Origin of the sequence: Mycobacterium lentiflavum (assembly GCF_022374895.2) — a bacterium.
Taxonomy (GTDB): domain Bacteria; phylum Actinomycetota; class Actinomycetes; order Mycobacteriales; family Mycobacteriaceae; genus Mycobacterium; species Mycobacterium lentiflavum.
Map to the genome: position 1 here is coordinate 1475937 of NZ_CP092423.2, position 57671 is coordinate 1533607.

At 64.3% G+C, this 57671-nt stretch carries 56 protein-coding genes, 1 other RNA gene and 1 pseudogene (2 of these 58 cut by a window edge); 36 read left to right on the forward strand and 22 right to left on the reverse strand.

The window, feature by feature from the left end; genetic code table 11:
• Together MJO58_RS07165 and MJO58_RS07170 are read right to left on the reverse strand one after the other, a co-directional pair.
• Nucleotides 1-473, reverse strand: partial view of a homogentisate 1,2-dioxygenase gene (locus tag MJO58_RS07165; RefSeq protein WP_090600881.1) — the start only. The gene continues 643 nt to the left of window position 1, outside the view; only the first 473 of its 1116 coding nucleotides appear in the window; it begins with the start codon at nt 471-473; its stop codon lies off the left edge, out of view.
• A 121-nt stretch (nt 474-594) separates the two neighbouring features.
• Nucleotides 595-1566, reverse strand: coding sequence for an NADPH:quinone oxidoreductase family protein (locus MJO58_RS07170; RefSeq protein ID WP_090600882.1), 972 nt, complete (start codon nt 1564-1566; stop codon nt 595-597).
• Between the two features lie 260 nt (nt 1567-1826).
• Between MJO58_RS07170 and MJO58_RS07175 the strand changes: the two genes are divergently transcribed.
• Complete coding sequence (locus tag MJO58_RS07175) at nt 1827-3089, forward strand: sensor histidine kinase (protein WP_239722409.1); 1263 nt, start codon at nt 1827-1829, stop codon at nt 3087-3089.
• Nucleotides 3090-3097: 8 nt separating this feature from the next.
• Here MJO58_RS07175 and MJO58_RS07180 read toward each other — a convergent pair whose 3' ends face one another.
• The gene (locus MJO58_RS07180; RefSeq protein WP_090600884.1) at nt 3098-3745 is read right to left on the reverse strand and encodes a response regulator; all 648 of its coding nucleotides are present in this window, start codon (nt 3743-3745) and stop codon (nt 3098-3100) included.
• 303 nt (nt 3746-4048) lie between these two features.
• On the opposite strand from MJO58_RS07180, the gene espB reads away from it, so the two are divergent.
• The 3 genes from espB to MJO58_RS07195 are packed head-to-tail and all read left to right on the forward strand — an operon-like array spanning nt 4049 to nt 6945.
• The gene (gene espB / locus MJO58_RS07185) at nt 4049-5527 is read left to right on the forward strand and encodes an EspB family ESX-1 secretion system-associated protein (protein WP_239722410.1); all 1479 of its coding nucleotides are present in this window, start codon (nt 4049-4051) and stop codon (nt 5525-5527) included.
• A gap of 30 nt (nt 5528-5557) precedes the next feature.
• A complete protein-coding gene (locus tag MJO58_RS07190; protein WP_239722411.1) occupies nt 5558-6415 on the forward strand; it encodes an oxidoreductase in 858 nt (285 codons plus the stop codon).
• A complete protein-coding gene (locus MJO58_RS07195; RefSeq protein ID WP_239722412.1) occupies nt 6415-6945 on the forward strand; it encodes a GNAT family N-acetyltransferase in 531 nt (176 codons plus the stop codon). Before MJO58_RS07190 ends, MJO58_RS07195 begins: the two co-directional genes overlap by 1 nt.
• Here MJO58_RS07195 and MJO58_RS07200 read toward each other — a convergent pair.
• The 3 genes from MJO58_RS07200 to hisN all read right to left on the reverse strand — a co-directional run bounded on the left by MJO58_RS07200 (nt 6938) and on the right by hisN (nt 10429).
• Nucleotides 6938-8146 (reverse strand): acyl-CoA dehydrogenase family protein, encoded by a 1209-nt coding sequence (locus MJO58_RS07200; protein ID WP_239722413.1) that lies wholly within the window; start codon nt 8144-8146, stop codon nt 6938-6940. The genes MJO58_RS07195 and MJO58_RS07200 overlap by 8 nt on opposite strands.
• A gap of 25 nt (nt 8147-8171) precedes the next feature.
• Complete coding sequence (locus tag MJO58_RS07205; RefSeq protein WP_239722414.1) at nt 8172-9569, reverse strand: acyl-CoA dehydrogenase family protein; 1398 nt, start codon at nt 9567-9569, stop codon at nt 8172-8174.
• Nucleotides 9570-9646: 77 nt separating this feature from the next.
• Nucleotides 9647-10429, reverse strand: a complete 783-nt coding sequence (hisN, locus tag MJO58_RS07210; protein WP_090600890.1) for a histidinol-phosphatase — start codon at nt 10427-10429, stop codon at nt 9647-9649.
• Between the two features lie 269 nt (nt 10430-10698).
• On the opposite strand from hisN, the gene MJO58_RS07215 reads away from it, so the two are divergent.
• Complete coding sequence (locus MJO58_RS07215) at nt 10699-12087, forward strand: WS/DGAT/MGAT family O-acyltransferase (protein WP_239722415.1); 1389 nt, start codon at nt 10699-10701, stop codon at nt 12085-12087.
• A 158-nt stretch (nt 12088-12245) separates the two neighbouring features.
• On the opposite strand, the gene MJO58_RS07220 is transcribed toward MJO58_RS07215, so the two are convergent.
• Nucleotides 12246-12674, reverse strand: a complete 429-nt coding sequence (locus tag MJO58_RS07220) for a pyridoxamine 5'-phosphate oxidase family protein (protein ID WP_090600892.1) — start codon at nt 12672-12674, stop codon at nt 12246-12248.
• A 118-nt stretch (nt 12675-12792) separates the two neighbouring features.
• Between MJO58_RS07220 and MJO58_RS07225 the strand changes: the two genes are divergently transcribed.
• Nucleotides 12793-13128, forward strand: coding sequence for a hypothetical protein (locus MJO58_RS07225; RefSeq protein ID WP_090600893.1), 336 nt, complete (start codon nt 12793-12795; stop codon nt 13126-13128).
• An 82-nt stretch (nt 13129-13210) separates the two neighbouring features.
• Nucleotides 13211-13414: a hypothetical protein gene (locus MJO58_RS07230; RefSeq protein WP_090600894.1), complete on the forward strand. Its 204-nt coding sequence runs from the start codon at nt 13211-13213 to the stop codon at nt 13412-13414.
• A 38-nt stretch (nt 13415-13452) separates the two neighbouring features.
• On the opposite strand, the gene MJO58_RS07235 is transcribed toward MJO58_RS07230, so the two are convergent.
• Nucleotides 13453-14814: an FAD-dependent oxidoreductase gene (locus MJO58_RS07235; protein WP_239722416.1), complete on the reverse strand. Its 1362-nt coding sequence runs from the start codon at nt 14812-14814 to the stop codon at nt 13453-13455.
• Between the two features lie 184 nt (nt 14815-14998).
• On the opposite strand from MJO58_RS07235, the gene prfB reads away from it, so the two are divergent.
• The 13 genes from prfB (at nt 14999) to MJO58_RS07300 (ending at nt 26027) form a co-directional block, all read left to right on the forward strand.
• On the forward strand, nt 14999-16117 hold the full coding sequence (gene prfB / locus MJO58_RS07240) for a peptide chain release factor 2 (RefSeq protein ID WP_090600896.1): 1119 nt from the start codon (nt 14999-15001) through the stop codon (nt 16115-16117).
• Entirely contained in the window at nt 16107-17087 is a 981-nt protein-coding gene (locus MJO58_RS07245; protein WP_090600897.1) for a mechanosensitive ion channel family protein, read from the forward strand. Before prfB ends, MJO58_RS07245 begins: the two co-directional genes overlap by 11 nt.
• Nucleotides 17084-17554, forward strand: coding sequence for an Rv3103c family proline-rich protein (locus MJO58_RS07250; protein ID WP_239722417.1), 471 nt, complete (start codon nt 17084-17086; stop codon nt 17552-17554). Before MJO58_RS07245 ends, MJO58_RS07250 begins: the two co-directional genes overlap by 4 nt.
• 44 nt (nt 17555-17598) lie before the next feature.
• A complete protein-coding gene (ftsE, locus tag MJO58_RS07255; RefSeq protein WP_090600899.1) occupies nt 17599-18288 on the forward strand; it encodes a cell division ATP-binding protein FtsE in 690 nt (229 codons plus the stop codon).
• Nucleotides 18288-19181: a permease-like cell division protein FtsX gene (gene ftsX, locus MJO58_RS07260; protein ID WP_090600900.1), complete on the forward strand. Its 894-nt coding sequence runs from the start codon at nt 18288-18290 to the stop codon at nt 19179-19181. Before ftsE ends, ftsX begins: the two co-directional genes overlap by 1 nt.
• 2 nt (nt 19182-19183) lie before the next feature.
• A complete protein-coding gene (gene smpB / locus MJO58_RS07265) occupies nt 19184-19693 on the forward strand; it encodes an SsrA-binding protein SmpB (protein ID WP_090600901.1) in 510 nt (169 codons plus the stop codon).
• The gene (locus MJO58_RS07270; RefSeq protein ID WP_491562436.1) at nt 19690-20535 is read left to right on the forward strand and encodes an EamA family transporter; all 846 of its coding nucleotides are present in this window, start codon (nt 19690-19692) and stop codon (nt 20533-20535) included. The genes smpB and MJO58_RS07270 overlap by 4 nt, the downstream gene beginning before the upstream one ends.
• Nucleotides 20536-20586: 51 nt before the next feature.
• A complete protein-coding gene (locus MJO58_RS07275; protein ID WP_090600902.1) occupies nt 20587-21828 on the forward strand; it encodes an ATP-binding protein in 1242 nt (413 codons plus the stop codon).
• A gap of 6 nt (nt 21829-21834) precedes the next feature.
• Nucleotides 21835-22872, forward strand: coding sequence for a tetratricopeptide repeat protein (locus MJO58_RS07280; protein WP_239722418.1), 1038 nt, complete (start codon nt 21835-21837; stop codon nt 22870-22872).
• Nucleotides 22873-22890: 18 nt separating this feature from the next.
• On the forward strand, nt 22891-23736 hold the full coding sequence (locus MJO58_RS07285; RefSeq protein ID WP_239722419.1) for a maleylpyruvate isomerase family mycothiol-dependent enzyme: 846 nt from the start codon (nt 22891-22893) through the stop codon (nt 23734-23736).
• A gap of 116 nt (nt 23737-23852) precedes the next feature.
• Nucleotides 23853-24220, forward strand: a transfer-messenger RNA (tmRNA) gene (gene ssrA / locus MJO58_RS07290).
• A gap of 149 nt (nt 24221-24369) precedes the next feature.
• Nucleotides 24370-24744 (forward strand): FKBP-type peptidyl-prolyl cis-trans isomerase, encoded by a 375-nt coding sequence (locus MJO58_RS07295; RefSeq protein ID WP_239722421.1) that lies wholly within the window; start codon nt 24370-24372, stop codon nt 24742-24744.
• 119 nt (nt 24745-24863) lie between these two features.
• Nucleotides 24864-26027 carry an aldose epimerase family protein gene (locus MJO58_RS07300; RefSeq protein WP_239722423.1) on the forward strand — a complete coding sequence of 388 codons (1164 nt, stop codon included), beginning with the start codon at nt 24864-24866 and terminating at the stop codon, nt 26025-26027.
• A 210-nt stretch (nt 26028-26237) separates the two neighbouring features.
• Here the strand turns inward: MJO58_RS07300 and MJO58_RS07305 are convergent, their stop codons facing one another.
• Entirely contained in the window at nt 26238-26861 is a 624-nt protein-coding gene (locus MJO58_RS07305) for a LuxR C-terminal-related transcriptional regulator (protein WP_239722425.1), read from the reverse strand.
• Nucleotides 26862-27161: 300 nt separating this feature from the next.
• Between MJO58_RS07305 and MJO58_RS07310 the strand changes: the two genes are divergently transcribed.
• The 3 genes from MJO58_RS07310 (at nt 27162) to MJO58_RS07320 (ending at nt 30881) form a co-directional block, all read left to right on the forward strand.
• Entirely contained in the window at nt 27162-27584 is a 423-nt protein-coding gene (locus MJO58_RS07310) for an MmpS family transport accessory protein (RefSeq protein WP_239723184.1), read from the forward strand.
• Entirely contained in the window at nt 27581-30526 is a 2946-nt protein-coding gene (locus tag MJO58_RS07315; protein ID WP_239722427.1) for an MMPL/RND family transporter, read from the forward strand. The genes MJO58_RS07310 and MJO58_RS07315 overlap by 4 nt, the downstream gene beginning before the upstream one ends.
• A 139-nt stretch (nt 30527-30665) precedes the next feature.
• Nucleotides 30666-30881: a ferric uptake regulation protein gene (locus MJO58_RS07320; protein WP_239722429.1), complete on the forward strand. Its 216-nt coding sequence runs from the start codon at nt 30666-30668 to the stop codon at nt 30879-30881.
• A gap of 210 nt (nt 30882-31091) precedes the next feature.
• On the opposite strand, the gene MJO58_RS07325 is transcribed toward MJO58_RS07320, so the two are convergent.
• On the reverse strand, nt 31092-31991 hold the full coding sequence (locus MJO58_RS07325; protein ID WP_239722430.1) for a universal stress protein: 900 nt from the start codon (nt 31989-31991) through the stop codon (nt 31092-31094).
• Between the two features lie 146 nt (nt 31992-32137).
• On the opposite strand from MJO58_RS07325, the gene MJO58_RS07330 reads away from it, so the two are divergent.
• The 4 genes from MJO58_RS07330 (at nt 32138) to MJO58_RS07345 (ending at nt 36571) form a co-directional block, all read left to right on the forward strand.
• A complete protein-coding gene (locus tag MJO58_RS07330; RefSeq protein WP_239722431.1) occupies nt 32138-33628 on the forward strand; it encodes a serine hydrolase domain-containing protein in 1491 nt (496 codons plus the stop codon).
• 391 nt (nt 33629-34019) lie between these two features.
• On the forward strand, nt 34020-34520 hold the full coding sequence (locus tag MJO58_RS07335; protein ID WP_239722432.1) for an N-acetylmuramoyl-L-alanine amidase: 501 nt from the start codon (nt 34020-34022) through the stop codon (nt 34518-34520).
• Nucleotides 34521-34588: 68 nt separating this feature from the next.
• Nucleotides 34589-36007, forward strand: a complete 1419-nt coding sequence (locus MJO58_RS07340) for an SDR family NAD(P)-dependent oxidoreductase (RefSeq protein ID WP_239722433.1) — start codon at nt 34589-34591, stop codon at nt 36005-36007.
• Between the two features lie 93 nt (nt 36008-36100).
• Nucleotides 36101-36571, forward strand: coding sequence for a CAP domain-containing protein (locus MJO58_RS07345; protein ID WP_175364609.1), 471 nt, complete (start codon nt 36101-36103; stop codon nt 36569-36571).
• A 69-nt stretch (nt 36572-36640) separates the two neighbouring features.
• On the opposite strand, the gene MJO58_RS07350 is transcribed toward MJO58_RS07345, so the two are convergent.
• Nucleotides 36641-37180 carry a restriction endonuclease gene (locus tag MJO58_RS07350; protein WP_090600940.1) on the reverse strand — a complete coding sequence of 180 codons (540 nt, stop codon included), beginning with the start codon at nt 37178-37180 and terminating at the stop codon, nt 36641-36643.
• A gap of 174 nt (nt 37181-37354) precedes the next feature.
• On the opposite strand from MJO58_RS07350, the gene pstS reads away from it, so the two are divergent.
• Nucleotides 37355-38476 carry a phosphate ABC transporter substrate-binding protein PstS gene (pstS, locus tag MJO58_RS07355; RefSeq protein ID WP_239722434.1) on the forward strand — a complete coding sequence of 374 codons (1122 nt, stop codon included), beginning with the start codon at nt 37355-37357 and terminating at the stop codon, nt 38474-38476.
• Nucleotides 38477-38518: 42 nt separating this feature from the next.
• Here pstS and MJO58_RS07360 read toward each other — a convergent pair whose 3' ends face one another.
• Genes MJO58_RS07360 through MJO58_RS07385 form a run of 6 tightly spaced genes read right to left on the reverse strand, consistent with a single transcriptional unit; the run spans nt 38519 to nt 44273 of the window.
• A complete protein-coding gene (locus MJO58_RS07360) occupies nt 38519-39334 on the reverse strand; it encodes an SDR family NAD(P)-dependent oxidoreductase (protein WP_239722435.1) in 816 nt (271 codons plus the stop codon).
• Nucleotides 39331-40179 carry an SDR family NAD(P)-dependent oxidoreductase gene (locus MJO58_RS07365; protein ID WP_239722436.1) on the reverse strand — a complete coding sequence of 283 codons (849 nt, stop codon included), beginning with the start codon at nt 40177-40179 and terminating at the stop codon, nt 39331-39333. Before MJO58_RS07365 ends, MJO58_RS07360 begins: the two co-directional genes overlap by 4 nt.
• 16 nt (nt 40180-40195) lie before the next feature.
• On the reverse strand, nt 40196-40849 hold the full coding sequence (locus tag MJO58_RS07370; RefSeq protein WP_239722440.1) for a TetR/AcrR family transcriptional regulator: 654 nt from the start codon (nt 40847-40849) through the stop codon (nt 40196-40198).
• A gap of 40 nt (nt 40850-40889) precedes the next feature.
• The gene (locus MJO58_RS07375; protein WP_239722442.1) at nt 40890-42248 is read right to left on the reverse strand and encodes a hypothetical protein; all 1359 of its coding nucleotides are present in this window, start codon (nt 42246-42248) and stop codon (nt 40890-40892) included.
• Nucleotides 42238-43380, reverse strand: a complete 1143-nt coding sequence (locus tag MJO58_RS07380) for a sulfotransferase family protein (RefSeq protein WP_239722443.1) — start codon at nt 43378-43380, stop codon at nt 42238-42240. Before MJO58_RS07380 ends, MJO58_RS07375 begins: the two co-directional genes overlap by 11 nt.
• Before the next feature lie 8 nt (nt 43381-43388).
• Nucleotides 43389-44273, reverse strand: coding sequence for a TIGR03619 family F420-dependent LLM class oxidoreductase (locus tag MJO58_RS07385; protein ID WP_239722444.1), 885 nt, complete (start codon nt 44271-44273; stop codon nt 43389-43391).
• 156 nt (nt 44274-44429) lie between these two features.
• On the opposite strand from MJO58_RS07385, the gene MJO58_RS07390 reads away from it, so the two are divergent.
• The 7 genes and pseudogenes from MJO58_RS07390 (at nt 44430) to mtf2 (ending at nt 50094) form a co-directional block, all read left to right on the forward strand.
• The gene (locus tag MJO58_RS07390; RefSeq protein ID WP_239722445.1) at nt 44430-44738 is read left to right on the forward strand and encodes an RNA 2'-phosphotransferase; all 309 of its coding nucleotides are present in this window, start codon (nt 44430-44432) and stop codon (nt 44736-44738) included.
• Between the two features lie 3 nt (nt 44739-44741).
• On the forward strand, nt 44742-46667 hold the full coding sequence (locus MJO58_RS07395; protein WP_239722446.1) for a hypothetical protein: 1926 nt from the start codon (nt 44742-44744) through the stop codon (nt 46665-46667).
• A complete protein-coding gene (locus MJO58_RS07400) occupies nt 46664-47107 on the forward strand; it encodes a hypothetical protein (protein WP_239722447.1) in 444 nt (147 codons plus the stop codon). Before MJO58_RS07395 ends, MJO58_RS07400 begins: the two co-directional genes overlap by 4 nt.
• A 207-nt stretch (nt 47108-47314) precedes the next feature.
• On the forward strand, nt 47315-47680 hold the full coding sequence (locus MJO58_RS07405) for a hypothetical protein (protein WP_239722448.1): 366 nt from the start codon (nt 47315-47317) through the stop codon (nt 47678-47680).
• 110 nt (nt 47681-47790) lie between these two features.
• Nucleotides 47791-48122: pseudogene (locus MJO58_RS07410) on the forward strand (Imm63 family immunity protein).
• A 233-nt stretch (nt 48123-48355) separates the two neighbouring features.
• Nucleotides 48356-49186, forward strand: a complete 831-nt coding sequence (locus tag MJO58_RS07415; protein ID WP_239722450.1) for an LLM class F420-dependent oxidoreductase — start codon at nt 48356-48358, stop codon at nt 49184-49186.
• 86 nt (nt 49187-49272) lie between these two features.
• A complete protein-coding gene (gene mtf2, locus MJO58_RS07420) occupies nt 49273-50094 on the forward strand; it encodes a fatty-acid O-methyltransferase Mtf2 (RefSeq protein WP_239722451.1) in 822 nt (273 codons plus the stop codon).
• Between the two features lie 84 nt (nt 50095-50178).
• Here mtf2 and MJO58_RS07425 read toward each other — a convergent pair whose 3' ends face one another.
• A complete protein-coding gene (locus MJO58_RS07425; protein WP_239722452.1) occupies nt 50179-51957 on the reverse strand; it encodes an NAD-binding protein in 1779 nt (592 codons plus the stop codon).
• Nucleotides 51958-52274: 317 nt separating this feature from the next.
• Here MJO58_RS07425 and glnA point away from each other — a divergent pair, with 317 nt between their 5' ends.
• The gene (gene glnA, locus MJO58_RS07430) at nt 52275-53711 is read left to right on the forward strand and encodes a type I glutamate--ammonia ligase (RefSeq protein ID WP_090600952.1); all 1437 of its coding nucleotides are present in this window, start codon (nt 52275-52277) and stop codon (nt 53709-53711) included.
• Nucleotides 53712-53728: 17 nt separating this feature from the next.
• On the opposite strand, the gene MJO58_RS07435 is transcribed toward glnA, so the two are convergent.
• The 4 genes in view from MJO58_RS07435 to MJO58_RS07450 are tightly spaced (at most 8 nt apart) and all read right to left on the reverse strand, a layout consistent with a single transcriptional unit that may run on beyond the window.
• Complete coding sequence (locus tag MJO58_RS07435; protein ID WP_239722453.1) at nt 53729-55444, reverse strand: ABC transporter ATP-binding protein/permease; 1716 nt, start codon at nt 55442-55444, stop codon at nt 53729-53731.
• An 8-nt stretch (nt 55445-55452) separates the two neighbouring features.
• Nucleotides 55453-56361, reverse strand: a complete 909-nt coding sequence (locus MJO58_RS07440; RefSeq protein WP_239722454.1) for a phosphatidate cytidylyltransferase — start codon at nt 56359-56361, stop codon at nt 55453-55455.
• Between the two features lies 1 nt (nt 56362).
• The gene (locus MJO58_RS07445) at nt 56363-56989 is read right to left on the reverse strand and encodes a lysophospholipid acyltransferase family protein (RefSeq protein WP_239722455.1); all 627 of its coding nucleotides are present in this window, start codon (nt 56987-56989) and stop codon (nt 56363-56365) included.
• Nucleotides 56986-57671: the 3' portion of a CDP-alcohol phosphatidyltransferase family protein gene (locus MJO58_RS07450; RefSeq protein WP_239722457.1), read on the reverse strand. It continues 64 nt past the right edge of the window; the window shows 686 of its 750 coding nt (coding positions 65-750); its start codon lies off the right edge, out of view — the gene reads right to left on this strand; the stop codon is at nt 56986-56988. Before MJO58_RS07450 ends, MJO58_RS07445 begins: the two co-directional genes overlap by 4 nt.

Below are 57671 nucleotides of genomic sequence, written 5' to 3' on the forward strand. Positions count from 1 at the left end.
GTGGCCTCGATCATCACCAGCGTGGTTTCGCGATCCGGCACCTGGCGCCAGGTACAGGCCTTCGGGATGTAGACCCAGTCGCCCTCTCGGTAGCGCAGCGGACCGAACTCGGTCTCGAGCAGTCCGGTGCCTTGGTGGACGAAAGACAGCAGATCGCCGTCGACGTGGCGGGCGAAGTAGGGCATCGGCTCTTGGCGGCGGCTCAGCAGCACGCGGCAGTCCGTGTTGCTGAACATCAGCAGCGGCGCACCGTTGGCGTCGGTCGCATCGGTCGGCTTGAGCTCGCTGGACAACACGTCGACGGGGCGCAGCGGTCCGGACGCCCGGTAGGCGGTGGGGTCGTGGCGGCGGTAGATGTTGGCCGTCCGTCCGGTGAACCCGCCCCGGCCCAGCTCGTCGTCCTTGAGGCCGTCGAGGTCGGCGTGCAGGCGATGCGGCGTTTTGCCTTTGCGCAGGTGAACGAAGGATTCCATGGTGACTCCCGAATAGTGGGCGGGTTCGTCAGGCCTGATAAAACTGAAAGTGACATTACTTTCTCTTTTGCTGCCGGACAAGGGCCGGCGCAAGCGCGGGCTCGCCCCGAACCGGCTGCCGCTAACCGCGGACGCGCAGGACGACTTTTCCTTTAGCGGTGCGATTCTCCATGGAGGCGACGGCTGCGGCAGCCTGGTCCAGCGGGTAGACGTCCGGCTCCGGCGCCGCCAGCTTGCCCGAGGTGAGTAGGCGCTCCAGTCCGGCCCACTGTTCGTCCAGCGCGCCGGGATGCGTCGCCGTCCACGCGCCCCAGCCGACGCCGACGACGTCAATGTTGTTGAGCAGCAACCGGTTTACCTTCACTGTGGGGATCTCGCCGCCGGTAAAGCCGACGACCAGGAGCCGTCCGCCCGCAACAAGCGAGCGCAGGGAATCGGTGAACCGGTCACCACCGACCGGGTCAACGACCATGTCGACGCCGCGGCCACCGGTCAACTCCTTGACCGCGTCCTTGAAGCCGTCTGCCAGCACCACGTCGGTGGCGCCGGCCGCGGTGGCGACCCGGCCCTTCTCCTCGGTGCTGACCACCGCGATCGTTCGCGACGCCCCGAGCGCCGGCGCCAAGCGCAGCGTCGAGGTTCCGATCCCGCCGGCCGCGCCGTGCACCAGCACGGTCTCACCCGGTTGCAGGCGCCCGCGCACCGTCAGCGCGAAGTACACCGTCAGATCGTTGAACAGCAGTCCGGCGCCCGCCTCGAAACTCACGTTGTCAGGCAGCTTGAACGCCCGGTCGGGGGAGAGCACCGCGACCTCGGCCATACCGCCGGTCAGCATCGTCAGGCCGACGACCCGGTCGCCGGGACCCACGTGAGCGCCCGCCGGTGCCGATCGAACGACGCCGGCGATCTCGGCGCCGAGCACGAACGGCGGGTCCGGCCGGTACTGGTAGAGACCACGGGTCAGCAGGGCGTCCGGGAACGCGGCGCCGGCGGCATGCACCTCGACGACGATCCCGTCGCCGGTGGGCTCGTCGACCTCGCCCACCTCGATCGCGTCCGGGCCGTCTAGCCGCGTCACCCGTGCTGCACGCATGCTGCCTCCGTTGTCGATAGGGCCGGACACCTCCGGCCAGCGCTCGAATAGCCTACTGCCAGCTCAAAATCCGCCGGCGACACGTACCACCGCACGGCCCGAGTCGGTGCGCAGTTGACCCAAAGCCTCAAACGGGTCCATGCGACGACGTTAGCCCTGGTCGGTAAAGAGCTTTTCGCTTGGTTGCTTTCCAGTCGCCCATATAGGCTTTGGCGAGTCATGACACGGGTCGGACCGCCGCGGAGATCTCGAGGATGGCAGTGAAGCCGTCACATGTATCAGGGTCGGGGACTGTTCACGAAGCCCCCGGCAACGGGATCACCGAGATCACCGAGATCACCGACACCGAGCTGGACGCGGTATTCCGCGTGCATCGGTGGCGTTCCCTGCGAGTCGCATCGGTGCAACGCATGATCGTCGTCGTCATCATGCTGGGTGCGGTCCTGGTCCACACGGATTACGGCGCCCCGAGATGGGCTCCGGACGACGCGGTCGTCGTGGTGTACGCGCTCACTGCATTGAGCGTCCTGATCTTGGTGTATTCCCCCGCGAGTCGATTGATGGTCCCGGATCGCGCGTTGTTCATTCTCGCGATGGTCGATGTGGTCGCGATCGTCGGATTCAAACTCTTGTCGCCGGGCGGCCACATCCCACTGCTGTTGATGGTGCTGGTGCCGCGCATGGTCGCGCTGGATCTGTCGGGACGACGCGCCACCGTGGGACTGACCTTCGCGTTCGTCGCATTCACGGTATCGATCCTGCAAGACCCCGTCATCGTGCGCCAACTGGGCTGGCCCAAGATATCGCTCATCGTGTTGATCTATGGATTCTTATGTGGCACAGCCTTATTCGCGGTCATCTTCCGGCAGCGGTATGTCAACGAAATCGCAAGAATCACCGCGTCACGAGATGCGTTGCTCGCCGAGACGATGACCGCTTCGGAGCGCGAGCGGCGAGAGATTTCCGAAGCCATCCACGACGGGCCTTTGCAAGATGTCCTCGCGGCCCGACGCGACATCGCGGACTTCGCCAAGAAATCACCCGCCGAGCCGCTGCAACGGGCGGTTGCCAGCCTCGACGACGCCTCGCGGCGACTGCGTGAGGCGACCTTCGAGCTTCATCCGGCTGTCCTCGAGCAAGTCGGGTTGGGTGCCGCGGTCGAAAAATTAGCCGTACTCACGGCCGAACGCGCGGGCATCACGATCGCGACCGACGTTGATCATCCGGACCGAACCGCCACCGACCCCATGGTGTTCGGGGTGGTGCGCGAGTTGTTGTCCAACGTGGTCCGCCATTCCGAAGCGACTCGGGTGTCGGTGAAGCTCAAGGTCCGCGATGGAACGTGTCGTCTCGATGTGGTCGACGACGGCATTGGGATCACCGCTGACGTGATGATGCGCCGCCTCGCCGAAGGTCACATCGGTCTGGCCTCGCAGCGGGCGCGGGTGGAAGCCGCCGGCGGCAGTTTCGAAATTGTCGACGTCCCCTCGGGGGCACACATTCGCGTGGAGTGGCCGCTGTAAGGCCGAGCTCACTCCAGCAGCCGGCGCCGCATCGCCTCGGCGACGGCCGCACCGCGATCGGAAACGCCGAGCTTCTCGTACAGGTTTTGCACATGCGACTTCACGGTGCTGGGCGCCACGAAAAGACGTTTCGCAATCTGGGGGACCGACAAGCCCTCGGCGATCATTCGCACGACCTCGAGTTCGCGTGGTGTCAGCAACGGCGTATCTGCGCGGGCACGAAGTTTCACCTCGCCCGCCAGCGCGCCCGCCAACTGCGTCGGCAAATATGTCGCGCCCTTCTCGCACTTGAGCACGGCGGCCACGATCTCTTCGCTATCGGAGTCTTTCGTCAAGTAGCCTGCGGCGCCTTCGGCGAGGGCCTGGTAGATCACCGCACTGTCCTCGAAGGCGCTGAGCAATACGACGCAGGTGGCCAGACCGTCGCGCACCACAGCTCGGACTACCTCGAGCCCATTGAGTTCGGGCATCTTGTAATCGATCAAAGCCACCCTGGGCCGTAGCTCGCGGATCGCCGTCAGTGCCGCTCGACCGTCGGCCACTTCTCCGATCACGTCGATCCGACCGCTCGACTTCAGGGCCCGAACGACGCCTTCGCGAGTTACCGGGTGATCGTCGGCGACGACGACCTTGACACGTTCTGACTGGGATGACATCGGCTGCGCTCCACCGGCCGTTGGTATCTCGGGTGCGCTCGTCGCGCGACAGGCGCCGGCCCCATTCTCCCCTGGCTGAATCGGCCCGGAGGTCGTTTGCGCGAACCGCTGCGGCGCCGGCGTCGATACCGGGCCGTCGGGCGCGAGTGGGCCTTTCTCCCCCTATTGGGGGAGGACATCTCATCCGCCGAACCCGACGTTTGCGCGAGAGATTTCACCCGGCCGCGCCGGAATAGTCATGGGTGATCACGGCGAAGAAGCCGAAACGCCAATTCAAGAAACCCGCGTAGGAGATGATCCGCCATGACACAGCCGCAGACGCTCAATGTGGAATACGCCGAGTTGATTGCCCGGGCCCACGAAATCGAGGAACTGCTCCCTCCCATTCCGTCCACTAACCCGCAGGCGCCGTGTGCCCTTTCGATGGCTTCTGACGCCGTCACGCAACTCGGACTTTCCGCCGATTCAATCCGGCTGTACTTGAAGGGCTGCGAGCGGGAATGGAAAACTCTGGCGAAAACCCTGCGGAGTGCGGCCAAGGCCTATGAAGAGATCGATGAGGGAGCCGCGGATGCCATAAACAACGAGGGGACGCCGAACTCGCTGCACGGAAATGGCCCGATGTCGGCCCTCGACGACTCGGACATGCCGTGGGACCCGCCGGCGCCCCGACCCGCGCCGCCGCTCGCCGACGACCCTTACTACGAGGTCAGGCAGGCGACGATGGCGATCGAAGCCGGCGACCAGGGCGCGGCGTGCAAGATATTCGCCCAGGAATGGCACGCCTTCCAATTTGCGCTGCAGGAGATCCCCTACCGGTTTCGCCCATTTACCTCCTGGGAGGGCGACGCGAGGACGGCCGTCGAGCAAAATTTCGAACTGCAGCGGCAGTGGATAGCTTCGATGGTGCAGTTGTGCTGCACGCTCCGCGACCAGGCCAACGACATCGCCGACGCGCAGAAAAAGATCCGGCCCGCCAGCGGGACGGCTACACAAGATTTCAACGGGAACTACACCATTCCTGAGGAGCATCCCGGGCCCGGTGACATCTTGTTTGTCGAAAACACATACAAGGCCGGCGTGGAAGACCATATGCAGGCGCTCATTCAAACGTCGATCGAGTGGTATGCGATTCTGCAGAAAAAGTCGGAGACAGCGCTGAAGTTTTACCGCAACAAGACGGCATTGCCACCGCTGAATCCGCCGATGTTCCCGACCGCGGCCGGTGCCGCGGAGGCAGTCGACCATGGCTCCGGTGGTTCCGACGGCATCGACTTCGGGGATCTGCCGGACGGACTGCCGTCGGGTGACGGGCTTTCCGGCCTGCCCGCGATGCCCGCATTGCCGAGCGGTGGGATGCCGGCGATGCCCAACGCGTCGCTGCCCAGCGGTGCCGCCGTGCCGCCGCTGCCCGCGGCGGGGAAGGGCCTGCCGAAAGGGGCGCAGGTCAAGCCGGCGTCATTGGGTGGCATCGGTGGTGGCGGCGGGGTCGCCGTCCCGAAGCTGCCCTTGCAGTCCTGGACGAACACCGGGGCGAGCGCTGGGGCCGCCGCGGCGCCAGTGGGTGCTGGCGGTGGGATCCCGGTCCCGTCCGCGTACGCCAAGCTGAACGGCGCGGGCGTTGGTATGAGCGGTGGTATGGGCGGCGGGATGCCGATGGGCGGCGCCGGCGGTCAGGGTCAAGGCGCCGGCAAGGGCAAGCGGGTGCAAAGTGAGGACCAAGCGCTCTACACCGAAGACCGGGCGTGGACTGAGGGCGTGATCGGCCGACGTCGCGCCTAGGTGCTCGCGGCGCGACGCTAACCTCGCCGTATGGATACCTTTCCACTTGGTCGCTATTCGGTCGCCCGCATCGGTTTCGGGGCGATGCAACTGCCCGGTCCAGGGGTGATGGGGCCGCCGCGCGATCGCGACGAGGCGCTGGCGGTGTTGCGCCGGGCCGTCGAACGGGGCGTCAACCACATTGACACCGCCCAGTTCTACGGCCCCGATGTCGCCAATCAGCTCATCCGCGAAGCGCTGCACCCGTATCCGGAAGATCTGGCATTGGTGAGCAAGGTCGGCGGGCGCCGCGATGATGCCGGCGCCTGGCTGCCGGTCGACGAGCCGGCAGAGCTGCGCCGCGACATCGAAACGAACTTGCGCAGTCTCGGCGTCGATCAGTTGGCCGCAGTCAATCTGCGACTGTTCGAAAGCGACGGCCCGGACCAGCTTTTCGACGAGCAGCTTTCGGTGATGATCGATGCCCGTGACGAGGGATTGATCGGCGGCATCGGGCTGAGCAACATCAATCGCGAGCACCTGCTGCATGCGCTGGAGCGCACCGAGATCGCCTGTGTGCAAAACGCTTTCAATCTTGTTCAGCGGGACGCCGCGGCGGTGCTGGAGGAGTGCACCAGGCGCGGAATCGCGTTCGTTCCGTTCTTCCCGTTGGGCGCGGCGTTCGTGCAGCCGAACCCGGTGCTCAGTCACGAGCTGGTGCGCAGCGCCGCGCAGCGGCTCGGGCGCACGCCCGCGCAGGTCGCGTTGGCATGGACGCTCGGTGTGGCGCCCAACGTGCTGTTGATTCCGGGTACCTCGTCGCTTGGGCATCTCGAGGAGAATCTCGACGTCGCCTCGATCGAACTCGACGACGACACCCGCGAGCAGCTGAACGCGGTCGCTGCCTGATGCGGGTTCGACGCGCGACCGCGGCCGACGCCGCGGCGTGTGCCGACATCTATCGGCCGTACGTGCTGGACACCGCGATCACCTTCGAGACCGACGTGCCGGCGGCGGCGGAGATGGCGGAGCGCATCGTGAAAGCGCTGGCGATGCACGAATGGCTGGTGCTCGAAGCGGAAGGCAACGTTGTGGGCTATGCCTATGCGCAACAGTTCAATCCGCGCGCTGCCTACCGATGGGCCGTCGAGACGAGCATCTATCTCGCCCAGGACGGGCGACGCGCCGGCGGCGGCAGGTTGCTCTACACCGAACTGCTGCATCGGCTGGCAGAGCGCGGCTTTCGGCAGGCGTTCGCCGGCATCGCGCAACCCAACGAGGCCAGCAACGCGCTCCATTCGGCCTTCGGATTTGCCCCGGCCGGTTATTACCGGCGCGTGGGGTGGAAATTGGACGCGTGGCACGATGTCGAATGGTGGCAGCTCGATCTGCTCGGACCGGACGCCGAGGCGGCGCCGCCGCGTCCGATCGCTACTTGAGTTCGGCGGAGGACAGGCCCAGCAGCCGGCGGGCCACCACGAGCTGCTGGATCTGCTGGGTACCCTCGAAGATGTCCATGATCTTCGAGTCACGTGCCCACTTCTCCAACAGCGTCTGCTCCGAATAGCCTGTGGTGCCGGCTAATTCGACCGCTTTCAGGGTGACGTCGGTGCCGACCCGGCCTGCCTTGGCCTTGGCCATCGACGCTTCTTTGGAGTTGGGAATCTTGTTGTCGGCCTGCCACGCCGCGCGCAGGGTCAGCTGGTAGGCCGACTCCCAGTCGGCCTCCATCCGCAGGAATTCGGCCGCGGCGGCGCTTTGGGCGTGTGCGGGCCTGTCGTAGGAGATGTCGACCCCCGCCTCCGTCAGGATCTTGCGCAGCTCCTCCAGGGCGGCGCGGGCGATGCCGATGGCCATGCCGGCGACCACGGGCCGGGTGTTGTCGAAGGTCTCCATGACACCGGAAAATCCTTGGCCCGATTGGATTTCCGGGTTGCCGAGCAGATTGTCCTTTGGGATCCGCGCGTTGTCGAACCGGATCGCGGCGGTGTCGGAGCCTTTGATGCCGAGCTTCTTCTCCAGCCGCTCGACGCTGACCCCGGGATGGTCGCGGGGCACGATGAACGACTTGATCGCCGGGCGACCCTGCGACTTGTCCAGTGTCGCCCAGACCACGATGTGCGTGGCTCGCGAACCGGCTGTGACGTAAATCTTTTCGCCGTTGATCACGTATTCGTCGCCGTCCAGCCTGGCGGTGGTGGAGACCGCCGCCGAGTCGGAGCCGAAGCCCGGTTCGGTGATGGCCATCGCGGCCCAGACCCGACCCAGCCGCTGCAGCTGCTCGTCGGTGGCCACGCCGCTGATCGCCGCGTTGCCCAGGCCCTGATAGGGCATCGAGAGCATCATCGCCGCGTCGCCCCAACTGGCCTCCATTGTCTGCAGCACCGCCGCCATGTTGGAGCCGTTGCGGTTTTCCTCCTTGCTCTCGCTGCTGCGGAACGCCTCGGCGCCCGCTAGGCCCACGGCATTGGATTCGGCGGCTCCGGAGAACAGGTTGGACAAGGTGTCCAGCTCCACCGGATAGGCGTGCTCGTGAACGTCGTATTTGCGGGCGATCGGGCGCATCATCTCCGCGGCGCCCTGGTGTGCCTTGTCGATCACCGCTTGCATCTTGCGGGGCAGTTCCAGATTGATTGCCATGATTGATCTTTCGCTAGGTGACGACTCAGATAACGACGACGCCCTCGGCGACGCCGATGGCCCGCAGGTCGCGGTACCAGCGTTCGACGGGGTGTTCTTTGGTGTAGCCGTGGCCGCCGAGCAGTTGTACGCCGTCCAGGCCGATTTGCATGCCCTTGTCGGTGCCGATCCGCTTGGCCAGCGCGGCTTCGCGGATAAACGGAAGCCCTTGTTCGGCACGCGCGGCGCCGCGCCAGGTGATCAGCCGCAACCCATCCAGCTCGATCGCGATGTTGGCGCACATGAACGCCACGGCCTGACGGCGAGCCACCGGCTCACCGAAGGCCTCGCGCTCCTTCACGTACGGGACGACGTAGTCGAGAACCGCGTGCGAGGTGCCGACCGCCAGCGCCGCCCAGCCCAGCCGGGACAGCGCTATCGCCTCGGAGTAGTCCTCATCGGTGGCTGCGTCCTCGCCAAGGCGGGCATTCAGCGGCACCGACACCCCGGACAGCTCGAGCTGACCCAAGGCGGCGGCCCGGATCCCCATACTCGGATCCGCCTTGACGGTAAGGCCTTTGGCGCCCGATTCCACGATGAACAGCGCGGGCTTGCCATTCAGTTGTGCGCCGACGATGAACAGCTCCGCATCGGCCGCGGCCGGGACCAACGACTTCACCCCGTCGAGCCGATATCCGCTCGGTGTGCGCACCGCCGTCGTCTTCAATCGGGTGGGGTCGAACAGCGGTTGGGGTTCGGCGATGGCCACACACGCCTGCGGGACGTTCTCGCCGGCGAACTCGGGCAGGTAGGTGGCTTGCTGGTTCGCGCTGCCCCAGTGGGTCAGCGCGGCTGCCACGCCGCCGGGCGCCAGGATGGGCAGTGCCAAACCCATGTCGCCGTAGGCCAATGCCTCGGCCACTAGCACGTTGGTGACACTGGAGCGGTGTGCGGCGATTCCGTCGAAGTCCTCCGGGATGTTGATCGCGGTGATGCCGAGTTCGGCCGCCTTGGCGATCAAGTCGGGCGGGTAGCTCGCCGCCTCGTCGGCCTCGGGTGCCGCGGGCCGCAGTACCTCTTCGGCGAATTCCTCGAGGGTCTCGACGATCATCTTCTGGTCGTCGTCGGGCCGCAGGTCGTAGTAGTCCTTGCCGCTGGACTTCAGCCGGGTGGGTCCACTGCGCAGGTCCTGGACCCGCTTGAACTGGCGTGACGCGGCACCGGCGGTGGAAAAGATCGTCTTGGTGCCGTAGCGCAGGCCCCGGTTCATCGGGTCGCGCAAGTGATATTTGTCCAGAAATTCCTGGCCGACGAGCGGGGTGAGCAGCGCCAGGGTGATGTCGATCCCGGTGCGGCGGTGCGGTTGCATCCCGACGCCGGTCTTGCGGCCGCGCCCTTTTGCGCGTGGACGGGAAGTATTCGAACCGGAGACAGTGTCCGTCATTTCAGCAGCCTCTGTAGTTGGGGCGATGCAGTCAAGAGGCTATCTTACTCCGGAGTAAGATAAAGAGCGCTTGTTAACTACTTCACACCCAGGCTGCGCAATACGTGCTCGTGCAGCAGGCCGTTCGTCGCCACGGCGTCGCCGCGATGAGGGCCCGCGATGCCGTCCAGGCCGGTGAATGTCCCGCCGGCCTCGCGTACCAGGATGTCGAGTGCTGCCAGATCCCACACCGAGACTTCTGGTTCCGCCGCGATATCCACGGCGCCCTCGGCGAGTAGGCAATACGAGAAGAAGTCGCCATACGCACGCACCCGCCACACGGCGTCGGTCAGGTCGATGAGGCGGTCCCGTAGGCCGCGTTCGGCCCAACCCGACAGGCTGGAAAACGACAGGCTCGCCGAATCCAGCTGTGCCACTGAGGAAACCGACAAACGCCGCGGCGGTGCGCCGTCGACCGAGACGAAGGCGCCTTGGCCGCGGGATGCCCACCACCGTCGTTGCAGCGCCGGCGCGCTCACGACACCGACTACGGGCACGCCGTCGTCGAGCAGTGCGATCAGGCTGGCCCACACCGGAACCCCGCGCACGAAATTCTTGGTGCCGTCGATCGGGTCGACGATCCATTGCCGGCCGGTGAAGCTGGGAGTCCCGCCGAACTCCTCGCCGACGACGCTGTCGTCGGGTCGCTCGCGCGCCAGCACTTCGCGGACCTCAGCTTCAACCGCCCGGTCGGCGTCGGTCACCGGGGTCAGGTCTGGTTTGGTGTCGACGCGCAGGTCCAGCGCGCCGAACCGATCGCGAGTCAGTCTGTCCGCATGGTCGGCAAGCGTCATCGCCAAAGCGAGATCGTCTTGACTCATGCCAGCAGTCCTACCACGGGCCAGCCGGCGTGGTGATTGAAGCTGCCGACTGCACTTCGAAAACCCTCGGGGTCGCGGCAGCAATGGTGTGATGATGTCGATCGGGACTAGCAAGACCACGCCGGCTTGTAACCAATACACCTGGGGGACAGGATCTTCGAGACCCCGCGCTGAAGGGACTTTCGGCCCTAACGTCGCACCGGTCGTCAGCCAGATGATGTAACTACGAGTTGCAGATAAGCCCGACATAGCTCGGAAGGTCGCTGATCATGAACCGCCTGACCACACTAGAAGCCGGTTTCCTCAAAGCCGAAGATGCCGATCCGCGGGTCAGCTTGGCGATCGGGGGACTGGCGGTCATCGAAGGCCCGGCACCGGACCAGGACACGCTGATGTCGGCGTTTGCCGTGCGGATACGCGCCTGCCCCCGCTTCGGGCAACGGTTGCGGTTGCGGCCGTTCGACCTGGGCGCTCCGCAGTGGGTGGAGGATCTCGGCTTCGACATCGGTCGGCACGTGCGGCGTGTTGCGCTGCCGCAGCCCGGAGGCGACCAGGAGTTGTTCCGGGTGGTCGCCGATTTGATGGCGAGGCGTCTGGACCGCGATCGACCGTTGTGGGAGATCTGGGTCGTCGAAGGTCTCAACGACGGCCGATGGGCGATGCTGACCAAGGTCCACCACTGCATGGCCGATGGGATCGCGGCCACCCATATGCTCGCCGGACTGTGCGATGACGGAGTCAGCGACCGGTTTGCCCGGCACATCGGGCCGAAGAGGGATACGAAAACGCCTGCGGCAGAAGTCAACCCGCTGGCCATTCTGGGCGGGCTGTGGAACGCGTCGACCTCGGTGGCCGCTGGCGCCGCGCGAGCGGTCCATGGCGCCGCGGACATCGCCATCGGTCTGCTGCGCTCGGCTCCGTCACCGCTGAACGGGCGGATCGGCGATTTGCGCCGATACAGCGGGGCGCGAGTGCCGCTGGCCGACATCGAGCAGGTGTGCGGGGCGTTCGACGTGACCATCAACGATGTTGCGCTAGCGGCAATTACAGAAAGCTACCGCAACGTGCTGGTCAAGCGCGGTGAGCGATTGCAGCCGGGGTCGTTGCGCACCTTGGTGCCGGTGTCGACGCGGTCCCCCGATGCGTTGGACAAGACCGACAACCGAGTTTCCGTGCTGCTTCCGGAGTTGCCGATCGACGAAGAGAACCCGCTGCAGCGACTGCGGATCGTGCATTCGCGACTGGTCCGGATGAAGGCCGGCGGACAACGTCAGGCCGGAAATGCGTTCGTGGCCATGGCCAATCGCGTTCCGTTCGCGTTCGCCGGGTGGGCGCTCGGGTTGCTGACGCGGCTGCCGCAACGCGGCGTCGTGACGCTGGCCACCAACGTTCCGGGTCCGCGGCGCCCCCTACAAGTGATGGGCAATAAGGTGCTGGGCGTATTCCCGGTGCCGCCTATCGCGATGCAACTGCGAACCGGTGTCGCGATGCTCAGCTACGCCGACGACCTGTTCATCGGAATTCTTGCCGACTATGACGAGGTGGCCGACGTCGACGAGTTGGCGCGCGGGATCGAAGCCGCGGTAGCTCGCCTGGTGGCCATCAGCAAGCGGCGCAAGGCTCATTACACCCGCGGACCATTGTCCCTGGTCGTGTGACGTGATCGATGCGCAAGGAGATCTGGTCGATGGCGCCGACGTCGAGGCACTGCCGCGCGGCTTTTACCGGCAAGGTTTGAGCGTTTCTCGAACGACGAACTCCGTTGTCCGGCAACCATTTCGTGCGCTGGCCGACTATCCGGCGCGGGCTGACCGCGTCAGGCAAACGATGCGTGCGGATCCGGTTCCGGTCCAAATGTGAAGTGGCGCCCCGTTATATCTGTCGGGGTCACCCGGACGTAATGCTTCTTGACGGTCGCCGTCCACGGCATCAGCTGGGCGCGGTCGGCTTGCTCGATGTCCGCCGCGGTCTTCAGCACTCGCGCGCGGCCCCGGACGATCACGCTCCAGCCTTCGGCGACGTCGTGGTCGTCGGCCTCGAACACCACCACGCTGTTCCCCACGGCGGAAAACAACTTGGTGCCCTCGGCGGTGCGGAACAGCACCGTTCGGTCTTGCACCGCGTAGTTCACCGGGAAGATCTCGGGTTCACCGGCGAAGCTGGTCACTAGCCGGCCCAAGGCGACGCCGCCCAACCGGCGCCAACTCTCGTCTTCCGACAAAACGACCGCGGGCTCATCAGTCATCGACCTCACCTTTCCTTGGGCGCACCAGTACCCATGACGCTACGGCGAATCCGCGTGGGACAGTAGGGTCCTAGGTCAATTCGACCGTACATCGCGTCGGCCGTCCTACCATGGCAACGTGTGGGAATTCGCGCTGTTACTTCTGGTCGTCGCGGTACTGGGCGGATTTCTCGCTCAGCGGTTCATCCCACGCGGCCCGCGTGGTGAGCTGCTGCGCGGCACGTTGTTGGTGACCGGGGTGAGCCCGCGGCCCGACGTCACCGGCGAGCAGTACGTCACCATTGCCGGTGTGATCAACGGACCCACCGTCAACGAGTACCCCGTCTACTGGCGGATGGCGGTCGACGTCGATCGATGGCCGAGCATGGGCGAACTGCACGAGGTGGTGTATTCCTCGAAGAACCCGGACAACTGGAGGTTCGCTCCGCCCGAATCGCCTGCGGGCGCTGGCTAGTTGGCGAAATCGCATGTGGTGTCCGAGTCGACGCCGCGTCCGTAGTACTTGCATTGTGGTTTGGGGATGGCATTCTTTAGCCATGGCCGGCAAAGACATCGACCCGATCCGGGCGAAAAGTGCACTCGAGGTGATCCGGCAGCACCCGGTCTTGGTGCTCTTCGCGGTGTCGCCCGCGCTCGCGCTGTTGGGCGTCATCTGGTGGCTTGCCGGCGGTGGGTGGGCCATCGCCACTGCCGTCGTCCTGTTGCTCGTCGGCGCCGGCCTCGTCGTCCTCAGGCGCTGAATCGAGCCCAGCCCCAACGTGATTGCGTCAGTGCGCGATCAGCCGTGGCCGATGCGCAGCAGCTCGGTGAGGTTGGGCAGTTTGACGCGGGGACGCCCGTGCGGTTCGCCGGCCGCACGCTCGTGGGCATCGATCATGTCCCAGTGGGCCGAGGTGACCAGCTTCGGTTGGCGCGAGGCCAGCCAGTCGGCCAATTTGTCGGCATGGTCATCCGGGAATGCGGACAGTTCGTCGGCCCCGGTCAGATCCGTCATCAGGGTGTCGACGGTGTCCTGAGAGTCCTTCTTATTGGTGCCGATGACGCCGGTCGGCCCCCGCTTGATCCAGCCGACCACGTATTCGTTGCGGCTGCCCTCGACCCGGCCGTTGGTGTTGGGGATGGTCGCGGTCTTGTCGTCAAAGGGCAGCCCCGGGGTGGGCATGCCGCGATAACCGACCGATCGCACCACCAGCTGAGCCGGCAGCTCCTCGCGCTCCCCGGTGTCCTTGGCCGATACTCTCCCGCTCTGGTCCGCGACCAACTCGTTGCGGCCGAGGACGATTCCCTCCACCTTGTCGTCACCCTTGATCTCGATCGGAGAGGTCAGGAACCGGAACACCATGCGCCGGTGTCCCGGGCGGGGTTCGCGGCTGGCGTAGTTGCGCAGCACCTTGATGTTCTGTTTCGTGGTCTTGCCGGCGGCCTCCGCGTCCGCATCGCTGATGCCCTCCAGCTGCGCGGGATCGACGATGATGTCGACCCCTTCGAGGTCGGCCAGTTCGCGCAACTCCAGCGTGGTGAAGGCGGCCTCTAAGGGCCCGCGCCGGCCGACGATCACCACTTCCTCCACACCGCACGGGCGCAGGGATTCCAGCGCGTGATCAGCGATATCGGTCTCGGCCAGCGCGCGGGGATCGGTGACCAGGATCCGGGCGACGTCGAGGGCCACGTTGCCGTTGCCGATCACGACGGCGCGGGCCCCGGACAGATCCGGGGTCGCACTCTCGAAGTGCGGATGGGCGTTGTACCAGCCCACGAATTCGACGGCGGCCATGCTGCCCGACAATTCTTCGCCGGGAATCTTCAACGAGCGATCCGATTGCGCGCCGATCGCATAAACCACGGCGTGGTAGCGCTCGCCGAGTTCGGCGGGAGCCACGTGCTCACCTACCGCAACATTGCCGAAGAACCGGAAGCGGGGATCACCGGCGATCTTTTCGAACTGCTTGCTGATCGACTTGATCTTGGGATGGTCGGGTGCCACGCCGGAGCGCACCAGTCCCCACGGTGTCGGCAACATCTCGAGCATGTCGACGGCGACATCGATCTCACCGGAGGCATCGGCCGCCTTCAGCAAAGATGCTGCGGCGAAGAATCCCGATGGTCCGGAGCCGACGATGGCGACATGAAATCGACGCATACCCAAGCCTTCTGTTCAGGCCCGGCTGCGACGCAAGGGGCTGCGATTAGGCTGGGCGTCGCAGTCGCGGGCGCACACGATGGTGATTCGATGCTAGACGGTGAACCCCAGCCGGTGGTCAAAGTACTGCGCGTCGCCACCTGAGCATTCGCCGCCGACCAGCGCGCCGGTAACGTGGTCGGCTGTGGAACCCGACCGTCAAGCCGATATCGCCGCCCTCGACTCCGCCCTGACCACGGTGGAAAGGGTGCTCGATGTGGACGGTCTGCGCAGCCGCATCGAGAAGCTCGAGCAAGAGGCGTCCGATCCCAAACTGTGGGACGACCAGGCCAACGCGCAGCGGGTGACCAGCGAGTTATCGCACACCCAGGGCGAGTTGCGCCGCATCGAGCAGCTGCGTCAGCGGGTCGACGATCTGCCGGTGCTCTACGAGCTGGCCGCCGAGGAGGGCGCGGAAAAAGAGGGAGCCGACGCCCTCGCCGAGGCGGACGCCGAGCTGAAGGCCTTGCGCGCCGACATCGAAGCCGCCGAGGTGCGCACCCTGCTGTCGGGGGAGTACGACGAGCGCGAGGCGCTGGTGACCATCCGCTCCGGCGCGGGCGGGGTGGACGCCGCGGACTGGGCCGAGATGCTGATGCGGATGTATATCCGGTGGGCCGAGCAACACAAGTACGGCGTCGAGGTGTTCGACACGTCTTACGCCGAAGAAGCCGGAATCAAGAGCGCCACCTTCGCCGTGCACGCACCGTTTGCCTACGGCACGTTGTCGGTGGAACAAGGCACCCATCGGCTGGTGCGGATCAGCCCGTTCGACAACCAGAGCCGGCGTCAGACATCCTTCGCCGAAGTCGAGGTGCTGCCGGTGGTGGAGACCACCGATCACATCGAAATTCCGGAAGGCGATCTGCGTGTCGACGTGTACCGATCCAGCGGTCCCGGGGGGCAGTCGGTGAACACCACCGACTCGGCGGTTCGACTCACCCACATCCCGACCGGTATCGTCGTGACTTGCCAGAACGAAAAGTCGCAATTGCAGAACAAAGTTGCGGCGATGCGGGTTCTGCAAGCAAAGTTGTTGGAGCGCAAGCGTTTAGAAGAACGTGCTGAGCTGGACGCGCTCAAAGGTGACGGCGGCAGCTCCTGGGGTAACCAGATGCGCTCCTATGTATTGCATCCGTATCAGATGGTCAAGGATCTGCGGACCGAGTACGAGGTCGGCAATCCGGCGGCCGTCTTGGACGGGGACATCGACGGATTCCTGGAAGCTGGGATCCGGTGGCGCAACCGAAAAGATGACGACTAACACAACTCCTCTTGCTAGCGCGATGACGCAGCCGTGGCACAACTTTTGGCACGGCCACATCGGTGGTTGGATCCTCGACCAGGGCCTGCGCGTCGTGATGTTGCTGATCGCGTCGGTGCTCGCGGTCCGCTTCGTCACCTGGGTCGCCCAGCAGGTCACCCGGCAGCTCGACGTCGGCTTCACCGAGAGCGACGCCTTAGTGCGCTCCGAGGCGACCAAGCACCGCCAGGCCGTGGCGTCGGTGATCCAGTGGGTGTCGATCGTGCTTATCGCGATCTGGGCCGTTGTCCAGATCAGCGACGTGCTGAACTTTTCTGTCGGCGGCCTGGTCGCGCCCGCCACTGTCATCGGTGCGGCGCTGGGTTTCGGTGCTCAGCAGCTGGTCAAGGATCTGCTCTCCGGTTTCTTCATCATCGTCGAGAAGCAGTACGGCTTTGGTGACCTGGTCTCGCTGACCGTCGCCGGGATCAATGCCGAGGCGCGCGGCACGGTGGAGAACGTGACACTGCGGGTCACGCGGCTGCGTTCGTCGGACGGCGAGTTGTTCACCATTCCCAATGGCCAGATCGTCAAGACCGTCAACCTGTCCAAGGACTGGGCACGCGCGGTGATCGACATCCCCGTCTCGACCAGCGCCGACCTCAACCGGGTCAACGAGGTCCTGCATGAGGTGTGCGACCACGCCATGGACAACTCGTTGCTGGGTGAGCTGCTGCTGGACGCACCCACCCTGATGGGCCTGGAAAGTATCGAAGTCGACACCGTCACGCTGCGCATGGTGGCGCGCACATTGCCGGGCAAACAGTTCGAGGCCGGCCGGCAGCTGCGGGTGCTGGTCATGCGGGCACTCGCCGGCGCCGGCATTGTCACCACGGCCGACGCAACGGTGAGCGTGGTCGAGGACGACGCCGGCGTCGCAAAGTCCGTCGAAGCAGCGGCTGAGGTCGCGCACGAGTCGGTGAAACAGTGAAGCTGACCCTCAATGTCCTCGAAAAGCACCGTGACGAGGAACACCGATGGCCCCGCTATATGTTCGGCGGCCGGATGCGCACCTCGACGGTGGCGCTGGTCATCGCCTTCCTCGCCATCTGGTGGGTGTATGACATCAACCACGCGGAGCCGGCTCCCAAGGCGCCCGCTCCGCAGGTAGTGCCGCCGGGTTTCGTACCCGACCCGAACTACACCTGGGTGCCGCGCACCAGGGTGCAGCCACCGGCCACCACCTACGTCCCGACGCCGACCAGCACGGTGCCGCCAAGCTCGACCACCACGCCGCCGCCCCCGCCAACGACGACGACGTCGCCGCCGCCTTTCCAGCTGCCCTGCCTGCTGCCGCCGCCGTTCTGTCCGCCCAGTCCAAGCCCCAGTTCACCGCCCCCGCAGCAACCGCCGCCGGGACCGGGGCCGTCGCCCACCTCGGCGCCACCGGCGCGCTGATCTTCGCGGTCCAGCGAAATTCACCGCTACACTGGCGTGCCGTGATGATCACCCTTGACCATGTCAGCAAGAAGTACAAAGCGTCGGCGCGTCCGGCGTTAGACGACGTCAACGTCAAAATCGACAAGGGTGAATTCGTCTTCCTGATCGGGCCGTCGGGTTCGGGCAAATCGACGTTCATGCGGTTGCTGCTGGCCGCGGAGACGCCGACCACCGGGGATGTTCGGGTCTCGAAGTTCCACGTCAACAAGCTGCCCGGCCGGCATGTACCCAAGCTGCGCCAGGTGATCGGCTGCGTTTTCCAGGACTTTCGACTGCTACAACAAAAGACGGTGTACGAAAACGTCGCCTTCGCGCTGGAAGTCATCGGCAAGCGCGCCGATCAGATCAACCGGGTCGTGCCCGACGTGCTCGAGACGGTCGGTCTGTCCGGCAAGGCCAACCGGCTGCCGAACGAGCTGTCGGGTGGTGAGCAGCAGCGGGTGGCGATCGCCCGCGCGTTCGTCAACCGGCCGCTGGTCCTGCTGGCCGACGAGCCGACCGGCAACCTCGACCCCGACACCAGCAACGACATCATGGACCTGTTGGAGCGAATCAACCGCACCGGGACGACGGTCCTGATGGCGACGCACGACCACCACATCGTCGACTCGATGCGCCAGCGCGTCGTGGAGTTGTCGCTGGGCCGACTGGTTCGCGACGAGCAGCGCGGCGTCTACGGGATGGATCGCTAGTGCGCTTCGGCTTCCTACTGAACGAGGTCCTCACCGGCCTTCGTCGCAATGTGACGATGACGGTCGCGATGATCCTGACGACCGCGATCTCCGTCGGCTTGTTCGGCGGCGGTCTGCTGGTGGTGCGGTTGGCCGAGCACTCCCGGGCTATCTACCTCGACCGCGTCGAGACGCAGGTCTTCCTCACCGACGACGTCTCCGCGAACGATCCGGCGTGCGGCACCAATCCATGCAAGGCGTTGCGGACGAAGATCGAAGGCCGCGATGACGTCAAATCAGTTCGCTTTCTTAATCGTCAGGACGCATACGACGACGCCATCCGAAAGTTCCCCCAGTACAAGGACGTTGCGGGTAAGGATTCCTTCCCCGCGTCCTTCATCGTCAAGTTGAACAATCCCGAGCAGCACAAGGACTTTGACCTTGCGATGCAGGGCCAGCCCGGGGTGCTCTCGGTGCTCAATCAGAAAGACCTGATCGACCGGCTCTTCGCGGTCCTGGACGGCTTGAGTAATGTCGCGTTCGCTGTGGCATTGGTGCAGGCTGTCGGTGCGATTCTGTTGATTGCCAACATGGTTCAGGTTGCCGCATTTACGCGGCGCACCGAGATCGGAATCATGCGACTGGTGGGGGCAAGTCGCTGGTACACGCAGTTGCCGTTCCTGGTGGAGGCGATGGTTGCGGCGGCCCTCGGTGTGGCGATTGCGGTTGGCGGCTTGATCGTGGTGCGCGCGCTGTTCCTGGACAACGCGTTAAACCAGTTCTACCAAGCCAATTTGATCGCACGCGTCGACTACGCCGACATCCTTTACATCTCGCCGATTCTGTTCCTGCTCGGCGTGTCGATGGCCGGGTTGACGGCTTACGCGACGCTGCGCCTCTACGTACGGCGTTAGCTGTGGCCGCAAAGTCCAGTGGGGGCAAGGCCAGTGGTGGCAAGCGAGACGGCAAGAAGATCGTCGCCACCAATCGCAAGGCCAGGCACAACTATGCGATCGAGGAATTGTTCGAGGCCGGAGTGGCTTTAGTCGGTACCGAGGTCAAAAGCCTACGGCTGGGCCAGGCTTCGCTCGCTGATGCGTTTGCAACCGTCGATGACGGCGAAGTGTGGTTGCGCAACTTGCACATTCCCGAGTACGAGCACGGTAGCTGGACAAACCATGATCCTCGTCGCACTCGGAAGTTGTTGTTACATAGGCGACAGATCGACACACTGATCGGGAAAATCCGCGATGGTAACCTCGCCTTGGTGCCGTTGTCGTTGTATTTTTCCGAGGGCAAGGTCAAAGTCGAGCTCGCACTGGCACGAGGTAAGCGAGCCTACGACAAACGTCAGGACCTCGCCCGCCGTGACGCCCAGCGTGAAGTTGTTCGCGAACTGGGGCGACGAGCAAAGGGTATGACCTGATCGGAGCCGCGTACGCCCAGCTGTCTGCCGTGTCCTACGGCGTCAGCGATTTTGTGGGCGGCGTGGCGGCGCGCCGGGTGGCTGCGCTGCGCGTGATGTTGGCGGCCTATCCGGTCGAGGCGGTGTTGCTGGGCCTGATCGCACTTTGCGTTGGTGGGCCGATTCATTCCGGCGCTATCTTCTGGGGCAGCCTGTACGGCATCGGTCAGGCGTTCGGCATGTGGGCGTTCTACGCGGCGCTCGGGTCTGGGCCTATTTCGGTGGTGGCGCCATTGGCGGGCGTGCTCAATGCGGCGGTGCCTGTGGCGGTCGGCATCGCGCTGGGGGAGAGACCCGGCCCGGCGGCGTCGGCCGGCGTGGTGCTAGCCATCGTCGCGGTGATGCTGGTCAGCCGCGAGGCCTCATTCGAGGGCAAGACGCAATTCCGCTTCACTCCAAAAGTGGCCTGGCTGACCATATTGGCCGGGTGTGCATTCGGGCTGGACTTGGTGTTCTTGCACCAGTCGCCGCACGAATCCAAGCTCTGGCCGCTGATGTTTGCCCGGCTGTCGGCCACGGTGGTGATCACCGCGCTGGCCGCGTCCCGACGCAGCTTGCAGCTGCCGCGGGGGGAGTCGATGAAGCTGGCGCTGGCCATTGCGCTGCTCGACATCTGCGCCCTGGTCACCCAGCTGATAGCGCTGCAGTCGTGGCTGCTCTCGTTGGCCAGCATCATGATTTCGCTGTATCCCGCCGCCACCGTCGTTCTGGCGATGATGGTCCTACGCGAGCGGGTGACTCGCTGGCAGGGGATTGGCATGGTGATGGCCATGGGATCGGTGGCCATGATCGCCGCCGCCTGACTCCTGCGTCCCGACCTACTATGGACCGCAGGCCTAGGTCGGGAGAAAACGTTGGGTGAAGACCCGGTTATTCGGGAGTTGTCTGCAGCCGTCGAACGCAGCCCCGACGTGGTCGAGTTGCGGTTGCATCTGGCCGGCTTGCTGGCCGACCGAGGACGCCACGCGGAGGCGCTGGGTCACTGCAGCGCGGCGCTGCGCCAAGACGCCGGTAACGCCCACGCGCTGAGCCTGGTGCAGCGCTGCAGCGCCGCGCTTGCGTCGCCTGCGGCGGCTGCTGAGGAGGGGGCGCCAGTGAGCGGGCGGTCGGCCGGCGATGCCCAGTTCGATTGGTCCAGCGCCGAACGCCAAGTCGCTGACATCATCGAGCCGGCTTTCGTCGACGCGCCCGCCGAGGTCGTCAACGAGGGTGACTTCGACGTTCTAGAGCGCAGCGCCGTACGACTCGACGATGTCGCGGGCATGGCCGATGTCAAACGACAGATTGAACTTTCGCTGCTCGGCCCGATCCGAAATCCCGAGTTGATGAAGGCGTACAAGGTATCGGCGCGCGGTGGCTTGTTGCTCTACGGGCCGCCCGGCTGCGGCAAAACCTATATCGCCAAAGCTATTTCGGGTGAACTCGGGGCGAACTTCTATCAGGTGGGGATCGCCGACGTTCTGCATCATTGGTTTGGGGAGAGCGAACGGAGCATCCGTTCGGTTTTCGATAGCGCGCGCCGCAACGCTCCGTGCGTGTTGTTCTTCGACGAGCTGGACGCATTGGGGCACCGGCGTTCGGCGCTGAGCGGAAGCTCCGGGATGCGTCCGGTCGTCAATACCTTGCTCGAGGAAATGGATTCGGCGACATCCACCAACGATGGGGTGTATGTGCTGGGCGCCACGAATGCACCGTGGGATGTCGACCCGGCGCTGCGGCGGCCCGGCCGGTTCGATCGGATGATCTTCGTGGGATTGCCCGACGCCGACGCCAGGACGGGGATTCTGCGCTCGCACCTGAAGGATCGGCCGGTCGCGGGCATAGATTTGAAATCGATCGCGAAACGCACGGACGGGTTTTCGGGTGCCGACCTCGCGCATGTGTGCGACAGCGCAACGCAATTGGCGATGTCGGCATCGATGCGCAGCGGGCAGGTCCGCCCGGTGACGATGGCCGATGTGGACGAGGCGACGGCGCAGATCCGTCCCAGCACCGGGCCGTGGTTCGAGGTCGCACGCAACATCGTCGAATTCGCCAACAACGACGGCACCTACGACGATCTGGCAAAATACTTACGGCGCAGGAAAATTCGGTAATCCTCGATGATATCGGAGCCCGGTGTCGACCAGGCCGGCCAGGCCATTCACGTTGCCGAGGCGTACTTCGACACCGAGAACTACGAACGCGCGCGTGAGGTTCTGCGACGTTCATTGGCGCAGAGCCCAAACGATCCGGCCCTTTTAGCCCAATACGCTCGCGCTGAATACCTGCTGGAAAACTATGACGGCGCCTCGCGCAGTGCGTACGCCGCATTGGCCGCCGCGCCACAGCACGAGTTGGCCATGCGGATATATGCGCTGTCGCTCGATGGCCTTGGCCGTTACGGCGACGCGCTGTGGATGGCATGGCAGGGAGTTAAGACCCATCCGAATGAGCCTCTGCAACATCGGGTTTACGCGCGACTGCTGCAGAAGTCCCATCAGTTGAATTCGGCGCTGGTGGTCGTCGACGAGGCGTTGCGTCTCGACCCCGCGAGCCCCGACGGGCTCGTCCTGCGCGGCTCGATCCTGCACGATCTGGGCCGCATCCGGGAATCGACGGACTCGTACCGGCAAGCGTTGGCGCTGGATGCAAACCATGCCGCGGCGCTGAACAACATGGCCGTGAATCGGTTGCAGCGCGGCAAGTTCGGCCATGCCCTGCGCGGGTTTCTCGGCGCCGCGGGCAGCGACCCGACATTGGGCGATCTGGTTCGCCGCAATATCGGCGCGGTGCTGGCGAAGATGCTGCGTCGGCTGACGATCGTCGCCACCGTTCTGGCGGTCCTGATCCAATTCGTCGGGTTCAACCACGGCGACGGTCATCCCACGGTGGTGCTGCGGGTGGCGACCGGCGTGGTGACCGCGGCGCTGATCGTCATCCTTGGCCGGCTCCTGTCTGCCATCCCCCGCACGGTGCTCGCGTCGGTCTTGCGGGAGCGCGCCTTTGTCGTTGCCCGTCTGGTCCATGCGCTGCTGGTGATCGGCCTGGGCGCGTGGGTTACCGCCTTCGGCGGAGTGACCTGGACGATCGCGGCGGCAGGCATTCTGACGATCGCCGGTCTGATTCTGGCGCGAGTGGGGCTAACGATCGGCCGGTAATCGGCCTAGCATCCGAGCATGACCACGCGTGCTCTCACGACACTCGACAAATCCGATGTGCTCGACGGGCTGTTCGCGGTGTGGGACTCCATCGATGCGCTGCTCGACGGGTTGCCCGAGGCCGACTGGCGGGCGGCGACGCCGTTGCCGGGCTGGGACGTGCAGGGCGTGGTGTCGCACATCATCGGCACCGAGTCGTTCCTCCAGGGCATCGCCGCGCCCGAGCCGGACATCGACGTCAAGGCGCTCGCCCATGTGCGCAACGACATCGGGGCGATGAACGAGTGCTGGGTCCGCGAGCTCGACACGCAATCCAGCAGCAGTGTCCTGCAGCGATACCGCGCGATAACCGGCGACCGTCGCAAGGTATTGCAGGAGATGTCCGAACAGGACTGGAACGCCGAGACCTTCACGCCCGCCGGCCCCGAAAGTTACGGACGGTTCATGCGAATCCGGGTCTTCGACTGCTGGATGCACGAGCAAGACATCCGCGTGGCGATCCAACGGCCGTCGTCGGATGCCGAGCTGGCGGGGGCAGCGACCCGGCTGTCGTTGGATGAGGTCGCGGCCACGTTGGGCTTCGTGGTCGGCAAACTCGCCAAAGCGCCCGACGGTTCCCGCATCCTGTTCGACCTGACCGGTCCGCTGGCGCGCCGCATCCGCGTCAATGTCGACGGGCGCGCGGCGGTGGTGGCGGACTTCGGCGGGCTGGAGCCGACCGCGACGGTCCGGATGGACGCCCTGCAGTTCACCCGGCTCGCCGGCGGACGCCCGATGTGCCCGGCGCGCCCGCAGGACGTCGAACTCGGTGATGACAAGGACGTCGCGGGACGGATCGTCGAGCGGCTGAACTTCGTGATCTGACCGCGTCCTGGTGCGGAACATAATTCCGTTGCCGCAGGTTAATGCTGCCGTAGAATGGGTTGTCCTGCCGAAAATCGGCAGGTGCAAGAAAGCTCGAGCGCGAAAACACTAGACAAGGGGCTGAACGGTTTCGACTTCGCGCATCGAATCAAGGGAAGCGTGCCGGTGCAGGCAAGAGACCACCGTAAGCGTCGTTGCAACCATATAAGCGCCGATTCACATCAGCGCGACTACGCTCTCGCTGCCTAAGCGATAGCTAGTCTGTCGGACCGGGAACGCCCTCGCCCCGGACCCCGGCATCAGCTAGAGGGATCCACCGATGAGTCCGGTCGCGGGACTCATCGGGACACCAACAGCGACTGGGATCGTCATCCTGGCTAGTTCGCGTGATCAGGAGATCCGAGTAGAGGCATAGCGAACTGCGCACGGAGAAGCCTTGAGGGAATGCCGTAGGACCCGGGTTCGATTCCCGGCAGCTCCACTTAGTTTGGCTGGTCAGAGCCTTAAGGCTCTGACCAGTTTTCATTTTCATCAATATCTCATCGACTGAGCTCGCCGGTGACGCTGAGTTCGCGCCCGTCTTGAACCACCCGTCGGCAAGCCCACCGGCGACCATCTGCCAGTGTGGTGAGCATGACTGCAAAGAAGCCCGAGATCGACTTTCCCGGCGGGGAGCCGCCCACCGACCTGGTCATCACCGACGTCGTAGAGGGCGACGGCACCGAGGCCGCCTCCGGCAACACGGTGGTCGTGCACTACGTCGGCGTGGCGCACTCCACCGGCGAGGAGTTCGACGCTTCCTACAACCGCGGTGACCCGTTGACGTTCCAACTCGGCGTCGGCCAGGTCATCCAGGGCTGGGACCAAGGCGTGCAGGGCATGAAGGTCGGCGGCCGCCGACAGCTGCTTATCCCCGCCCACCTCGCCTACGGCGACCGTGGCGCCGGCGGCGTCATCAAGCCCGGCGAGTCGCTGATCTTCGTGGTGGATCTGCTCGAGGTCAGGTAGCTCGACCCGGACGAGCCCTCCGTTGCCGGCTGCGGTTTGGCGGGTCGCGGCGGGCGAGGCACGAACCAATGTCCCCAACCACTGCGCACAGGTGGTTTGTACGAGTGCGAGGAGCGCCCGTGGGCGGCAATCGCTTGCTTCTGCTGATCGCGATCGCGGGCGTTGCTGGTTTGGCCGCATGTAGTACAAAGAGCACCACGCCCGCAGAGCCGCCGTCGATCGCCAGCGAGCCGTTCGGTCAGGCGGATGGGACCCCGGTGACCCGCTACACGCTCGCCAACGGGCACCGCATGCGCGTGCGAATCCTGACCTACGGCGGCATCATTCAGACAGTCGAGGTTCCCGATCGCACCGGCCGTGTCGGCAATGTGGTGCTGGGCTTTCCGACGCTTGACGGCTACCTCAACAACACCGGACCCGCCAAGACCTATTTCGGCGCGATCATCGGCCGCTATGGCAACCGGATCGCCAAGGGGGCATTCTCGTTGAACGGCAACGAATACCACGTGCCGATCAACAATAACGGCAACAGCCTGCACGGCGGCAGCGCGGGCTTCGATACGAAGGTGTGGCACGCCAGTCCGCAGAGCGCCAGCGACAGCGTGAGCCTGAAACTCCAATATGTCAGCCCCGCAGGCGAAATGGGCTATCCCGGCACACTAACGACGATCGTGACCTACACCTTGAACCAGAAGAACGAACTTCGCATCAACTACCACGCGACCACCGATGCGCCGACCGTGATCAATCTGACCAATCACAGCTACTTCAACCTGGCAGGTGAGGACACCCTCGACATCTACGGCCACCGGGTGACCATCCATGCCGACAACTACACGCCAACCGACTCCACGCAGATCCCTACCGGTCAGATCGCCCGGGTGCAGGGCACACCGTTCGATTTCACCTCAGCGACCGCGGTCGGTGCGCACATCGCCGCGAATGACCCGCAGCTTTTGTTGGCCCACGGTTACGACCACAACTGGGTGATCAACCGCGGCAACAACACTGGGCTGGTGGAGGCGGCCAGGGCCGAGGATCCGCAGACGGGGCGTACCCTGACCGTCTCCACAACCGAGCCCGGTGTGCAGTTCTATACGTCGAATTTCATCGACGGGGCGTTCACGGGCACCAGCGGGCGCATTTACCGGCAGGGCGCGGGATTCACGATGGAGACCCAGCACTATCCGGATTCGCCGAATCACGCGAACTTCCCGACCACCACGCTCAACCCGGGCCAGACCTTCGATTCGACAACGGTTTTCGCTTTCGGCACGGAATGAGGGCCGGTGCGGCGCTCAATAAATGCCGTCGGGCCTGTGGGCCAGCGCGAATTTGCGGTTCGATTCCGACAGCTCCACCGAGAAGGTGCAGGTCACGGCGGCGGGTTGGATCGCGCCTGGGGTGAGCGGCTTTAATCGTCGTAAGGCGGCGACGTCACGTCGTGCACGCCCGACACCGCATCACGAGGAGCTCTCATGACTTATCGCCGTCTAGCTTGCGCGCTCGGCGCGGTGGCGGTGGCGGTGCTGGCGGCCCTCATTCCCGTCCAGGCCCATGGCCAACCGCCGACGAAGTGTCTGACTAACACCCAAACCGGAAAGCAGGTCTACGTGCCCTGCGATCTGCTCAATGCCGGCGCCAATTTCCCGCCGGGGCAGCGCTGTCCGCCACCGCTCGAGCAGTACCCGAAAGATGTGGCGGACTGGTGTGGCGTAGGCCCCGGCCTGGCGACTCCCACGCCCACCACGCCTACGACTGCGACAACCCCGACGAGCCCGACAACCCCGACAGGGACTACCAGCCCCACGAGTCCGACGCGGTCGACGACGTCCGTGAGCCCTACGAGTTCCGTGAGCCCAACGACAAGCTCTGCGACTCCAACGACAACGATTCCTGCCACTCCAACGGCTCCCACCAGCCCGGCGAACTCGACCGAGTAAGCGAACTGCCGCGCCGCGGTGCTCAACTCGCAGCTTGCGGTACGGCGCGCTGGTGGCTCTCACGGTATTGAGCGAAACATACAGCCGCGCACCGATTTCCGTTCGCGTTAACCGAGTTCGCAGTAGGCGAAGAACCTCGAGCTCCTTGGGGGTCAGCTCCTCACCGACCGGCACCCTACATTGCGCGAAGTCACCGCGGCGGGTGCTGCGCTGGCGCTCAAGAACCAGGATTCTTTCGCGCTCGATTTTCTCCAGACCGAGGCGGCCGTCAGGAGGTCGATGATGTGGCGGTTGTCACCGCCGAAGGTCCCGCCCTCGCCAACAGTTCGTGGGCCGCGAGATGAAAACTGCTGTCGCAATGCGCCACCCCGGGAATCATCTCGGCCGCTATGGCGTTTGCGCTGCGGTGGCGTGGTGGACGATTTGTCTTAATATCAGCCCATCGGGCATTCGGGGGCGGGGGGCATTCAATTGCTGACACTTCTCAAGCGAGGCTGGGTTGCGCTGGTAGTGGTCGTGGCGCTGATCATCGGCGGCGTTGCAGTGGACCGACTCCACGACGTCTTCCCAGGACCCGGCCTGGCCAAGCCCGATCCCCGGGATGCGACGCCGCCGTACGCGGCCAAGACCGCCGTATACGAAATCTTTGGACCGCCCGGGACAACCGGCGTCGTCAACTGGATGGACGCGGAGTCCCTACCGCAAAAGGCCAACTTCACCACATTGCCGTGGTCGACGACGATCGTCGCGGAGATGCCCGGCATTTTTGCCTACGTCGTCGCCCAAGGTGACAGCCCCTCCATCGGCTGTCGGATTACCGTCGACGGCAAATTGGTCGACGAACGCCAGGTCAACACCCGCGACGCGCAAGTTTCCTGCTTGGACAAATCCGCATGACGAGCGACGCGCGCGACGCTGACGACACCGACGAAATCCCCGTCGCCCAGCCCTACGAGCTTGAGCGCCGACCGCGCCTGGCCCGCACCATCCGCGTCCTGGCGCTGCCGATCGTCGTGGTCTGGGTGCTGATCGCGATCGGGGTGAACGTCTTCGTCCCGCAGTTGGAGAAGGTTGCCGAGGAGATCTCCGTCCCGCTCTCGCCGTCAGACGCACCATCGGTAACCGGGATGAAACACATTGGCGAGAAGTTCAAGGAGTACGACTCCGACAACCTCGTCCTGGTCACCCTGGTCGGTGACAAACCGCTCGGCCCCGACGCCCACCGGTTCTACGACGACCTGGTCAAAAAGATCCAGGCCGACCACGAACACGTCGAGCATGCGCTGAACTTCTGGGGGCAGCGATTCACGTCCTCAGGTGTGGAGAGCTACGACCATAAGGCCGCCTACGTCCAGGTCAACCTCAAAGGCGATCAGGGTGGGGCGATCGGCGACGCATCCGTTGCCGCGGTGCGCAAGATCGTCGCGGACTCCAAGCCGCCCGCCGGCGTCAAGGCTTACGTCGCGGGCCAGGGAGCGCTGACCGCCGATGTGATCGTTGTCGGTGACAAGAGCCTGGCCAAGATCACGATCATCACGGTCGTCATCATCGCGCTCATGCTGATGTTCGTTTACCGGTCCATCAGCACCGTGTTGCTGACCATGGTCATCCTCTTCATTGGGCTGCTGTCCGGCCGTGGCGTGGTTTCGCTGCTGGGCGAAACCGGCGTCATGGGGTTGTCGACCTTCGCCGTGAACCTGCTGACCTCACTCGCGATCGCAGCGGGTACCGACTACGCGATTTTCATGGTCGGCCGCTACCAGGAGGGCCGGGAACGCGGTCTGGACCGTGAGGCCGCCTATTACGACACCTTCGCCGGTGTCAGCAAGGTGGTCCTGGGCTCCGGTCTGACCATCGTCGGGGCGCTGGCCTGCTTGAAGTTCACCCGGCTGCCCTACTTCAGTTCGCTGGCGTTCCCGTGCGCGGTGGGACTGCTGGTGGTGGTGGCGGCTGGGGTCACGCTGACGCCCGCTCTCATTGCAGTCGCCAGTGGCTTCGGCCTTTTGGACCCCAAGCGCAAGTTCAACTACACCCGCTGGCGCCGCCTGGCGACGGCCATCGTGCGCTGGCCGGCGCCCATCCTCGCGACGTCCGTCATCCTGGCGATCGTCGGCGCCCTTGGTCTCGCGGGCTTCACCCCGCGCTACAACGATCTGTACTACTTGCCGAAGAGCGCGGCCTCGGTGCAGGCGTACGACGCGGCCGATCGGCACTTCACCCAGGCCCGCCTGAACCCGGACCTGCTGATGATCGAATCGGACCACGATCTGCGCAATCCCCGAGACATGCTGGTGTTGGACAAGGTTGCCGGTGCCATTTTCCGGGTGCCGGGCATCGAACGGGTGCAGAGCATCACCAGACCGCTCGGCCCACCAATCGAAGACGGATCCATTCCATTCCAGCTCAGTGTGCAAACCGCGCCGATTCGTGACAACCTCAATTATTTGAGGGACCGTGTCGGCGACATCAAAAAGATCACCGGTTTCCTCGACACCCAGATCGCCCTGTTAGAGCGTCAGTACGCGGTGACCCAAAAGCTTGCGAACGCCGCCGACGACAGCTCGAAAACCACCGCAGAGACGGCGGAGATCACGGACGAGATCCGGGACCACATCGCGGATTTCGACGACTTCTGGAGGCCGATTCGCAGCTACTTCTACTGGGAGAAGCACTGCTACGACATCCCGATCTGCTGGTCGTTACGGTCGCTGTTCGACGCGCTGGACGGATTCGATCAGCTGGCCGAAAAGTTCCACGCCCTCACGACCGACCTCACCAACACGGCTAGCGCCACCCGCGAATTGCTGGCGATCATTCCCGAGAACATCGCTGTGACGAAAGCGATTCGGGATACGACGCTGACCATCTACAGCTCGTTCGACAGTCTGATCGACCAGTTCGACCGGCTGACCGACACCAATGCCGTGATGGGCAAATCGTTCAACGACGCTCGGGTGGAAAGCCTGTTTTACCTGCCGCCGGAGATCTTCCAAAACTCCGACTTCCAATTCGGGCTGAGCTTGATGGTGTCGCCCGACGGAAAGGCCGCGCGCTTCATCATCACTCACGCCGTGGACCCGGCGACCGCGGAAGGCATCAAGTCCGTCGAGCAAGAGCGCAACGCGGCCAAGGAGGCGCTGAAGCTCACCTCGCTAGAGAACGCCGACATCTACCTCGGCGGCACCGCCGCAACATTCCACGACATCGCCACTGGCGCCTGGTATGACCTGCTGATCGCCGCGGCGGCGTCGATCGTGCTGATCTTCATCATCATGGTGATCATCACCCGCGCACTGGTAGCAGCGGGCGTCATCGTCGGCACGATCGTGTTGTCGCTAGGCGCAGCGTTCGGATTCTCGACATTGATTTGGCAGCACTTGGGCCACTTCCAGTTACACTGGGTGGCAACGGAATTCGCGTTGATCGTGCTCTTAGCGGTGGGGTCCGATTACAACCTGATGCTGGTGTCCCGAATCGAGGAGGAAATCGGGGCAGGCCTGAACACCGGGCTCATCCGCGGCGTCGGCGTGACGGGCCCGGTGGTGTCCGCAGCCGGTGTGGTTTTCGCCGTCACGATGGCCGCGATGCTCTCCAGCGATCTGCGGGCGATCGGTCAGTTCGGGTCCACGATCGGTATCGGTCTGATGTTCGACACGTTCGTCGTTCGTACGCTCATCACGCCATCGATCATGACGGTGATGGGACGCTGGTTCTGGTGGCCGAAACGGGTTCGGGTCCGCCCGGCCAGCCAGATGCTTCGGTCGCTCGGCCCGCGCCCGCTGGTTCGCGCACTGTTGCACCAGCCGCGACACGCGGCTCCGCGGATGCATTCGGAATAGTCCACCCCGTCAATTTGGAATTGTGCCGCGCCGACAACAACTCTTTTCCATAGCTTGGTTAACGAATTTCCGAACGACGCCAACGAATTTGGTTGAATTGCACGCCATGAGTCGCGCTTCCGCGGGTATTCTGAGCGTTATGGTCAAGACCAAGGCCTGCATGCACTGCGGACACACGTTCCATCCGGACGAGCGACCGCGCGACGTTTCCGATCCGGAATGGCTTCCGGCGGCAGCCGGCTATTGTTCGCATGAATGCAGTGACCGGTACCATTGCGAGATGGGGCATAGTTGCTCCACCCATGTGAAAGAGAAGGCTCGGCGCGAGGCCGCCAAGGCGGCGCAGGCTCGGTAAGAAGCAAGACGTCCCTGACTGATCGGTCGAACTGCTTGCGTTCACCTGAACCTGTTGTGCGACTCCGGCATTGGGGACCAACACGCTAGATTCAGTCCGTTATCACCGCACTTCGGACGGCCATCCAACGCGCGATATTCATTGCGGCACAAACCGTTCGCCTTATTGCTATTAGTCATCCACACGGCTTCGGTTTCCCCCTTCCCGCCGTCAGCATTGGCGGGCCACGATCACGGAGGACTTGGCCCGGTTGACTACCGCAGCACCGACCGATCCCAACAGCCTGCGATTGAACCAGCCGCAACCGTGGCTGCCGACCACCACCAATTGCGCACGTTCTGATGCGGCGATCAGCCAACGTGCCGGATCGCCAATCTCGATTCTGCGACGAATGTCCACCTCGGGGTAGCGTTCATGCCAACCCGCCAGCCGCTCAGCGAGCGTCTCCTCCTCCTCGGATAGTTCAGCGTCCCACTTGGCGTTCTGGACCAACCCGCTGGAACTGGAAGCACGGGGATCCATCCACGCGTGTAGCGCCGTCAGGCTGACACCCCGTCGGGAGGCCTCCTCGAACGCAATAGCAGTCGCCGCTTCCGAGGCCGGTGAGCCGTCGATGCCCACCAGCACCGGCGCCCCTGCGACATCGGCCACGATGGCGTCGTCGTCACGGATCACGGCGACCGGGCAGTGCGCGTGGTGGACCAACGCCGAACTTACGGAGCCCAGGAAACCGCGGGCCACCGCGCCGCGATGTCCCCGGCAGCCGACCACGACCATCTCGGCGTCTTTGGAGAGGTCGACGAGCGTCGGGACGGCGGCCGAATGGCACAGCTTGGTATGGATCTGTAAGGGACCGCACCCCCCGCTGCTCTCTTCGGCGACCCTGATCGCTGACTCGATGAAATTGGGTGCCCGCTGTTCGTGCGAATGCCGAGAGCCAGCCAACGTGGCGACCTCGAACCACTCCGGTAAGGGCGTGTCCACGGCGTGGACCAGCGTGAGTGGCACATTCCGTAGTGCCGCATCGTGGGCCGCCCACTGAACAGCACTCAGTGCCGCTGCGGAGCGGTCAACGCCTACGAGGATCGCGCCAGGTCGTGGTTGCCCCATTCGGTTCTCTTCTCTCGGCTACGTCCCCACCGACAGGATCACTCAGGGCGGCCGTGATGGTCAGGGCCGAAAAGATGCAAGCCACAGGACTAAAGGCACCCACCCATGGACACTGAGATTGTGCGCCGTTCACCCCAGGGCCGCAGTTGACGAATCGTGCCGGCAAATCCCTCCGAAAGGCCATTGCCCTCGGAGCTGTCGCGCTTGCAGCCGTTGCCGCGTGCTCGCGTGGCGATGCAGCGCACAACGCATCGAGCGACCGGGGACAGCCAACGCAGGCGCCAGCCGCGCCCACCGCACCTGACTTCGCAAAAGTCTCCGAGCTCCTCAACGATGCGATCACGGCAAACAGGCTGCCCGGCGCCGTGGCGGTGATCGGGCACGCCGGCAACATCGCCTTCCACCACGTGTACGGCTCGCGCAAGCTGGCGGGCGAACCCGGGCTGGACGGATTGCCGGCACCTGCGGAGTCGATGACTGAAGACACGATTTTCGATATGGCGTCGCTGACGAAAAGCCTCGCAACGGCGACCGCCGTCATGCAGCTCTACGAACGAGGAGAGGTTGAGTTCGACGATCCCGTGCAGCATTACTTGCCCGACTTCACAGCGAACGATCCCCGGCGTACGCGCGTGACCGTTCGCATGTTGCTCACGCACACTTCGGGCTTACCGGGTGATGTCAATCTGGGAGATCCATGGGGACTGGACGGGGCCGAAAAGGCAGAGGGCGTTCACCGTGCGCTCAGCACAGCGCTGGAGTCTGACCCCGGCGACGGGTTTCGTTACTCCGACATCAACTTCATCTTGCTTGGGGCTCTGATCGAGAAGGTTTCAGGTGAGGCCCTGGATGTCTACGTCCAGCAACATGTGTTCGCGCCGCTCGGCATGACAGATACCCGCTACCTTCCCCCGGCGAAAGCATGCGGTCCGCACACGACCATCGGATCCGCGGTCGGATGGGCTCCCTCGCCTCAAGAGTCGGCGCGAGACGACTGTCCTGCCGGGACGTGGGACATCGATCTATTGCCGCGCATCGCACCGACCGCACGCGACGAAGAGGGGAGAGCAGATCCCGGCAGAAATCCCGATCTCGATCACCTGTTGCGGGGCACCGTGCAGGACACCACCGCTCGGCGCATGGGTGGGGTCGCCGGGCATGCCGGCGTGTTCTCGACGGCACACGACGTCAGCATCTTCGCGCAGGCACTGCTCGACCGGCTCGCGGGTCGCCCCAGTCAATTTCCGTTGATGCAAACGACTTTGCAAACGATGACGAGCCCGCAGCAGCCCGGACACAACACGCAACAACTCGAAGCGGCGAATGCCGCAGCCCGAGCAGCTGGACCGAATACGACGGATCCGCTTCTCGCCCAGCACTATCCGGCGATCGCGGGCGCAAATCTGCGCGGCTTCGGCTGGGACATCGATACTGCCGACTCCACGGCGCGGGGCGCGATCCTCCCAATCGGAAGCTTTGGCCACACCGGCTTTACCGGGACCTCGCTTTGGATGGACCCCGGCTCCGATACCTATATCGTTCTGCTCTCGAATTCGATCCACGTGCGCGGCAGTCCGCCCATGTCGAAGTTGCGGGGCGAGGTTGCGACGGCAGCGGCGCAGGCCCTTCGTCTGTGAGGGGTGCTCAAGTGATGAGATCCGGTTCGCCGCCCGCTATTGGCGCTGGTACAGCCGTCCGGGACACCCGAGGCGGTATCCCCATCCCAGCGGGTCGCCCATTGGCGGTTGGCTACGCGATGCGACCCCAGCGGCCCCTGCACTTCGTATGGTGTTCATCATGGACGCTGTCATGCCCGGCCGTCGCGACGATGGCCGTACGCCCGTCAGCCGTCGCAAGCTGCTCCAGCTCGTCGGTGGCGCAGGGGCTGTGGCGATCGGCGGCGGGTGCTCTCGCTCGGTCGCTGCGCCCGTCGTCCCGCTTAGCACGGCTTCAGCTGTCATGTTGTGTCGAGACGCCTGGGGTGCCCGGCCCGCCTTAGCCGGCGGCAGGCCTCACACCATCACTCGCATGACGCTGCACCACGAAGCTGTCGTGCTGGGAGACAACCGCAACGCTCCGGGCCGTCTGCGTCGGGACCAGCGGTACCACCAGGACAAGGGATGGGTCGACATCGCCTATCACGTCGGCGTCGACCGCGACGGCAACATCTACGAACTGCGCACGCCGCAAATCGCGGGCGACACGGCAACGGACTACGACACGACGGGGCATTTCCTCGTTCTCTGCGAAGGGGATTTCGACAAAGAAGTCGTCTCCGAAGCCCAACTTCACGCAGCCGCACTAGCCTTCGCGTGGGCCACGCAGACCTTTCACATCACCAGCAGCACTCTGGCCGGCCACCGCGACCTTGCCCAAACCTCATGCCCGGGCGCAGACCTGTACGCGCATCTTTCGTCGGGAGACCTCAAGCGCCGCATCGACGATCTAGTGGCAGCGGGACCCGTGAACCTGCAACGCGTCTGCGGGCCGGACGCGGCGGCAACCGTTTCCGCAATCGAGGCGGGCTAATCGCCGTGCGTCCGACGCCGTCGGGCGCCGAGCACGAAAGCACGCGAGTAAGGCCGTAGTCTTCCTTCGTGAATGCGATCGACCCCGACAAGCTCGACATTTGCCTGCAGGTGCTGGCCGACGTTGAGTCATTGCCACCCGAGCACCCCGATGCCGTCGCGGTGCGCCGGGCGACCGCGGGCATATTCAAGTCGGTCAGGAAGGCCCGCCGTGCCGCCAAGCGCGACGCGGTGGCCGCCGCCGACGACGCCGTGACCGCTGCTACCGCCACCGGTGCGCCCGGCCGCATCGACGACGAGACCCGCGGCCTGCCATTGGTGTCGACTGCGGTGGGCGCCAGCGCCGGCACATTGCTGCGGCCGCGCTCGTGCTACGTGTGCAAACACCGCTACACGGTGGTCGACGCCTTCTACCATCAGCTCTGCCCGGAGTGCGCCGCGCTCAACCGCGCCAAGCGCGATGCCCGCACCGACCTCGCCGGTAGGAGCGCCCTGCTCACCGGTGGTCGCGCCAAGATCGGCATGTACATAGCGCTGCGGCTGCTCCGTGATGGTGCGCACACGACCATCACCACCCGCTTTCCGAATGACGCCGTGCGGCGGTTCGCGGGGATGCCCGACAGCGCCGACTGGCTGCACCGGCTCCGCGTCGTGGGCATCGACCTGCGCGATCCAGCCCAGGTCGTCGCGCTCGCCGACACCGTGGCCGCCCACGGCCCGCTGGACATCCTGATCAACAACGCCGCCCAGACGGTGCGCCGCGCTCCCGGCTCCTACGCCGCACTCATCGAGGCAGAGCGCAGCCCGGCGCCGGAACTCGTCGACGTGATCACGTTCGACCGTGTCAGCGATGCTCATCCTGCCGCACTCGCCGGAAGCCTCGCCGAGCACCAAACTCCGCATGCCGTAACTGAATTGGCGCTTACCGCCCGAAGCGCGTCGCCCGACCGGATCGTCGCGGGCACCGCCATCGACGCCGGTGGTCTGCTGCCCGATACCGCGCCGATCAACAGTTGGACCCAACGCGTGCACGAGGTCGACGCGATGGAACTGCTCGAAGTTCAACTCTGCAACCAAACCGCGCCGTTCATTCTGGTGAGCCGCTTGCGTCCGGCGATGGCCGCTTCACCCGCGCGCCGCAAGTATGTGGTGAATGTGTCCGCGATGGAGGGGCAGTTCAGCCGCGCGTACAAGGGCCCGGGCCATCCGCACACCAACATGGCGAAGGCCGCACTTAACATGCTCACCCGCACCAGCGCCAAAGAGATGCTCGAGCAGGACCGCATTCTGATGACGGCCGTGGATACGGGCTGGATCACCGACGAGCGTCCGCACCCGACCAAGCTGCGACTTGCCGACGAGGGCTTCCATGCCCCGCTCGACCTGGTCGACGGTGCCGCTCGCGTCTATGACCCGATTGTCCGCGGGGAGTCCGGCGACGATCTGTACGGCTGCTTCCTCAAGGACTACTCGCCGAGCAATTGGTAGTAGCTACGACGCGCTATTGAGCGTTCATGGTCACAAGTCGGTAACGTTTGCTCGCCGAATACCGAAATGCAGTAGGTGGCAACAGGCAACGCGATGAGGAAGATCAAAACTGTCGCCGTGGTCTCGGTCGGCGTCTCGTTCATCACGGCTCCGGGGACGATTGCTGAATTTCCTGCGCGCGCCGACGGTGCAGGGGCCGCGTTGTACGGCGGCGTCAACCGGGTTCGCGACGCATGCGGGGCGATCGGCGCCGACCCACGTCTGACAGAAGCAGCGCAGCGGCATGCGGACGACATGCTGCGCAACGGTGTGAACGGCCATATCGGTTCGGACGGCTCTTCACCGCAGGTGCGTATCACTGACGCGGGCTACCGGACCCCCTACAGCGGCGAGGTCGTCTTCTGGGGCACCGGGTCGGCGGCGAATCCGAACCAAGCGCTCGACTTGTGGATGCAAAGTCCCCCGCACCGCGCCATCATCCTGAACTGCGCATACACCACAGCCGGCTTCGCCACCGCTTCCGACGGCAACAAGATGACCATCGTCGGCGACTTCGCTGCATGACGCCGGCGCAAAGGGCGCTTGGATGCCGGCCCGCTCCGGGGCGCGCCCCTTGACATTGGATCTAGGCCCTCAGTCACGCAACGCTTTTCCCGCCGGCGCGGGGACCCAGCTTTGCAAAGCCTTGCGGCCAATCAGCTGGCAACCGTGTGTGTAGGCCAACTGCTTTGCGGCAGTGGTGAACTCCTGATTGCTCACCACGATGCTCCGCGTGCACCCGTGATGGCGCGCGCCCGCCACCACCTGCTGGACAGCGGCGACTCCAATCGTCTTACCGTGCCGCTTGCACTGGATCGCCGCATACTGGCCGTCCTTCTCGGCGATCAGGTCGACGCCGTAGTCGCCGACGGCAGGGGTGAAGCTGACCTGCCAGCCCGCGCGCTGCATGCGCGCGGCGACGTAATCTTCAAACTCCACGCCGTCCATTGCGTCGATTTCCCCGATGCCCGCATCAGTCCGTAATCGCCGCCGCGATCGACGGTAGGCCGGCTGTATCAAACCGGCGAAAAGCAAACCACAACAGGCGCCTACCACGCCTAGCGCTACGCGGTGCGTAAAAAAGCCAAGCAGAAGCCCGAAGTAGAGCGGGAGAAAAGCGAAGGCCGCCTTCATGACGTGGAGAGGTCTCCCAGGCCCAGCGCGACGGCCGCGGAAGTGACGATCGTTGACGCCCTATTCATGAGCCGATGATAGAGATGGACGACGACAAACAACGTCGTCCGGCGACGGCGATGTCGCACGCTTACGGTACGTGTCCCGCAAGGAGCCGGAAACGAAGGTGAGGACGTGAAAATTCGCTACCGCTCGGTGTTGGTTGTTGTGTCGCTGGCGTTGGTCGCGGCCTGCGGATCAGGCAAGCCAGGTGGTCCGTCCGGGTCGTCTACGGCGTCCGTTGCCACTGCGCCCGCGACGTCAAAGGTGACGTTGTGGGAGACCGGTTCGAAAGATCTCTACCCGTTGATCGATGCATGGGCTGCGGCGTATCACCTGAAATATCCCAACATCACGATCACAACCGACGGCACCTTATCCGATTTCGGAATCTCGCAAGCGGCCACCGGCGCCGTCAATATCGGCGCCTCCGGTGCCTACCTGTCCGAAGCCGACATCGTCGCGCACCCAGGGCTGATGAACATCGCCGTGGCCGTTTCGGCGCTGCACGTCAGCTACAACCTGCCCGGCATCACCGAGCACCTCAAGCTGGATGGCAAAGTCTTGGCGGCGATCTACCGGGGCACGATCAAAACCTGGAACGACCCGCAGATCGCCGCTCTCAACCCCGGCGTGAACTTGCCTGCTACCGCGGTGATTCCGCTCCATCGTTCCGACGGGTCCGGCGACACATTCTTGTTCACCCAGTATCTGGCGAAGCAAGACCCCGACGGCTGGGGCAAGTCGCCCGGCGCGGGTACCACCGTCGAGTTTCCGGCGGTACCGGGTGCACGGGTTGAAGACGATGCCGAGGGCAAGGCGGGCATGCTGAACGACTGCGCCGCGAACCCCGGCTGTGTCACCTACCACGGCAGCGGCTACCTCGACGTGGCCCACCAGAAGGGACTGGGTGAAGCCCAATTGGGTAACGCTGCGGGCAATTTCCTGCTCGCCGACGCCCAGAGCATTGGCGCCGCAGCGGCCAGCTTGGCCTCACAGACCCCGCCGAACCAGTCGATCTCGCTGGTCAACGCGCCCGCCGCGGACGGGTACCCGATCGTGAGCTATCTGTACGCTGTCGTCTACGGCAACCAGAAGGATCCCGCCACGGCGCAGACGCTGCAGGCGTTTCTCCACTGGGCGGTGACCGACGGGAGCAGTCCGTCGTTCCTGGAATCCGTTCATGCCTATGTGTGGCCCCTGCCGGGAGAGGTTGTGAAGTCGTCCGACGCCCAGATCGCCAAGATCGCCGGCTAGCCGCGCGTGGCCGATTCACCATATTGGGGTGACCGGGATTGGCTACGCGGAGTTCTTGCCCAACCCGCGCTCCATGAAGCGTCCCATGGTCAGCACGGCGCGGCGACGTGGCATCAAACGGGTGGTGAGCAAGGTGACGAAGCGGTTCGGGCGTCCGGGCATGACGAGATGCTTACGGCCAATTGCTCTTAACGTTTCCGCCGCGGCGTCGCGTGGATCTGCGATCTGCCACCGGGGATACTGCGACAGAGCATCTCCCTGCGTGTCCATCAGGCCGGCCGACATAACGAGCACGTCAACGCCGGTATCGCGGGTTTCGTACCACAGCACCTCACCGAACACAATCTGAAACGCCTTGTTGGCGGCGTACGCGCCGGTGTACGGCGCGGGAATCAGGCCGGCGCCCGACGCAACGATCACGATGGCTCCTCGGCCCCGCCGCGTCATCAGATGCGCGAAGGGATAGATGAGATTGACGTACGCGCGTGCGTTGATATCGATCATGGCGTTGTGGACGTCCAACGACATGTCGAGGATTTTCGGTGTGTCCTTCGGGGTGTACATGTGGTTGCAGACAAGGACGTCGACGGTGATGTCGGCGAGCTGCTCGAGGATCTTCGGATAGACCGACAAGTCACCGAGATCGACGGCGATGGTGCGGACTTCGACGCCGTACTCGTCGCGAAGCGCCGTGGCCCGGGCCTCCAGTTCCTCTGCCAGAATGTCAACGAGAACGAGATTGACACGGCGACTGGCGACTTCGCGCGCATAAGCAAAGCCCAGTCCTCGTTGCCCGGCGCTGCCGGTGACCAGTGCCCAAGAACCCGCGTATCGATCAAGCGGATGGCGTTGACTCACGAAACCTCCAACAGCGTCTTCCCGTCCATCGTGCGAATAGTACGGCCCAGCTGCTCGAGCAAGGTCAGTGACTTGTACATCCCGCCATTGAGCCCGTCACGGTCGCTGGTGCACAGCGCCAAGGCCGCTTCGGCCATGGCCTCGACAGGCTCGAGAATGCTTGTGTCGGAGAGGGTTTCCTCGGTAAGCGTGACCTTCACACCTTCGGTCAGCACCGCCTTGACCGGGGCGAGAGTGTTGGCGACGATCGAGTCGGCATAGAACTCCGAGGCCAATGCTTCGGTTAGCCGGTTCAGCGCCGACTTGGCTGAACCGTACGCCGTCTGAAAGTGGTAGGTCGGGTCCGGCGGAGGTGTTGTCGGTATGTCGCCGGCGTACGAGCTGATGTTCAGCACCCAGCCCCCGCCACGTGCCCTCATCGTTGGAATCACGCGCTGGCACAGGTCGAATGGGGCGAGGTAGTTAACCGTTGTGACGAGCCGCAAGCGCTTTTCCGTGATTTCGGTGAACGGCATGAAGACGGCGGTGGCGGCGTTGTTGACCAGGATGTCGACGGGTCCGAGGTCGGCGACCACGCAGTCGAGCACTGCGGCCCGCGACTCGGGCGAGGTCAGGTCGAGGCGGTACGGCACAGCGTGACCCCCGGCCGCTTCGATATCGGCGACGGTCTCGCGCAAGGTGCCCGGGACGACCCCCTGCGCGGGGTGGTCCAAGCTTCGGGCGCCCAAGGCGACAACGGCGCCCTCGCAGGCGAATCGCTTTGCGATGGCCGCCCCGATGCCCCGGCTCGCGCCGGTCACCAGAGCGACCCGGCCCTCGAGCGGGCGCGCCGAACCTGAATTCATGATGTCCCTTTCGGCGTCAGGTCCGTCCGGCGATGCCGGCGCTGGTGAAGATGGCGAGCTGTTCCACGAAGTCGGAATCGAGACCGGATTCGCGCAGGGGTTGCCCGTACACGGGCCGGTCGACGCGGGTGAGTGCCTCGAGCATGCCCAGCATGCCGAGCATGATCCGGTGCCGGGCACCGGCATCGGGCGCGCCGCCCAATGCTCGCCCCATGACCTTACGAAGCATGCCGATCACCTCGGGATCAAAGCCCGCCAAGGCAACTCGTGAGGGATCCTCGGTCTGACTGAGTGTCGAGAAGACCCGCATCCAGCGCACGCCCCCAACGGGTTCGCGCTCGATGAGTTCGACGATGGGAAGCAGGACAGTGTCTACTGCCTCGCGGATGGTGACGGCGCCCTCTCGGTCATGCAACGGAACCAGACGCTCCTTGATGCTCTCGGAAATCATGCCGGAGCGACGCTGGATCACCGCTTCGAGCAAGTCGCGTTTGGTGGCGAAGTAATACGACAAGGCGCGCGGCGCCACGTTCGCCTCCCGGGCGATGGCGCGCAGTGACACCGCGTCTGGGTTGGTGTGCCCGGCCATCGCCTCGGTGACGTCGAGGATGACGTCGCGTACATCGACGTCGTTGCGCGGGCCCCGGCGCTTCTTCACCTGCTGCGTCACGGAGCCGGCGGGTTCTGGTCGCCCATCTGAGTTCCTTTCGTCAGTACTGCCGGTAGCGGCGCTGGACATGCTCCTGGCGGATCCGCACTTGTTCGCGTCGCTGCTCCGGCGTCGTCCGAGGCGTCGACGCGGGAAGATGATCGAACAGAGTGTCGAGCAAGGCTTTTCGCACCGTCACCGTGGGCAGCCGATCGGTGGGCTGCGGGTATGTCCAGCGCATGGCCATGAAGCCCGCACGGAGTCCGGTGGTGTCCAGCCAGTTGTGCACGCCCGGGTCGCGGTGCGCGACGACGTACCGGTAGTGGCCGTCGTCGTCGCGTACGGCCTGGGTGCCGTTCAAACTGCTGACGTGGTTGGCGTAGTCGTGTGATTCACCCCAAACGTTGGCCAGGTGGAAGCCCATGTATGCCGGCAGCTCGAACACTTCTGTGTCAATGACGAGCACTTCGTCCGGCGCCAGGTCGTAGACCCCGCCGGAGTAAACGTTAGTGCTCTGTCCGCCGCCGGTCGCGAGAGACGCAGCGGCGGGAGCGTTGAAGTCGTTGCGCGGCATGAAGCTAACGCCGTCCCCGTTGCGGTCCCCGTAGGCCTCGAGGACCACGTCGTAAAACTTGTTCCAGAACCGCGTCTGGTTGTCGACGATTTCGCCAACGCGACGCATCGCCGCCGCCGCGGCGGCCGGCTGCAACGCGGGCGGGTGCTCGCCGACCTTGTCGAGTCGGCGGATGAACAGCTCCGGCGACTGCTCGCGTTCCCAGTCGTGGAACAGGAATCGCACGGTCACATGCTCCGCGTAGAACATCGTACCGCTGCCGCGCGAGATCCGTTGCGTGGCAATGAAGTTCCCTGTGTGCTCCTCCGGCGGCTCAGGTGCGAGCAAGATTTCAAATCGCCCGTCGTCGCTGAGGATCAGATCGGAGGAGTCGAGCTTACCGGTGTTGCCGCGCGCACCCGGCTGCAGTTCGGCTAGATCCCCGCTGTCACCCGCGTAGCCGGTGTGTGCCTCGACGATGACGTACTGGGGCGCGATGGGCCCCGACGGCGCCGGTTTAGCCCCGCGCCAATGTCGCCAATCCTGTACCTGCCCGGTGATCAAGTAGGTGTAGCGCCCATCGATCGGTGTAGAGAGGTACATCGCGTCGCTGTTGTCGATCGTGGCTTTGTCCAGGACCTGCAGGCTTCGCCGGAAGTAAGGGAAGGCCGGATCGCCGAAGAACGCCCGCTCGACTGCCGAGTACACGAAGCCCAGCAGGTACCGATAGCCCTCAGCAAGATCGCGCGGTCCGGCCTGCGGCGGTGCGTACAGTTCGGGAGACTCGAGGGCATCCCTGGCCCGACCCAGCTGCTCGATCATCTCGTCCCAGGCGGTGCGTAGGGTCTTCGCGTGCTCAGTCGACATTGCCTGACTCCCATCCGAATCGATCGAACAGCGGCGCCAATCGAGTGCGGATCTCGTCGGCGTCCAGCCCGAATTCCTCGAGGCTGTAGGTGTGTCCGGACCGGTACTCGCGACCCTTTTCGCCCGCGAGTGCCTTCTGCTGCTCCGGGCCCATCTCGAGCCCCACCTCGTCGTACACGCGGCGCATGGTGCCGGCCGGGTCCGTCACGAGGTCGCTGTAATCCACAATCGCGCTGGGTACTTCGGGGTGGGCGTCCAATACTGCCAGCGGGTGCTGGTAGTAGTGGTATGACGAGTCCGCGAAGTACCGGAAAGACGCCCGTATGTCCGAATCCGACCGCTTGCGCGCAGAGTAGGCGAACTGCATCAGCTTGAGGAAGCTCGGGATCGTCTCGTAAGGGTTTCGCACCGGCACGACGAAGCGGGCGTCGGGGAAGGTTCGAATGAGGCTTTCCACCCGGCCGCAGTGCACGGGTGCCTTCGAAAGATGCGTCAGGTCAGGCCCGTTGAGGACCAGCTGGCGACGCAGGCACTCCTTGTAGAAGCTCATGACGCGGTCTCGCTTGGCGGCGGGCCACCGGTCGTCGAGGTAGTAGAAGTCGAGTTCGTCGACGTATGGGTACTGCACCACCCAAAAGCCCGACGCGCACGACATCGTCAGCAGGAATTCGTCTTCCTCCGGTGCGAAAAGTCCTGACTCGTGCACACTTTGACTCTTGCTGAACAGCCGCTCGTCCAGGCGGTCGATGCGCCGGCGGAGCCGACCGCCCAGGCGCTGGTCCCAGCGCAGCACGGTCCTTAGCAACTTCTTCTCGATCAGCGAGGGAAAGAACATCTCCCACAGGAGCACATACGAGAACTGGGGATCATTGGCCATCATGCGGTGCAGATACGTTGTGCCGCTGCGCGCGTGACCGACCACGAAGACCGGTTGGCGGACTTCGGTGTGTCGCAGCGACGGAAAGAAGATGGGGTCGAGCGCGAACGTCACCGCGTGCAGCAGCGCCATGGCCGGCACTACGACGCACATCGTGCGGTACTGGCGGCGACGGCGTGCGGGATTCTGTTCACGGCGGACCAGACGCACCAATGTCCACCAGGTGCGGAAGTCGAAATAGAAGAAGTTCTTCACGACGCGCCTTACGGATTGACCTTGCAGATGACGTCTTCGGCGAACCGTTCGAGCTTGGCTAGCTTGTCGGCCAGCGGCTGAGTGTCGTCGCCCTTGAGGTAGGGGTTGCGAAAGCCGACCACGACATCGGTGACGCCCAAGTCTTCTAGTTGCTTGCATCCTTGGACGGTTCGCGCGTCGGTGCCGGCGGCGTGAATCTCGAAGGGCTCATTAACTTTTCCTGCCTCAACCCGCCAGCCGTGCAGCTTTTTCAGCATCGAGGTGAGGGCGTCCCTCGGTCCGCCGGCATGCATCCATCCGTTGCCCTTCGTCGCGGCTCGTTGCAGGGCGGCATCCGAATGACCCCCGATTAGCAGTGGCACCGGCCGGGTTGGCACCGGACATACCTTCAGCGAGGGGACATCGTAGAAGCGTCCGTGGAACTCGAAGAACTCCCCGGACTCGAGGCCGCGGAAGACATCGATGGCCTCGTCCATCCGCGCGCCCTTGTGCGCCGGGTCGACGCCGGCCATCAGATAGTCATCCGGGTAGGGGCTGGTTCCAAGGCCGATGCCGAGGCCCAGTCGGTTGCCCGTCAGCTTTGCCACCGAGAATGCTTGCTTAGCAACCCAAACGGGCGCGCGGAGCGGGAACTTCACGACAAACGTGTTGAAGCGGATGCGCTCGGTGATGGCCCCCAGCGATGCGGCGAGCACGAACGGTTCGATGAACTCCTTGCCCTCCAGGAAGCTGCGGTCGCCGTCGGCCGTGTAGGGATAGACGGCGTCCGAATGTTCCGGATAAGCAATGGAATCGGGGATCGTGAACCCGTCATACCCGGCAGCCTCGGCTGCGACGGCGAGGCTCGGCAGGTACTCCGAACGCGTCATCACATCCGTGAACGTGAAGCGCATCGGCCGGGCTCCTTCACTCCTCGCTGAGTCAGGTGCCATCCTGATGCACCTGAGGTATTTAATCAAGTGAGGAAATAGCTGGAGGGTGAGGGGCGCCGCTTCACAAAATTAGCTAAGCTTCACGGCGCGGTGCCGGGGACCGAGAGGGGGGCCATCGTGGCTGATGAGTTGGATGTCGATCTCGTTGCGCTGCACGTTGGCAGCAATCATGTGCTCAATGGGATCGGCGAGGCCGCGGTGGAATTCGTCGGCCATGAAGACGGGCTGGCCGATGCCGCGCCGGGCTGGGTCGGGTCCTCGCAACTCGCGTTGGGTCAGCTGGCGGCGCGGTGGGAGGCCAGACACAGCCAACACAGGCTTCAGGTAGGGGGATTGGGGACGCACGTCGCCGAAGCGATGGTCCGTTTCTCCACGAATGAGGACGATTCGGCCAGCATGCTCAGGTCGGTGCGGGAACAGGGGTAGCGAGTGGGGTCGCTGACGCCCGCAGACGTCAAGCGCTGGGATCTGAACGCGATTCGCGCGGTGTTCGAGACGGCCACCGGACGCGCAAGTACGTTGCAGCGCTTGGGGGAAAGCCTGCAGCAGGCCCACAACGTGCTCGCCGAGTGGCAAGGTGAAGCAGGCGACGCATTTCGCGTCGACGTAGGAAAGATTCGCCGCGACATCGAGGCGGATGGCGCGGAATCCCAGCTGGTGGCCGCGGCGGTGTCGCGGGCCGAGGCGGATGTGAGCGCGTGCAAGCGCGAGCTGGTTGACATCGAATGCGCCGCCCAGGCTAACGGTTGGTCCATCACGCCGGACTGGCGAATCGACGTCGGCCCCGCGGGGATTCCAGCGAATCGACTCGATCTCGCCTACAAGCTGCAGAACCTGCAGGGAGAGCTCGACGCCTGCAAGGTGCACGCCCACACCGCCGATCACGAGCTCGCCACGGCGATCGGTGCTGCCGTCGGCACAGCCCCGCCGGGTGCTCCCGGATCCGCGCCAGGTGGTGCCCCGGTGCCCCAAGGCCCACCGAACCAGGCGCCCGCGAACAAGGCGAAGACGTGGCAAGACATGTTGACGCCCGTTGGCGGCGTGGACGGTCCGCCGGGAAGCGCTCCGCCGAAGGACGCCACGGCGCCCGCGAACAAGGCGAAGACGTGGCAAGACATGTTGATGCCCGCCGGCGCCGCGGACGCTTCGCCGGGCGGTGCCCCGCCCAAGGACGCTCCGGCTCCGACGGCGATGGCGCCGGGCGGCACGCCGCTTCCGAAGGGCCCGCCGGTCCCCGCGGCCGGAGGCAAGCCGCGGACACTGAACGAGGTGCTGTTGCCCGGCGGCCCCGTTCCGCTGCCCCAGCCGAGCCCCGCAGAGTTGGAAAGCGCCAAGGCGTTGTTGCGCAAGGTGATGCTCGGAGATGGCGTGCCGCCGGATCAGATCGAAGCACGCGTGAACGAAGCAGTGGCCGGCGCGCAGCGGTGGATCGACCAGGGCGGAATTCCTCCCTACATGCCTCCCGAGCCCAAGGCTCCGCCACCGCCGGGATTCGGTGAAGGATTCGCCGACCGCTGGTTTGCAACCGAAGAGAGTGTTCACAACCTTCTCGGCGTAGGAAACCGCGGATTGCCGGGCGCGCTCGACGCGTGGAAGCAAATGATCCAAGGCACGGTCGAGACTGTCCAAAACCCGGCGGGGGCGGCGATCGGCGAAGTGCAAAATGCCCTGAATTCGCCGAGTCCGGCCTACTATCTTGGCGGCAAATCCGCCGACGCCGCAGTCTCCTTGCCCGCAATGCTCTTCGGTCCGGAAGCGGCGGGCGTTGGCAAACTAGCCGACATCGACGCTGCCGCCGCAATCGATTACGGTGCAACGCAGCTACCGCACAGCCCGATCGGTTTCGAACACCCAATCCCTTTCCATCCGTTTGCAGACCAAGCAGGGCAAGATCTTTACGCGGCGTTTATGCACGGAGAGCCGACCACAGAGCTCAGCCGACAAATCGCTGAAATGTCGACTCACTATGTAGGTGACAACCCGGACCGAGTGGTCCTTGGCAAATACGGCGGGCTCGAGGGCGGCTACATCGGCGAAGCCAGAGGCCAGGGCGGAATCTACTTCAGCACTGGCGACCCGGCTTGGGACGCTATGGCGTTCGGGCTTAGCAAGGTAGAAGAGCACAGCCTCGTCTGGCCGGTCAACGAGCAATTCCTCCGTGGCCAAATGGAGAGCGGCGTCCCTCGGATCGAATACCATTTACCGCAGGGATTTGGTAATGTTGAGGAGCTGATGGCGCTAGATCCGAATTCATATTCTGCTAAAGAAATTGCGTTCTTGAAGAGCAATGCCGCGACATACGGTTATCAGCAAGTCGGAGATTCGTGGGTGCGTATCCCGGGGGGGCCGAGATGACACAAGAGTTCTTGGTAGGAGTCAGGTCTATCGTCGAGCCCTTATTGACTGACCTTGGCTTTCAGTTGGATGAGTTCGACGATGATGTGGATGAATGGGGCCGAAAGGGCTCTGTTGTGTTCTTCCGTTCGAAGGATTGCAGAATCCAAATCTACGACTCGACTAGGGACGGCTCGATCAATTGCATGATTGCCGCACTGGATGCCCCAAAGGTGTTCGGTCCCCACGATCAGTCTGGGAAGTGGCAATACCTTCCCAGGTTTGCCATTCGCCAGGGAGTTCCACTCGAGGAAATCAGGAAAGACAACCTTAATGTCGATTTTCCGACGACGAGTCAATTGCTTGAATCGGTGCGGGAGCGCATCCAGAAATATTTTTCCATCGCACACGAAGGCATTCTGGAGATGGGCGGGTCGGAGTACTGGAAGTCGAGCCCGTGAGTTTTCCCTTGCGTTTTTCGCTATGGAAATTTCGCGGCGGTGGGGATCGACCTCCTGAAAACAAAGCACTGTCAGGCCAAATTGGTTGGCGATCGCGCCGAGCGCTTCAAGTACGAGTACGAGGTGTTGAGTCGATTCGGCGACCGCTTCGCAGCAGGTTCTCTCAAGTCAAATGAAACGGGGAGTCCCTCGGATTGAATATCGAGTATGGGGTTTACCGTCGACACCATCGATGACGATGTCGACGAAGGAGGCAGAACGGCCTCATTTGTCGTCTACCGCGGCCAAGATTGCAAGATCCAGGTCTACTATTCTTCTCGAGAGGGCGAGATCAACGCGATGATCGGTACGCTAGATGCGCCGAATCAGCATGGTCTGTACGATCAATCGCGAAAGTGGCATTACTTCAATGACTTTGCAGATGAACCTAAAATTTGCCTGGAAGAGTTGGTACGGAATCTTCGGGACGAACGGTCAAATTTCGAAACTACGCAGAAGTGGCTCGAATGGATCAAAAGAGAGCGCATAGATCGTTATTTTGAATCGGCGTACGCAGCGATAGTAGGAGAATAGTGAAGACTTGGCTCCGATCATAGCGGGATGCGGTGGACCGTCTGCAACATAAATCTTCCGAACTTCAAGCCCATATAGATCGATTGTCGGAGAAACTTGGCGTTCGACCCATGCCTGTCGGGTTCCGGACACACGACGATCTGAACATCTATGTCGCCGAAGACGGCTCGAATCACTTCGCCTACTACGAACGAGGGAAACTCGTCTTCGACCGCGTCGGCAGCCTCGATGATCTTCTTTATTGGTACACCCAAGGTGTCGTGACCGGCCAAGCTGCGAAATTGGTTGGCGATCGCGCAGAGCGCTTCAAGTACGAGTATCAAGTCTTGAGTCGATTCAATGCCGACTGGGCGAAAAGGCGAGTGCGTGAGCTCGCAGCACTTTTCCGCAACGGCCAACCGGAGACATCGCGTTACTTCCCGATATTGGCGAGCCGCTGTAGACCTCGCCGGCGTCACTCTCTCGGCCCGTGCCCAATGTGCCCGCCTCACAGCGACAATCCGCATGTCGGTCGCGGGGGGTTTGTCGCTCGGAGGCGGGCAATTGCGAAGCTCCTCCCACGGGAGGCCCGTGGTGCTCGTGTGCCGACGGCGGGCGGCCCGGGGATTAGCGTCGTGCGTGCGGGCGTTGGTTGACGGGTACGCGTCGAGTCACGAACGACAGATAGGGGCGAGTATGAAATTCGGAATCGCGACGTTCGTCAACGACGACACCATCGACACGATCTCGCTGGCACGAGCCATTGAAGAGCGGGGCTTCGAGTCGCTGGTGATCGCCGAGCACACGCACATTCCGGCGAGCCGGGAGTCTCCGTATCCGCAGGGTGGCAAGCTGCCCTCGATCTACTACCGCACGCTCGACCCGTTCGTGACGTTGGCCGCGGCGGCCGCGGTGACCTCGTCAATCGAGTTGTTCACCGGGATCGCGCTGCTGATTGAACGTGATCCGATCACCACGGCCAAGGAGGCCGCCAGTATCGACCTGATCTCCGGTGGACGCTTCGTGTTTGGCGTGGGCGCGGGATGGAACCTCGAGGAATTGCGCAATCACGGAACTGACCCGAAGACGCGCGGCGCACTGCTCGACGAACGCATCGAGGCCATCAAAGCGCTGTGGACAACCGAACCCGCCGAGTATCACGGCAAGTACGTCGACTTCGACGCTTCCTTCCAACGCCCCAAACCGGTTCAGAAACCGCACCCGCCGATCTTCATCGGCGGTGACTCAGACGCCACCGTCAAACGAGTGATCCGGCATGACGCCGGTTGGATATCCAACCCACTTCCGGTGGAGCGCTTGACCAAGCGGATCGACCAAATGCGCGAGGGCGGGGGCAAGGCGGTTCCGCTGGCAACGTTTGGCACGCCGGCCGATCCGGACTATTGGGACGCGCTGGCGGGCTTGGGTTACGAGCGAGTCGCATTGCTATTGCCGACCAAGCCGCTCGACGAATCGCTTCGGATACTCGACGACCACGCCGCAAAGGTGGCCGGCTACAGCGGTTGAGGCCTTGGGTTTCGTGGCGTCGCCGTTGATATGCGAAATTCGGATAAATTCGCTCGGGCCGATGATGACGGCACTACACTCCGTCCATGGAACTCGAGGCCCGAGAGTCTCGTCCTTCGCCGTTTTGGACTCTCAGAGCGAAATTTGTCCAGTACATATACCAATATTTTTATCCCTACTTGACCCGTCGGCTTCGTTCGGACGATGTGTTGTTCCTCAATTACGGGTACGAGGAAGATCCGCCGATGGGCGTACCGCTGTCGGACTCCGATGAGCACGACCGGTACTTCATTCAGCTTTACCACCGGACGGCGACCCAGGTCGACCTTGCCGGCAAACGGGTGCTGGAGGTCGGTTGCGGCCACGGCGGCGGTGCCTCCTACCTGGTGCGTACCGTGCACCCAGCCTCCTACACCGGATTGGACTTGAACCCGATCGGTATCGCATTCTGCCAACAACGGCACCAGCTGGCCGGCCTGGAATTCATCAAAGGCGACGCCGAGCATCTGCCCTTCCCTGACCAATCTTTTGATGCGGTGATCAATATCGAATCCTCACATCTCTACCGCGAGTTCCCGCGTTTCCTCGATGAGGTAGGCCGGGTGCTGCGCCCGGGCGGGCATTTCTTATATGCCGATTTCCGCTTCGCGGACACCGTGGCCGACTGGGAAAAGGAACTGGCGAACGCGCCGATGACGATGCTTTCGCACACGACGATCAACGAGCAGGTCGTCCGCGGTATGGAGAAGAATTCGCAATGGTGGATACGCGCGGTCGATCGCCTGGTGCCAGCGATCCTGCATAGGTGGCTCCTGGTCCACGGTTATGTACTGGTGTGGCGGGTCCACCAAGACATGCAAAGCGGCGGATCCACCGACTACCGGATGTACTGCTTCGCCAAAGCATGACCCCTTGGCCGAAGAGGTTGGCAGAAAGACGGTTTCAGGCTGGGGCCGTCACCCCGCCGATTTCATCGGCGAGCGCCTGGTTCGTCAAGCGTCCGGGTCGGGCGCCCATCTGGGTGGGCGCACGTCTGGCCGGTGCGCCGAACGCGCCGCGGCGAGCGTCGCGGCGCGCTGGCCGTTGACCGCGGTCACCGGTGGAGGCTGACCCTTGCGCAGCGTCGCGATCAGCTCGCGGTAAGGCCCGACGAGGTAGACAGTGTCGCCGGCCTTCAGTCGGGCGTCGCGACGGGGACGCAGCCTGATCGGCCCTTCAGGCCGGGTGATCGCAATGACGCGCGTCTGGGTGGACAGCTCGATCATTTGCAGGCCATCCAGCTCACTGCCTTCCGCCACCAGCATTCCGCCGACCATGAAGGAGCGCTGCCCGACCCAAAAGGTCCCCAGCACCTGCAACCCCATCGCCGCGCCGATGAACCAGGGCGCTGCCAGATCGACGATCGACCGCACGTTCTCGAAACCGAACCGCCGATTCACCGCAGTGCCGAGCGCGCGGCCTTGAACGCGCATGACGATCGGCACCTTGGTATCGGCACCCAGGATCTCCAGCAAGACGATCCCGGTCTCGATGTTCTCCATGTCGTCCTTGGTCACCACCGCCACGCCACGGGCACGCTCGACGTGTGCCGATTCCAGCGTCTGCCGCATCGTCGAATCCCCGAAGATCACCGGCACGTCGAGTTCGGCGACGGTCGACAGGAACCGGTTGTTCTCATTCGGCTCGATGACCAGGACGTCGTATCCGGCAGTGGTCAGATCGGTCACCACGCGGACGCCGATCGAGCCCAGTCCGACCACGACGACGTGGTCGCGCATATGGCGTGCCCGGCGCAGCCCGGCCGTTTGGACGAATCGGCGCGACAGCAGCAGGTCGGCCAGGAATGCGACCGGGAGCGCAGTGACAATGACGCCGCCGAACATCACGCCGACCGCGAACAGTCGCAGCAAAGGAGATTGTTGGGCGAAGCTGAAGTCGCCGTAGCCCACGGTTGTAATGGTCTCGGAGGCGAAGTACAGGGCGTCGATCCACGACATCCTTGGGTGCTGGTAGTAGAACCGAAACAAGGCAGTCGAGCCGAGCGTCAACAACACCGCAAAGGCCAGGGAGGGAAACAGCATCGGGTTCACGTCGTCGCGCATGGCGCGAACAGCGTCGATGACGCGTCGCACCCGGGAGTGACGAGAGCGCGTCGCGGTGGCAGGAGGCACCGTGATCCCGCGGGCCTGCAATTCGTCTTTGACGCCAATCATCGAGGTCCAGTCGCCGGCGTAGACCCGCAGATCCCGTCCCGGACATGGCACTACCTCGCCCGGTGCGGGCGAGTTCTTGCCGTGAACCACTGCCACGGGTGCGAGGTCGGCGTGGATCTCGCGCAGCGTCGCGTCGTAAGGTGCCTCGGACCCCCAGACGACGAATTCGATGCCAGCCGTGTCGAACTGGTGCGCGTTGCGCGACAGTACTGCCTCGACGAGGGATGGCGTCGCGAGGTCGGCGACGTCCAATACCGCGCCAGGGCCGTTGACGGCGGTGACCGCTTCGCGCAGCACGTCGTTGGCCAGACGGGCCACCACACGGACGTTGGGACTGTATTCGCGTGCCAGCAAAGCGATTTCGAGATTGACGGCGTCATTGGGTCCCGCACACACGACGGCGCGGGCGCGATGCACCCCGGCACCAAGGAGATCGGCGGCGGTGTTGATCTTGATGATCCGCGCGCCTGCGCCTCTGAGCTCCTCAGCAATCGTCTTCGACAGCGGGTCGTCGCCGCTGACGATGATTTCGCGATGAAATTGAAAGACTTCGCCCATTTCGCGTAATCGTTCGTTCGCTTGCCGCCAGCTAATCGCGACAGCTAGCCAACGCAGAACAACGGTAGGTGTTCCGGCTGTTCGTCATTCGGCTGTGGCTTTGCGTTATGCGCCATGAGTACTCCGACTTCTATTTACACCAGCTTCGGCCGGCTCATATGACTATCGGGCACAACGCCGGTTAACGCCACCGGAGGAGCGAGGGAAGTCGACGCCGATCGTTATGAGGCGCAACAGGTTCGACTCGAATGCGTCACGCGGACGAAATAGTTGAGGCGTAGAAAGCGCTGTCGCGCCATTAAGCAAAGGAGCATTCCTTGTCCGACAAGACGCCCGACGACATCTTCAAACTCGCCAAGGACCAGAACGTCGAGTACGTCGACGTACGCTTCTGCGATCTGCCAGGAACCATGCAGCACTTCACGATTCCGATCTACGCCTTCGACGAGAACGTGTTTGAGGAGGGCTTGGCCTTCGACGGTTCCTCGATTCGCGGGTTCCAGTCGATCCACGAGTCCGACATGTTGTTGCTTCCCGATCCGGAAACCGCGACCATCGACCCGTTTCGTGCGCGCAAGACGCTCAACGTCAACTTCTTCGTGCACGACCCAATCACCTTCGAGGTGTATTCGCGTGACCCGCGCAATGTCGCACGCAAGGCGGAGAATTACTTGATCAGCTCCGGCATTGCGGACATCGCGTATTTCGGCCCGGAAGCCGAGTTCTACATCTTCGACTCGGTGAGCTTCGACTCGCGCACCAACGGTTCGTTTTACAAGGTGGACGCGACATCTGGGTGGTGGAACACCGGAGAGGCGAACGAGTCCGACGGCACCCCCAACCTCGGCTATAAGGTCCGCCCCAAGGGCGGGTACTTCCCGGTGGCCCCCGTCGACCACTACGTCGACCTACGCGATGAGATGCTCACGCATCTGACCAACGCCGGCTTTGCTCTGGAGAAGGGCCACCACGAAGTGGGCAGCGGTGGTCAGGCTGAGATCAATTACAAGTTCAACACCCTGCTGCACGCGGCTGACGACCACCAGATGTTCAAGTACATCGTCAAGCAAACGGCTTGGCAGGCAGGTAAAACCGTGACGTTCATGCCCAAGCCGCTGTTCGGTGACAACGGCTCCGGCATGCACTGCCACCAATCGTTGTGGCGGGACGGCATTCCGCTGATGTACGACGACACGGGCTACGCGGGCCTGTCGGACACCGCGCGTCACTACATCGGCGGATTGCTCTACCACGCGCCGTCGCTGCTGGCGTTCACCAACCCGACGGTGAACTCCTACAAGCGTCTGGTGCCCGGCTACGAGGCCCCGATCAACCTGGTCTACAGCCAGCGCAATCGGTCGGCCTGCGTACGTATCCCCATTACCGGCACCAACCCCAAGACCAAACGGCTGGAGTTCCGCTGCCCCGACTCGTCGGGAAACCCGTATCTGTCGTTCGCTGCCCAACTGATGGCGGGCCTGGACGGGATCAAACACAAGATCGAGCCCCCACCGCCGGTCGACAAGGACCTCTACGAGCTGCCGCCCGACGAGGCCGCGGAGATTCCGCAGGCTCCCACCCAGCTGGCGGCGGTGATCGACCGGCTGGAGGAGGACAGTGAATACCTCACCGAAGGAGGCGTTTTCACACCCGACCTGATCGAGACGTGGATCAACTACAAGCGCGACTACGAACTTGCGCCCTTCAACCTCCGGCCGACCCCCTACGAGTTCGAGCTCTACTACGACGTCTGAACCGGTCGAGTGTTCGCTCAGGCACGCTCTTCGCGTCGCATCCGCCACCACGCGAAGCCGGCGAAGGCCGCGGCCAGCACTGCCAACATGGTCATGTCGAAAAGCCATGTCGACGCGGCGCGGTGCCAGTGGGAATCGTCGGCTATTCCGACGACCAGGTGAGTCAGGTCCGCCGTCGATGCGGCGGCCGCGAAGCCCCATCGCCCGGGCGTGAACCAGGCGAGGGTCTCGAATAGCGGCCGGCCGGTCACCGGTATGAACCCGCCGGCGAGCACCAGTTGGGCCATCAGCGTCATCGCCAACAGCACGATGACCTGATCGCTGGTACGCGCGAACGCCGAAATCGCAAGTCCCGCGACCATCGCCGCCACGCACGTTGCGGCGACGCCAACGAACAGCTCCAGCATCGGGCTGCCCAATGCTGACGCACCTGACGGCCCTGGCTTGCCGATCCCTGGTGCGGTGACAATCAGAACCAGGATCGCCGACTGCATCGTCGCAACCCCGCCGAACACCATGATCTTCGCCAAAAGGTATGCGGTGGATGATAATCCGGCGCCGTGTTCGCGACGGAAGATCGGACGTTCACCGACGAGGTCGCGCGCGGTGAGCGTGATGCCCATCAGGATTGCCGCGAAGCTCGTCAAGGCAATGACATGCTTGGCCTCCAGCGGCACAGCGCCGTCTGCGTGGCCGAGTCCGGCGTGACCGGCGACGGTCAGTGGCAGCAGCCCGACGATGAACGGTAGTACGGCGATGAAGGCGAAGTAGCCGCGGTTGGCGACAAGGAGCCGGACCTGCCGGCGCACGAGCGTTGATAACTGACGCCACAGGCCAGCACGCGCGGCTTCAACCCGCTCTGCGGGCGGCGCGTAAATGAGCTGTAGCGCAGTCATTTCCCCCCGCGACCCGATGCCTTCCATGAAGCGGCGTCGAACGCCGTCGGGATCGGCGCATACGATGTTGAAGATGTCGGCCCAGTCGTTGGTTCCGATCGCAGATCCGATCTCGTTCGGGTGACCGCAGAACGCGGTCTTGCCGCCGGGCGCCAGCAGCAGAACCTGGTCGCACACATCGAGGAACGTCAACGAATGCGTCACCACCACGATCACGCGACCCGCGTCGGCGAGCCGGCGCAGCATCGTCATGACAGCGCGGTCCAGCGCCGGATCCAGCCCTGTGGTGGGTTCGTCGAGCACTAGGAGCGAGGGATGTGTCAACAGCTCCAAGGCAATTGAGACGCGTTTGCGCTGCCCGCCCGACAGGTTTTCGATGCGGGTCGCGACGTGAGCTGTCAGCTCGAGTTCCTCGAGTACCGACGCGATCATTCGGCGGCGATCGCAGGCGGCCACGCCGGCGGGCATCCGCAGTTCCGCCGCGAACTCCAGCGCCTGGCTGACGGTCAGCCGACCGTGCACGACGTCGTCTTGTGGCACCATCCCGATCCGGTGGCGCAACGACGCGCCTGCTGCGTGGAGGTCACGACCGTCCAACGACACCGCGCCGTTGTTCGGACGTGCGGCTCCGGTGATCACTCTGGCGAGCGTGGACTTGCCCGCACCCGAAGGGCCGATCACCGCCGTCAACGTACCTGGCCGTGCTGTGAACGAAACTCTGTCCAGCGCAACGATATTGCGCTCGAGCATGAGGCTCACGTCGCGTACGTCGAGGCCGCCGACCCGGGTGACCGGTGGGATGCGGACGGCGAATGTGGGCACCACAGAACAGGTCATCTGATTCCTTATCCGAGTAGGTAGGCCAGCGGGAGTACCAGCAGCAACGAGTCGATCCGATCGAGCAGGCCGCCGAAGCCGGGCAGCCAGCAGCCGGCATCCTTCACCTGGGCCTGCCGCTTAAGCATCGACTCCAGCAGGTCGCCGAAAAGGCCACCGAGGGATACGGCGACAAGCAGCCCGATCGAAATCGTGCCTAGCAGCGAGAGCACGACGAACGCCCCGATGATCGCTCCGACCATCCCGCCAACCGTCTTGTTGGGGCTTAGTGGGGACAACGGACGACGCGCCCAAGCCATGCGGCGCAACCCCTTTCCGCCACACCAGGCGGCGACGTCCGTGGCCGCGACGGCGAAGCACAGTAGATACGCGTCCGGCCACACCATCACGAGGTGTGACAACGACCAGCAGATCCACACCGATCCGAAACCGGCGAAAGCCGTGCGCTTAGCGCCGTGATCGACGTCGCCGCCGAGCACCGACGGGACCGCGCATAGCAACACGACGACCGGCGCGAGCTGCAACAGCGCCGGGCGCCACCAGGCCGCGATCGGGTACAGCACCGCCAACGCCACGAGCAGGTAGGTATCCAGTCGCCGCAGCCTTACCAATCGCGCGTATTCGGTCACCGCGACCACTGCCAGGGCCGCGGCCAACGCGGCGGTGGTGCCGTGGCCGATCCACACCGGGACGCCGACCGCGGGCGCGATCAGCGCCCAGGTGCGCCACTTCTGGATCAGCTCCCGCTTGCGGGAGATCAGGACGACGATGCCGGCCAGGGCCAGTATCGCCACCGTGACCCACAGGAGAAACACGGCCCGGGAGTAGAGGTGGATGTGCAGCGGACCCAGGTCTACGTCCAGCGGCATCCGCCGATCCCGGCGGACGAAGGACAGGTAATTCTCGATGATCGCCATGTCAGGACGCGAGGGCGTAGCGGTCGGGAACGGCGCCCTCGTGCAAGGCCAGCACGTGCGCCCGCAGTTGCGGGGCCGACGTGGTGTGCGGGTCCAGCGGCGCACCCACATGGACGTGCATCGGGGCGGGGGAGTAGCGGCCGTCCTTGGGCAGCACGTCGGCGGTCCCCGTGATCGCGATGGGAACGATAGGCACATCGCAGTCGCGTGCCAATCGTATTGCGCCGGAACGGAACTCGCCGACGGTGCCGTCGGTCGAGCGGGTTCCCTCAGGGTAGATGACGACGGTGCGTCCGGCCTTGAGCGCGGGGCCGGCCGCAGCGAGCAGCGCGGCATAGGTGCCGTCACCAGACCGCCGGACCGGCAGGATCCCCGCGAGTGATGTCGCGACGAAGCGCCGCACGGGCACGTCGAACCAGTAGTCGGCCGCCGCGCCGAACACCGGCCGGGTCGTCGGCGGAAGCGCCGCCAGCAGCACCGCGGTGTCGGCATGCGAGCTGTGGTTTGCCACGACCACGCAACCACCCGTGGTGTTCCAGCGCCCGCTCACTGTCAGTCCACCCGAGGCGGTGCACACGACGCGCCAGAGCCAGTGCCGCAGCACGCTCGGCATCGGGTTCCCGGTCATGCCGCCACTCCGGTGAGGGGTTGCGTGATGAGGTTCAGCGGCTGGGTGATGGTGTTGATCGGTTGCGTGACAGCGTCGAAGTGCTCGACCAAAACGACACGCTGGGACAGCTGGTCGCTCGGGTGGGATTCGCTGCCCCGCTGGGCTTTTAGCTCGCGATGCGCCGCGCGAAGCCGCAGCACCGTGGTGATGAGCGAACCGTTCACGAGCTGCGCCAGTAGTACAGGCATGATGGCCGGAAATGCCGTGGCCAGCACGACGAAAAGGCAGCGTTCCGTTTTGCCCAGCGGGCCGCCGTTGCGGCGAGTTGCTCCCGCAGCCGCAGCGGCCAGCGAGGCGAATGTCGGCAGCGTCGCGGCAAGCGCGGCGACAAGCACCTGAAACACCACCCAGGACAGCCAGTGCAGTCCGGGGCCGTGCTGACGTGCCGCCCATACCGTCAGGCCGGCGAAGGCGAGCAGATCTGCCGTGCGGTCGCCGAGCTCGTTGATGACGAATCCCCACGGCCGGCTCACGCCACGGGCGCGGGCCACGGCGCCGTCGAGGTTGGCTCCGGCCAGCCGCAGCACCATGCACAGCGCCGCGAGGGGCCAGCATCCGAACGCGACCGATACGCCGGCTGCCGCAGCGGCGGTGACGCCGGCGGCGGTGAACACGTCCGGGGAGACCCGCCGCGCCACAG

Coding starts and splice junctions, on each gene's coding strand:
- MJO58_RS07170 (WP_090600882.1), bottom strand. CDS start 1,566: ATGCGTGCAGCACGGGTGACGCGGCTAGACGGCCCGGACGCGATCGAG.
- MJO58_RS07180 (WP_090600884.1), bottom strand. CDS start 3,745: ATGTCATCCCAGTCAGAACGTGTCAAGGTCGTCGTCGCCGACGATCAC.
- espB (WP_239722410.1), top strand. CDS start 4,049: ATGACACAGCCGCAGACGCTCAATGTGGAATACGCCGAGTTGATTGCC.
- MJO58_RS07190 (WP_239722411.1), top strand. CDS start 5,558: ATGGATACCTTTCCACTTGGTCGCTATTCGGTCGCCCGCATCGGTTTC.
- MJO58_RS07195 (WP_239722412.1), top strand. CDS start 6,415: ATGCGGGTTCGACGCGCGACCGCGGCCGACGCCGCGGCGTGTGCCGAC.
- MJO58_RS07200 (WP_239722413.1), bottom strand. CDS start 8,146: ATGGCAATCAATCTGGAACTGCCCCGCAAGATGCAAGCGGTGATCGAC.
- MJO58_RS07205 (WP_239722414.1), bottom strand. CDS start 9,569: ATGACGGACACTGTCTCCGGTTCGAATACTTCCCGTCCACGCGCAAAA.
- hisN (WP_090600890.1), bottom strand. CDS start 10,429: ATGAGTCAAGACGATCTCGCTTTGGCGATGACGCTTGCCGACCATGCG.
- MJO58_RS07215 (WP_239722415.1), top strand. CDS start 10,699: ATGAACCGCCTGACCACACTAGAAGCCGGTTTCCTCAAAGCCGAAGAT.
- MJO58_RS07220 (WP_090600892.1), bottom strand. CDS start 12,674: ATGACTGATGAGCCCGCGGTCGTTTTGTCGGAAGACGAGAGTTGGCGC.
- MJO58_RS07230 (WP_090600894.1), top strand. CDS start 13,211: ATGGCCGGCAAAGACATCGACCCGATCCGGGCGAAAAGTGCACTCGAG.
- MJO58_RS07235 (WP_239722416.1), bottom strand. CDS start 14,814: ATGCGTCGATTTCATGTCGCCATCGTCGGCTCCGGACCATCGGGATTC.
- MJO58_RS07245 (WP_090600897.1), top strand. CDS start 16,107: ATGACGACTAACACAACTCCTCTTGCTAGCGCGATGACGCAGCCGTGG.
- ftsE (WP_090600899.1), top strand. CDS start 17,599: ATGATCACCCTTGACCATGTCAGCAAGAAGTACAAAGCGTCGGCGCGT.
- MJO58_RS07280 (WP_239722418.1), top strand. CDS start 21,835: ATGATATCGGAGCCCGGTGTCGACCAGGCCGGCCAGGCCATTCACGTT.
- MJO58_RS07285 (WP_239722419.1), top strand. CDS start 22,891: ATGACCACGCGTGCTCTCACGACACTCGACAAATCCGATGTGCTCGAC.
- MJO58_RS07295 (WP_239722421.1), top strand. CDS start 24,370: ATGACTGCAAAGAAGCCCGAGATCGACTTTCCCGGCGGGGAGCCGCCC.
- MJO58_RS07315 (WP_239722427.1), top strand. CDS start 27,581: ATGACGAGCGACGCGCGCGACGCTGACGACACCGACGAAATCCCCGTC.
- MJO58_RS07320 (WP_239722429.1), top strand. CDS start 30,666: ATGGTCAAGACCAAGGCCTGCATGCACTGCGGACACACGTTCCATCCG.
- MJO58_RS07325 (WP_239722430.1), bottom strand. CDS start 31,991: ATGGGGCAACCACGACCTGGCGCGATCCTCGTAGGCGTTGACCGCTCC.
- MJO58_RS07335 (WP_239722432.1), top strand. CDS start 34,020: ATGACGCTGCACCACGAAGCTGTCGTGCTGGGAGACAACCGCAACGCT.
- MJO58_RS07345 (WP_175364609.1), top strand. CDS start 36,101: ATGAGGAAGATCAAAACTGTCGCCGTGGTCTCGGTCGGCGTCTCGTTC.
- MJO58_RS07350 (WP_090600940.1), bottom strand. CDS start 37,180: ATGAAGGCGGCCTTCGCTTTTCTCCCGCTCTACTTCGGGCTTCTGCTT.
- MJO58_RS07365 (WP_239722436.1), bottom strand. CDS start 40,179: ATGAATTCAGGTTCGGCGCGCCCGCTCGAGGGCCGGGTCGCTCTGGTG.
- MJO58_RS07375 (WP_239722442.1), bottom strand. CDS start 42,248: ATGTCGACTGAGCACGCGAAGACCCTACGCACCGCCTGGGACGAGATG.
- MJO58_RS07385 (WP_239722444.1), bottom strand. CDS start 44,273: ATGCGCTTCACGTTCACGGATGTGATGACGCGTTCGGAGTACCTGCCG.
- MJO58_RS07400 (WP_239722447.1), top strand. CDS start 46,664: ATGACACAAGAGTTCTTGGTAGGAGTCAGGTCTATCGTCGAGCCCTTA.
- MJO58_RS07405 (WP_239722448.1), top strand. CDS start 47,315: ATGGGGTTTACCGTCGACACCATCGATGACGATGTCGACGAAGGAGGC.
- MJO58_RS07415 (WP_239722450.1), top strand. CDS start 48,356: ATGAAATTCGGAATCGCGACGTTCGTCAACGACGACACCATCGACACG.
- mtf2 (WP_239722451.1), top strand. CDS start 49,273: ATGGAACTCGAGGCCCGAGAGTCTCGTCCTTCGCCGTTTTGGACTCTC.
- MJO58_RS07425 (WP_239722452.1), bottom strand. CDS start 51,957: ATGGGCGAAGTCTTTCAATTTCATCGCGAAATCATCGTCAGCGGCGAC.
- MJO58_RS07435 (WP_239722453.1), bottom strand. CDS start 55,444: ATGACCTGTTCTGTGGTGCCCACATTCGCCGTCCGCATCCCACCGGTC.
- MJO58_RS07440 (WP_239722454.1), bottom strand. CDS start 56,361: ATGGCGATCATCGAGAATTACCTGTCCTTCGTCCGCCGGGATCGGCGG.
- MJO58_RS07445 (WP_239722455.1), bottom strand. CDS start 56,989: ATGACCGGGAACCCGATGCCGAGCGTGCTGCGGCACTGGCTCTGGCGC.